The sequence below is a fragment of the Haloarcula pelagica genome (assembly GCF_030127105.1).
Classification (GTDB): Archaea; Halobacteriota; Halobacteria; order Halobacteriales; family Haloarculaceae; genus Haloarcula; species Haloarcula pelagica.
The window spans coordinates 3,441,234-3,496,694 of sequence record NZ_CP126161.1 but is presented as its reverse complement, the minus strand read 5'-3'; the positions used below and the strand labels follow the sequence as shown (position 1 = coordinate 3,496,694).

At 66.3% G+C, this 55,461-nt stretch carries 53 protein-coding genes, 1 tRNA gene and 7 pseudogenes (2 of these 61 running past the window's edge); 31 read left to right on the top strand and 30 right to left on the bottom strand.

Going from position 1 to position 55,461, the window contains the following annotated elements:
- Positions 1 to 54, top strand: a tRNA-Trp gene (locus P1L40_RS18510) (it extends 127 nt beyond the left edge of the window).
- 350 nt (positions 55 to 404) lie between these two features.
- Here P1L40_RS18510 and P1L40_RS18505 read toward each other — a convergent pair.
- From P1L40_RS18505 to P1L40_RS18485, 5 genes and pseudogenes are all read right to left on the bottom strand, one after another.
- Positions 405 to 1,874, bottom strand: coding sequence for a response regulator (locus P1L40_RS18505; protein ID WP_284009202.1), 1,470 nt, complete (start codon positions 1,872 to 1,874; stop codon positions 405 to 407).
- Between the two features lies 1 nt (position 1,875).
- Positions 1,876 to 2,451: a hypothetical protein gene (locus P1L40_RS18500; RefSeq protein ID WP_284009200.1), complete on the bottom strand. Its 576-nt coding sequence runs from the start codon at positions 2,449 to 2,451 to the stop codon at positions 1,876 to 1,878.
- A gap of 237 nt (positions 2,452 to 2,688) precedes the next feature.
- Positions 2,689 to 2,882: pseudogene (locus tag P1L40_RS18495) on the bottom strand (PIN domain nuclease); the annotation flags it as partial.
- Between the two features lie 445 nt (positions 2,883 to 3,327).
- Positions 3,328 to 4,038: an IS5 family transposase gene (locus P1L40_RS18490; RefSeq protein WP_284009196.1), complete on the bottom strand. Its 711-nt coding sequence runs from the start codon at positions 4,036 to 4,038 to the stop codon at positions 3,328 to 3,330.
- Between the two features lie 149 nt (positions 4,039 to 4,187).
- The gene (locus P1L40_RS18485; protein WP_284009194.1) at positions 4,188 to 4,421 is read right to left on the bottom strand and encodes a HalOD1 output domain-containing protein; all 234 of its coding nucleotides are present in this window, start codon (positions 4,419 to 4,421) and stop codon (positions 4,188 to 4,190) included.
- A 251-nt stretch (positions 4,422 to 4,672) separates the two neighbouring features.
- On the opposite strand from P1L40_RS18485, the gene P1L40_RS18480 reads away from it, so the two are divergent.
- Both P1L40_RS18480 and P1L40_RS18475 read left to right on the top strand, forming a co-directional pair.
- Entirely contained in the window at positions 4,673 to 4,819 is a 147-nt protein-coding gene (locus tag P1L40_RS18480) for a hypothetical protein (protein WP_284009192.1), read from the top strand.
- A 67-nt stretch (positions 4,820 to 4,886) separates the two neighbouring features.
- A complete protein-coding gene (locus tag P1L40_RS18475; protein ID WP_284009190.1) occupies positions 4,887 to 5,015 on the top strand; it encodes a basic helix-loop-helix domain-containing protein in 129 nt (42 codons plus the stop codon).
- A 275-nt stretch (positions 5,016 to 5,290) separates the two neighbouring features.
- Here the strand turns inward: P1L40_RS18475 and P1L40_RS18465 are convergent.
- Positions 5,291 to 7,515, bottom strand: a pseudogene (locus P1L40_RS18465) (hypothetical protein).
- Positions 7,516 to 7,595: 80 nt separating this feature from the next.
- Between P1L40_RS18465 and P1L40_RS18460 the strand changes: the two are divergent.
- From P1L40_RS18460 to P1L40_RS18430, 7 genes and pseudogenes are all read left to right on the top strand, one after another.
- Entirely contained in the window at positions 7,596 to 7,973 is a 378-nt protein-coding gene (locus P1L40_RS18460; RefSeq protein WP_284009186.1) for a response regulator transcription factor, read from the top strand.
- Positions 7,966 to 9,114, top strand: coding sequence for a HEAT repeat domain-containing protein (locus P1L40_RS18455; RefSeq protein ID WP_284009184.1), 1,149 nt, complete (start codon positions 7,966 to 7,968; stop codon positions 9,112 to 9,114). The genes P1L40_RS18460 and P1L40_RS18455 overlap by 8 nt, the downstream gene beginning before the upstream one ends.
- A 1-nt stretch (position 9,115) precedes the next feature.
- Entirely contained in the window at positions 9,116 to 10,543 is a 1,428-nt protein-coding gene (locus P1L40_RS18450; RefSeq protein WP_284009182.1) for a glycosyltransferase family 2 protein, read from the top strand.
- A 23-nt stretch (positions 10,544 to 10,566) separates the two neighbouring features.
- Positions 10,567 to 11,208, top strand: a pseudogene (locus P1L40_RS18445) (GAF domain-containing protein); the annotation flags it as partial.
- A gap of 70 nt (positions 11,209 to 11,278) precedes the next feature.
- Positions 11,279 to 11,713, top strand: a complete 435-nt coding sequence (locus P1L40_RS18440) for an ATP-binding protein (protein ID WP_284011090.1) — start codon at positions 11,279 to 11,281, stop codon at positions 11,711 to 11,713.
- Between the two features lie 442 nt (positions 11,714 to 12,155).
- A complete protein-coding gene (locus P1L40_RS18435; RefSeq protein ID WP_336402172.1) occupies positions 12,156 to 12,641 on the top strand; it encodes a type IV pilin N-terminal domain-containing protein in 486 nt (161 codons plus the stop codon).
- Positions 12,642 to 12,901: 260 nt separating this feature from the next.
- Positions 12,902 to 13,138, top strand: a complete 237-nt coding sequence (locus P1L40_RS18430; protein ID WP_284009180.1) for a hypothetical protein — start codon at positions 12,902 to 12,904, stop codon at positions 13,136 to 13,138.
- Here the strand turns inward: P1L40_RS18430 and malQ are convergent, their stop codons facing one another.
- Together malQ and P1L40_RS18420 are read right to left on the bottom strand one after the other, a co-directional pair.
- Positions 13,139 to 14,629 carry a 4-alpha-glucanotransferase gene (gene malQ / locus P1L40_RS18425; RefSeq protein ID WP_284009178.1) on the bottom strand — a complete coding sequence of 497 codons (1,491 nt, stop codon included), beginning with the start codon at positions 14,627 to 14,629 and terminating at the stop codon, positions 13,139 to 13,141.
- 42 nt (positions 14,630 to 14,671) lie between these two features.
- Positions 14,672 to 15,631 (bottom strand): nucleotidyltransferase family protein, encoded by a 960-nt coding sequence (locus P1L40_RS18420; RefSeq protein WP_284009177.1) that lies wholly within the window; start codon positions 15,629 to 15,631, stop codon positions 14,672 to 14,674.
- Positions 15,632 to 15,780: 149 nt separating this feature from the next.
- Here P1L40_RS18420 and P1L40_RS18415 point away from each other — a divergent pair, with 149 nt between their 5' ends.
- Positions 15,781 to 16,869, top strand: coding sequence for a glycosyltransferase family 4 protein (locus tag P1L40_RS18415; RefSeq protein ID WP_284009176.1), 1,089 nt, complete (start codon positions 15,781 to 15,783; stop codon positions 16,867 to 16,869).
- On the opposite strand, the gene P1L40_RS18410 is transcribed toward P1L40_RS18415, so the two are convergent.
- Positions 16,870 to 17,301, bottom strand: a complete 432-nt coding sequence (locus P1L40_RS18410) for a DUF7510 family protein (protein ID WP_284009174.1) — start codon at positions 17,299 to 17,301, stop codon at positions 16,870 to 16,872.
- 118 nt (positions 17,302 to 17,419) lie between these two features.
- Between P1L40_RS18410 and P1L40_RS23595 the strand changes: the two are divergent.
- Positions 17,420 to 21,944: pseudogene (locus tag P1L40_RS23595) on the top strand (DUF7997 domain-containing protein).
- 1 nt (position 21,945) lies between these two features.
- Here the strand turns inward: P1L40_RS23595 and P1L40_RS18390 are convergent.
- A complete protein-coding gene (locus P1L40_RS18390; RefSeq protein WP_284009169.1) occupies positions 21,946 to 22,251 on the bottom strand; it encodes a PadR family transcriptional regulator in 306 nt (101 codons plus the stop codon).
- Between the two features lie 203 nt (positions 22,252 to 22,454).
- Between P1L40_RS18390 and P1L40_RS18385 the strand changes: the two genes are divergently transcribed.
- From P1L40_RS18385 to dinB, 4 genes are all read left to right on the top strand, one after another.
- The gene (locus P1L40_RS18385) at positions 22,455 to 22,730 is read left to right on the top strand and encodes a hypothetical protein (RefSeq protein WP_284009168.1); all 276 of its coding nucleotides are present in this window, start codon (positions 22,455 to 22,457) and stop codon (positions 22,728 to 22,730) included.
- A gap of 131 nt (positions 22,731 to 22,861) precedes the next feature.
- A complete protein-coding gene (locus P1L40_RS18380; RefSeq protein WP_284009167.1) occupies positions 22,862 to 23,257 on the top strand; it encodes a hypothetical protein in 396 nt (131 codons plus the stop codon).
- Positions 23,258 to 23,422: 165 nt separating this feature from the next.
- A complete protein-coding gene (locus tag P1L40_RS18375) occupies positions 23,423 to 23,938 on the top strand; it encodes a hypothetical protein (RefSeq protein ID WP_284009166.1) in 516 nt (171 codons plus the stop codon).
- 40 nt (positions 23,939 to 23,978) lie between these two features.
- Complete coding sequence (gene dinB, locus P1L40_RS18370; protein WP_284009165.1) at positions 23,979 to 25,265, top strand: DNA polymerase IV; 1,287 nt, start codon at positions 23,979 to 23,981, stop codon at positions 25,263 to 25,265.
- Position 25,266: 1 nt separating this feature from the next.
- Here the strand turns inward: dinB and P1L40_RS18365 are convergent, their stop codons facing one another.
- Positions 25,267 to 25,614: a hypothetical protein gene (locus P1L40_RS18365; protein ID WP_284009163.1), complete on the bottom strand. Its 348-nt coding sequence runs from the start codon at positions 25,612 to 25,614 to the stop codon at positions 25,267 to 25,269.
- Positions 25,615 to 25,743: 129 nt separating this feature from the next.
- Here P1L40_RS18365 and P1L40_RS18360 point away from each other — a divergent pair.
- Positions 25,744 to 27,539, top strand: a pseudogene (locus P1L40_RS18360) (helicase HerA domain-containing protein).
- Positions 27,540 to 27,545: 6 nt separating this feature from the next.
- Here the strand turns inward: P1L40_RS18360 and tpiA are convergent.
- Positions 27,546 to 28,193, bottom strand: a complete 648-nt coding sequence (gene tpiA / locus P1L40_RS18355) for a triose-phosphate isomerase (protein WP_284009162.1) — start codon at positions 28,191 to 28,193, stop codon at positions 27,546 to 27,548.
- A gap of 102 nt (positions 28,194 to 28,295) precedes the next feature.
- Between tpiA and P1L40_RS18350 the strand changes: the two genes are divergently transcribed.
- Positions 28,296 to 28,859, top strand: a complete 564-nt coding sequence (locus P1L40_RS18350) for a response regulator (RefSeq protein ID WP_284009161.1) — start codon at positions 28,296 to 28,298, stop codon at positions 28,857 to 28,859.
- Here P1L40_RS18350 and P1L40_RS18345 read toward each other — a convergent pair.
- The 7 genes from P1L40_RS18345 to P1L40_RS18315 form a co-directional block, all read right to left on the bottom strand.
- The gene (locus tag P1L40_RS18345) at positions 28,856 to 29,383 is read right to left on the bottom strand and encodes a multiprotein bridging factor aMBF1 (RefSeq protein ID WP_284009160.1); all 528 of its coding nucleotides are present in this window, start codon (positions 29,381 to 29,383) and stop codon (positions 28,856 to 28,858) included. The genes P1L40_RS18350 and P1L40_RS18345 overlap by 4 nt on opposite strands.
- Before the next feature lie 49 nt (positions 29,384 to 29,432).
- On the bottom strand, positions 29,433 to 30,041 hold the full coding sequence (locus P1L40_RS18340) for a CDP-alcohol phosphatidyltransferase family protein (protein ID WP_284009159.1): 609 nt from the start codon (positions 30,039 to 30,041) through the stop codon (positions 29,433 to 29,435).
- Complete coding sequence (locus P1L40_RS18335; protein ID WP_284009158.1) at positions 30,038 to 30,544, bottom strand: adenylate kinase family protein; 507 nt, start codon at positions 30,542 to 30,544, stop codon at positions 30,038 to 30,040. The genes P1L40_RS18340 and P1L40_RS18335 overlap by 4 nt, the downstream gene beginning before the upstream one ends.
- The gene (hisC, locus tag P1L40_RS18330) at positions 30,541 to 31,623 is read right to left on the bottom strand and encodes a histidinol-phosphate transaminase (RefSeq protein WP_284009157.1); all 1,083 of its coding nucleotides are present in this window, start codon (positions 31,621 to 31,623) and stop codon (positions 30,541 to 30,543) included. The genes P1L40_RS18335 and hisC overlap by 4 nt, the downstream gene beginning before the upstream one ends.
- Positions 31,624 to 31,686: 63 nt before the next feature.
- Entirely contained in the window at positions 31,687 to 31,893 is a 207-nt protein-coding gene (locus P1L40_RS18325; RefSeq protein WP_284009155.1) for an HVO_0649 family zinc finger protein, read from the bottom strand.
- 63 nt (positions 31,894 to 31,956) lie between these two features.
- Complete coding sequence (locus P1L40_RS18320) at positions 31,957 to 32,793, bottom strand: NAD-dependent epimerase/dehydratase family protein (RefSeq protein WP_284009153.1); 837 nt, start codon at positions 32,791 to 32,793, stop codon at positions 31,957 to 31,959.
- A 40-nt stretch (positions 32,794 to 32,833) separates the two neighbouring features.
- Entirely contained in the window at positions 32,834 to 33,163 is a 330-nt protein-coding gene (locus tag P1L40_RS18315; protein ID WP_284009152.1) for a hypothetical protein, read from the bottom strand.
- A 223-nt stretch (positions 33,164 to 33,386) separates the two neighbouring features.
- On the opposite strand from P1L40_RS18315, the pseudogene P1L40_RS18310 reads away from it, so the two are divergent.
- A pseudogene (locus P1L40_RS18310) lies at positions 33,387 to 33,836 on the top strand (CopD family protein); the annotation flags it as partial.
- Here P1L40_RS18310 and P1L40_RS18305 read toward each other — a convergent pair.
- A pseudogene (locus P1L40_RS18305) lies at positions 33,836 to 35,469 on the bottom strand (GMC family oxidoreductase). The pseudogenes P1L40_RS18310 and P1L40_RS18305 sit on opposite strands and share 1 nt — an antisense overlap.
- Before the next feature lie 47 nt (positions 35,470 to 35,516).
- On the bottom strand, positions 35,517 to 36,290 hold the full coding sequence (locus P1L40_RS18300; RefSeq protein ID WP_284009150.1) for a fumarylacetoacetate hydrolase family protein: 774 nt from the start codon (positions 36,288 to 36,290) through the stop codon (positions 35,517 to 35,519).
- A gap of 172 nt (positions 36,291 to 36,462) precedes the next feature.
- Here P1L40_RS18300 and P1L40_RS18295 point away from each other — a divergent pair, with 172 nt between their 5' ends.
- From P1L40_RS18295 to P1L40_RS18275, 5 genes are read left to right on the top strand one after another with little or no spacing between them, the layout of a single operon-like run.
- The gene (locus tag P1L40_RS18295; protein WP_284009148.1) at positions 36,463 to 37,194 is read left to right on the top strand and encodes a prephenate dehydrogenase/arogenate dehydrogenase family protein; all 732 of its coding nucleotides are present in this window, start codon (positions 36,463 to 36,465) and stop codon (positions 37,192 to 37,194) included.
- Positions 37,191 to 38,591: a small ribosomal subunit Rsm22 family protein gene (locus P1L40_RS18290; protein WP_284009146.1), complete on the top strand. Its 1,401-nt coding sequence runs from the start codon at positions 37,191 to 37,193 to the stop codon at positions 38,589 to 38,591. Before P1L40_RS18295 ends, P1L40_RS18290 begins: the two co-directional genes overlap by 4 nt.
- Before the next feature lie 36 nt (positions 38,592 to 38,627).
- Positions 38,628 to 39,425, top strand: a complete 798-nt coding sequence (gene surE, locus P1L40_RS18285) for a 5'/3'-nucleotidase SurE (RefSeq protein WP_284009144.1) — start codon at positions 38,628 to 38,630, stop codon at positions 39,423 to 39,425.
- A 43-nt stretch (positions 39,426 to 39,468) separates the two neighbouring features.
- Positions 39,469 to 40,518 (top strand): lysylphosphatidylglycerol synthase transmembrane domain-containing protein, encoded by a 1,050-nt coding sequence (locus P1L40_RS18280; protein WP_284009142.1) that lies wholly within the window; start codon positions 39,469 to 39,471, stop codon positions 40,516 to 40,518.
- Positions 40,519 to 40,569: 51 nt separating this feature from the next.
- Positions 40,570 to 41,493, top strand: a complete 924-nt coding sequence (locus P1L40_RS18275; protein WP_284009140.1) for a DMT family transporter — start codon at positions 40,570 to 40,572, stop codon at positions 41,491 to 41,493.
- A gap of 4 nt (positions 41,494 to 41,497) precedes the next feature.
- Here P1L40_RS18275 and P1L40_RS18270 read toward each other — a convergent pair whose 3' ends face one another.
- Positions 41,498 to 42,349 (bottom strand): sulfite exporter TauE/SafE family protein, encoded by an 852-nt coding sequence (locus P1L40_RS18270; RefSeq protein ID WP_284009138.1) that lies wholly within the window; start codon positions 42,347 to 42,349, stop codon positions 41,498 to 41,500.
- A gap of 120 nt (positions 42,350 to 42,469) precedes the next feature.
- Here P1L40_RS18270 and P1L40_RS18265 point away from each other — a divergent pair, with 120 nt between their 5' ends.
- On the top strand, positions 42,470 to 42,859 hold the full coding sequence (locus P1L40_RS18265) for a CopG family ribbon-helix-helix protein (protein WP_284009136.1): 390 nt from the start codon (positions 42,470 to 42,472) through the stop codon (positions 42,857 to 42,859).
- A gap of 3 nt (positions 42,860 to 42,862) precedes the next feature.
- Here P1L40_RS18265 and P1L40_RS18260 read toward each other — a convergent pair whose 3' ends face one another.
- Positions 42,863 to 43,423: a sugar O-acetyltransferase gene (locus tag P1L40_RS18260; RefSeq protein ID WP_284009135.1), complete on the bottom strand. Its 561-nt coding sequence runs from the start codon at positions 43,421 to 43,423 to the stop codon at positions 42,863 to 42,865.
- Between the two features lie 82 nt (positions 43,424 to 43,505).
- Here P1L40_RS18260 and P1L40_RS18255 point away from each other — a divergent pair, with 82 nt between their 5' ends.
- The 3 genes from P1L40_RS18255 to P1L40_RS18245 all read left to right on the top strand — a co-directional run bounded on the left by P1L40_RS18255 (position 43,506) and on the right by P1L40_RS18245 (position 46,430).
- Complete coding sequence (locus P1L40_RS18255; RefSeq protein WP_284009133.1) at positions 43,506 to 44,096, top strand: arsinothricin resistance N-acetyltransferase ArsN1 family B; 591 nt, start codon at positions 43,506 to 43,508, stop codon at positions 44,094 to 44,096.
- A gap of 45 nt (positions 44,097 to 44,141) precedes the next feature.
- Positions 44,142 to 44,822, top strand: a complete 681-nt coding sequence (locus P1L40_RS18250) for a carbonic anhydrase (RefSeq protein ID WP_284009131.1) — start codon at positions 44,142 to 44,144, stop codon at positions 44,820 to 44,822.
- Positions 44,823 to 45,221: 399 nt separating this feature from the next.
- Positions 45,222 to 46,430 carry a hypothetical protein gene (locus P1L40_RS18245; RefSeq protein WP_284009130.1) on the top strand — a complete coding sequence of 403 codons (1,209 nt, stop codon included), beginning with the start codon at positions 45,222 to 45,224 and terminating at the stop codon, positions 46,428 to 46,430.
- Between the two features lie 5 nt (positions 46,431 to 46,435).
- On the opposite strand, the gene P1L40_RS18240 is transcribed toward P1L40_RS18245, so the two are convergent.
- Complete coding sequence (locus P1L40_RS18240; RefSeq protein WP_284009128.1) at positions 46,436 to 46,729, bottom strand: chorismate mutase; 294 nt, start codon at positions 46,727 to 46,729, stop codon at positions 46,436 to 46,438.
- Positions 46,726 to 47,583 (bottom strand): shikimate kinase, encoded by an 858-nt coding sequence (locus P1L40_RS18235; RefSeq protein ID WP_284009127.1) that lies wholly within the window; start codon positions 47,581 to 47,583, stop codon positions 46,726 to 46,728. The genes P1L40_RS18240 and P1L40_RS18235 overlap by 4 nt, the downstream gene beginning before the upstream one ends.
- A gap of 96 nt (positions 47,584 to 47,679) precedes the next feature.
- On the opposite strand from P1L40_RS18235, the gene P1L40_RS18230 reads away from it, so the two are divergent.
- On the top strand, positions 47,680 to 48,111 hold the full coding sequence (locus tag P1L40_RS18230) for a DUF5796 family protein (protein ID WP_284009125.1): 432 nt from the start codon (positions 47,680 to 47,682) through the stop codon (positions 48,109 to 48,111).
- Positions 48,112 to 48,141: 30 nt separating this feature from the next.
- Here the strand turns inward: P1L40_RS18230 and P1L40_RS18225 are convergent, their stop codons facing one another.
- Positions 48,142 to 48,417: a PadR family transcriptional regulator gene (locus P1L40_RS18225; RefSeq protein ID WP_284009123.1), complete on the bottom strand. Its 276-nt coding sequence runs from the start codon at positions 48,415 to 48,417 to the stop codon at positions 48,142 to 48,144.
- 561 nt (positions 48,418 to 48,978) lie between these two features.
- On the opposite strand from P1L40_RS18225, the gene P1L40_RS18220 reads away from it, so the two are divergent.
- The gene (locus tag P1L40_RS18220; protein ID WP_284009121.1) at positions 48,979 to 49,695 is read left to right on the top strand and encodes a DUF7117 family protein; all 717 of its coding nucleotides are present in this window, start codon (positions 48,979 to 48,981) and stop codon (positions 49,693 to 49,695) included.
- On the opposite strand, the gene P1L40_RS18215 is transcribed toward P1L40_RS18220, so the two are convergent.
- The 4 genes from P1L40_RS18215 to glyA all read right to left on the bottom strand — a co-directional run bounded on the left by P1L40_RS18215 (position 49,696) and on the right by glyA (position 53,310).
- On the bottom strand, positions 49,696 to 50,190 hold the full coding sequence (locus P1L40_RS18215; protein ID WP_284009118.1) for an NUDIX hydrolase: 495 nt from the start codon (positions 50,188 to 50,190) through the stop codon (positions 49,696 to 49,698).
- A gap of 3 nt (positions 50,191 to 50,193) precedes the next feature.
- The gene (locus P1L40_RS18210; protein ID WP_284009116.1) at positions 50,194 to 51,087 is read right to left on the bottom strand and encodes a bifunctional methylenetetrahydrofolate dehydrogenase/methenyltetrahydrofolate cyclohydrolase; all 894 of its coding nucleotides are present in this window, start codon (positions 51,085 to 51,087) and stop codon (positions 50,194 to 50,196) included.
- 65 nt (positions 51,088 to 51,152) lie between these two features.
- Positions 51,153 to 51,971, bottom strand: a complete 819-nt coding sequence (locus P1L40_RS18205; protein ID WP_284009114.1) for an alpha/beta fold hydrolase — start codon at positions 51,969 to 51,971, stop codon at positions 51,153 to 51,155.
- A 64-nt stretch (positions 51,972 to 52,035) separates the two neighbouring features.
- Positions 52,036 to 53,310, bottom strand: coding sequence for a serine hydroxymethyltransferase (glyA, locus tag P1L40_RS18200; RefSeq protein WP_284009113.1), 1,275 nt, complete (start codon positions 53,308 to 53,310; stop codon positions 52,036 to 52,038).
- A 151-nt stretch (positions 53,311 to 53,461) separates the two neighbouring features.
- On the opposite strand from glyA, the gene P1L40_RS18195 reads away from it, so the two are divergent.
- Positions 53,462 to 55,461, top strand: partial view of a hypothetical protein gene (locus P1L40_RS18195; RefSeq protein ID WP_284009110.1) — the 5' portion only. The gene runs 85 nt beyond the window's last position; 2,000 of the gene's 2,085 nt are visible here — the first part of the coding sequence; it begins with the start codon at positions 53,462 to 53,464; its stop codon lies off the right edge, out of view.

Genomic DNA, 55,461 nt, shown 5'->3' with positions numbered 1-55,461 from the left:
GAGGCACAGGACGGAGATATCAGCCGATCGGGGGTTCAAATCCCTCCGACCCCATACCGTATAAAAGTAAAGCGGTCTTTCTTGCCGCTTTCTTCTCGCCACTCCAGTGCCGACGCTGCTCCCACCAACCGAGGTGGTCGGCAATGAGTCGTGTCGAAGGTGTATTCGGCCTTCGTCACGCCGGCTTCGATATAGTCGTTGTGCGCCGCCAAGGCCTTGGGGTCGATCTGTCCGGCGGCCATCGGGCCGACCGCGATCGTCGGGCCAGCAGTTGCTCACCGGTGACATGTACGGGGATCCAGTTGACGACTGAGTGAACGAACCGAACCATTCGGTACAGAGGGTCAGGTCTCGTCTCAGCCACCTGTTCAGTTTCGATGTCGACGCCCGTCATTCGGAACAACTCAGCTGTAGACTGCTGGTTGGTAGACGATGCCATCGATTTCGAATCGGGCACCGCCGCCCTCGCTCTCAGTGATCTCGATATCCCACCCATGCCCGATAACGATCTCTTTCACGATATTCAGCCCGAATCCGGTCTTGTCGGGATTGGTCGTGTAGCCGGACTCGAAGATCTTATCGCGCTCCCCTTGCGGAATACCAGGGCCGTCATCCTCGAAATACAGACCGCCATCCGTCGTTCCGACCCTGATAACCGTCGACCCATCGGAGTGTTCAACGGCGTTGCGGATAAGGTTCTCAAAGACCTGTTTGAGACGGCTACAGTCGGCCTCAAAGGCCTTTGAGTCCTCGATATGTAACTCCGAATTCGCTGTTTCGACCATCTCCCAGGCCGAACTGACGATATCTCGAAGTTCGACCGTTTCGGTCTCGGAGATGTCGGTCTCGACCATCCGCATGGCTGAGACCTGCTCCAAGAGTTCGTCCATGCGGTCAATCGCCTTCTCAGCTTTCTCAATCCACTGTTCCTCACCGGTGTCCCGATACAGAACCAGCGAGTCAGCCGCAATACTCACTGGATTTTGAAGATCGTGGGACAGCATCTTCCGCATATTCCGGAGTTGTTCGTTTTGCTGTTCCAACTCCTGTTCACGCTCTTTCAACCCTGTGACATCACGGGCGTTAACTACGAATCCGTTGATGAAATCGTCGTCGAAGAGATTCTTCCCACGCGCTTCCACGAGTGTCCAGCCGCCAGTTGGATCTTCGAATCGGAATTCGATCGTCGGTTCCCTGCCGGGATTTTCCACCGCAGTGAAGAACTTGTCCATCGCTTCCTTTCGATCGTCTGGCGGCATATAATCGAAGGCGGACTCACCGATCAGCTCCGCTTGTTTGTACCCTAGTTCGTTCTCACAGGCCGGTGAGATATATTTGAACCGTCCCGTCTCGTCGACAATCCCCAGGACATCGGTCGAATTCCTGACGACTTTACTGAACTTTTCTTCGGACCGTTTGAGCGTTTCCGAGGCCCGGTACTGTTCGACAGCATTACAGATGCGATTCGAAAGTATCGAGTACTGGTCCGGCCCAGTTCGCTTTTCGAGATAATCCGTGACACCCTTCGATATTGCTTCACTCGCGATTTCCTCGCTACCCTTCCCAGTGAACAATATAAACGGGATGCCTTCGTTTATCTGCCGAACGGCTTCAAGAAACTCGAGTCCATCCATGGTCGGCATATCGTAATCACTGACGATCGCATCGAGTTCCACCTCGGTGACAGTCTCGATAGCGTCGGACGGATTGGACTCCGTACGTACCTCAAAGCCGCCTTCTTCACGTTCTAAAAATGTCGCAGTGAGATCTAAGAGGTCGGGATCGTCGTCGACGACAAGGATCGCGATATCCCGATCGGTATCGGGCAGCGAGAAGACATTTGACTGGGCTTCGCCGTTCGTGTGGATCGGCATCTCAGTCACCTCCATCTTCGTGATGAGCGAGAATCTTGGTGAAGTACGGAGTCATCACACGGACGCCCTGTAGCCAGTGCCGCTCGGTATGCATATCGTGGAGTTCAAACGCGAGGGCATAGCGCATCGCCTCTGGTCCAGGTCCCGCTTGCCCCGCTCGCGGCTTGTCTGGATACTCGGGATCGTCCAGTGCGGCCCGGAGTTCGTACACCTGAGATCGCTGAAACGGGCTCCAATAGTCCCCACCGATTTTATGCTGTTTCCAGGCTTCCGCCTTTGTTATTGCATATCTCTGGTCGGCCCCGATGATTGTCGCTCGTTGTCGAAGTTGCTGGATGGCAGGTGAATAGTCCGCACCACGTAGGCCTGCACGGTCGATCGTCCCGTTCTTGAGATGATCGAACTCGATGCGGTCTTTCTCCCAGAGGGAGTTAACGAACGCCTCCGAAGCTAACTTGACAGCGTCATCGCTTAGTTCTGGAAACTGTCGCTTGTCGATTTCTTGGAGGGCTTCGATAGCTTTCTCTTTATTGGAATTGTCATGTGCCCGAAATACGATGGCGAGATGTTCGGCCATCTCTCGGGCTGTCGTTCGCAGACGTGACTTCCCCTCGTCAGAATAATCCACCCCTAATTGGTTCATTCCAGAGGTATGTTGTCACCCTACACTACTTATAGCTTATTCTGACATTGGCCCTGTAATATATTAAAATAATAAGTATATGGGTCCAGGTTAGCGGAATCAGAATTCATAAGAGAGTTTACACGGATACGTGTATGAAAAGGAGCTCGGGAAGGCACGCCCACAGATCGCTCAGTCGGGGGATTCAGGATCCAGGGGGAGGCGATCCAGGCCGACAGTATCGTAGTCCTGCTCGGTCGAGAGGACACGCCCTTCGCCAGACGTGACGAGTCCGGCGTGGAGCGCATCGAACGGAGTGAGGTCGTACTCGTCGAGAAACGCTGCAGCGGCCAAGACGCATCCTCGTGCTCTTCGGGTACGATCGGCCCAGTTAGCCACCGTGTTTGCGGCACCAGACCTGCCCACCGATCGGTGAGTTCCTGTCGAGATCCAAGGCCGAAGAAAGAGGTCGCGGACAGCCACGGTCACGACGAGCTCTACGGCTTCACCCTGGGGTGGGCGAACCGTCACATAACAGTGCTCGTCTCGTTCCTCGATCTCGTCGGGAGACTACCAGATAATCGGTCAGGCCGCGTTCAAATACATATAATTTCAATTACATATATAGTTCAATCCACATTGTCCCAGACATCAGCCGCTCATCGTCTAAACCGCTGAATTTCTCGGTTTGGCGGCCTAACGTACTTTCCGGCCCATCCAGACGCTTAGTGGCTGGGCGAAACGTCGACCGTTCGATCTGCGGAGATTGTCACGGTCCGATCAGCGTACTGGAATTGCAGGCGGTGGTGAATCACCAGACGTAGCTTGATTTCACTGTTTTAGAGATTGCTTGATGTTGTGAACCGCACACATCAGGACGAGTTCACGAAATTCACCGTACCAGGTTCGTGCACGCACGGCGTCACCGAGCGTGCGCTTGATCGTGGAGAAGACGGTCTCACACATCGCTCTCTGGCGGTATCGAGGCCCATCGATCCGCGCGTTGTGCGCGTGATCGATGGGCCGGAACTCACGATGTTTGATCAGCGGTCTCACGCCTTCTTCACGGAGTTTATCGCGTAAATCCATCCAGTCGTAGCCTTTGTCAGCAGCGAGGCTGGCGAGGTCGCCCGCGTTGCGGAGGGCGACCTGCCAGCCGTTGTGTGTCGTGGCGTTTCTCGGTCGTACAATGAACGTCCAGAATGGCTTGGCTTTCTGTGTCGACGAGAGCAGTTGCTTTGAGTGTCTGAACCCGGTAATTCGTCCGGCGACAGTAGTGCTTGCAGCGTTTTCGCGGTCGAAGAATGTCGCGTCTATCGCGGCGTGACCGCTCGGCTCGTGCAGTTGCGCCGACAGGCGCAGCAGCACTCGCCAGAGTGCTGTCTTGATTCTGTCAAACCACTTGATTAGCGTCGAGTGGTCGGGGAGATCGGCCGTGTCGAGTCCGATCTCCCCGAGTATTTGTGGCATCTCGCTCAGCAAATCAAGTGCTTCTCGGTAGGATTTTTCCAGGTAAACCCGCAGACAGTGCAGCGACACCACCGCATACTCGGCGAAGCCGCCACCCCTTCGGGGGCGGCGACTTCGCCTCGCTCACCAACAGCATTTTTAGCTAACTGAACGACTTTGCTCGTGAAGCGGGAGATCTTCGACATAGAGCATCGGCGGTTTCCCGCTTCAACTTCCTAGTTCTAACGGTCGAAGTCGCCGTCGTCCAGCGATTCACCAGAGCCGAATTGCACGGAACCATCTGTCTCGCTGCCCGAAAACAACACATCAAGAGCATCGGGATCGATCACGTCGTACAACGGTGGCAGTTCCTCGACCGGGGTCTCTGTCGCGGTACCGACTGCGTGTACCACGAGAGCACTCAGGGCATCGTCGGTCTCATCTGGGATGTGTCGTTGGTGTAGCTTTGTTGCCATGTGAGTATATTTACATTTGTGGGTTATAAATCTCCGCAAGACGTTCTCATCGAGTTTTTCAACTCGGAATAGAAATAGATGTAGTTAGTCACAGGACTGTCTTGGGCTCGAGTTGGCGCGACATAGATGCCTATTATCGCCCATCTCGTCTGGGTTTTTCGTCATGTTCGAGCAGGGAAATCAGGTAGCGCTGTCATGGCTTCTTTGAGTCCGGGGAAAGCTGCTATAGTGATCAGCGCCGTAGGGCGCATATGCTCGGACTGCGGTATTTCGCCTGCCAGGCCTGTGACACCGCCCATGCTGTGCCCGAGGAGTTAGCGGTCTGCGGTCGCTGTGGGAGCAGTCAGGTCGAGGAGATTACCGACCAGTTGTCGGCCGCGCCGTACTTCTCGCCGTAGATTTCGCGGGGCTGTCGCGAGTAGGGGCTACAGAACGCTCTCGTCGATGGAATCTGACTGGTCGGTAATGCCAACCGATCGGCTCCGGAGTGTCGTCCCGGTGTTCGGTAGTGCAAGGAGCGACGCCGAGACGCTGCAGGCGATACTGACCTACGTCGAGCGGCACGAACCGACGACAGACGACCTCGTCGGGTGACACCGCGTGACCTTCGCGAACGTCCAGAGCGAGGATTCGATCATGTGCCGGGTGCGGTAGCTCCAGCAGATCGGCTTTCTGCGGCAGGTAGACAGACGCTGGGGTTGGGCGAGACTGGTCGGAAACACCGTGACTCACAGGATACCGGCGTAGGGGGCGGCCATCACGAACACGAAACCGATCAGGGCTGGGAAGAGAAACTGGAGGACCAGGAGTAGCTGACAGGTCTGCCGGGTATCAAATGCGTACTGGTCGCTGGCGTGCCGGGTCGCCGATCACGTTCTCCAGCCCGCATCGGCCAACACGTGGTAGGACTGTTTCAGCCGTTCCTCGTAGGCCGGTTGGTTCCACCGGTCCCACGCGTACCGGACCGTCCGGACGGTGCCGTCGTCGATTCCCGACACGACGCTGTCGAGACTGGGCGCCTCGGACCGCTGCTCGGTTCTGCTCGCCGGAGAAACCGTGACTGCACCGACTTCGACGTGGTCGAACTCCGTGACCGCGAGGCCCGCATCCCACTCCGTTCGGAGTCGCCGTTTGCTCGACGGGTCGGCGACGTTCAGGAGGATCCAGGGGAGCTTAGCTTGACGACGCCCTCGTCCGGGTCGACGTAGACATCGGTGAGCGAATCGTACCGTGTTGCGGTCGGGTCGCCGACACCGTACCGGAGCCGTCCCGTCTCGACAGCTTCGAACGGGACCCGTTCCTCCGTCGCGGGGACAGTGTACCCGAGGTTGATCGGCTCGCGGACCGGAACGAACCCGGCGTCACCGGTTCGGTAGGCGTCGATGTCGAGCCCGGCCACGCGGCCGAACTCCCGGGCGAAGGCGTCGTATGTCGAATCGACCAACAGGCGCGAGTCCCCCGGACCGGCCAATCGGGCGACGAAATCCGCCTGCACGGTCGGTTCGGTTCCGACCGGTAGTTGGGTGGGCCGCCCGGTGAGTCCGACCGTCACGAGCGCGTTCGTCGTTCGCCAGTCGAGTTGGCCACCGCTCCGGTCGAACTCCAGACGGACCCCCAGCCCCTCGTAATCGTGGCTCACTCGGAGGGCTTCCAGGGGCCGGGCCGCCGTCTCGCGAACCTGGGTCGCCGAGGCGGTCGTCGCGCCGTTCCAGTCGGCGCGGTCCCCACCCAGGGAGACGGCGTCGGTCGGTTCGAACGCCAGGAGACCGAACCGCTGTTCCGGCGTCTCGATGTTCGACCAGTAGGGCCGACGGCCCGGGACCGATCGAGCGTCGAGGTTCCAGGTCCGCTTGAACCACTCGTCTTGCCAGGCGAACGCGACGCCGCCGGCCGTGTCGGCGTGAATGATGTCCTCGTACATCGCGGCGACCATCTCGCCCTGTTCCGTCTCGGTGTTGCGGCCCTGATCGCGGCCGTGGACATCCCGGTGTGCGATGCCGCGCGAACTTGGGACGCCGAACTCGGCGATCAGGAGCGCTCGTTCTGTCGCCCCCGCGAGGTCGTTCAGATAGCCCGCGTAGCTGTTTCGCTCGCCGCGGTGATCGACGTACTCGACGTAGGCGGGCGTCTCGTTCAACAGGTCCGGATAGTAGGGGTAGACGTGGTACGCGGCGAACGTTCCCGACTGGAACTCGTCGGTCGCGACGACGGTGTCGGGGTCGACGCTGACGCGGTCCTCGTTCCGGAACGGTTCGTACGGGTGGTCCAGCGGGTCGGTCGTCACCCAGTTGACGAACGCGGCGGGGTGCTGGACGCCGTACGTCTCCATCTCGTAGGCGACGGCGCCGTCGAGTCGGCCGGCGAGCCATCGCTCGAACGGCTTCCCGTCGGTCGATCGGACGTACCGGCCGCCGGTGGACTGGACCGTGTCGTGCTCGTTCGTCGCGACGACCACCTCCGGAGGCCACTCGATCCCGAACAGCAGCCCGAGCGTCGCGTCGCTCACGTCGGCGTCGTAGGTGCCGCTGGCGTGACCGGGTCGCTCCGGGAGCGTGGTCGCGCCGTGGAGGGCGTCGACGGTCCGTCGCAACTCCCGGTCGACGGTGGCCGACAACCCGGCCGCGTCCCCTGCGTCGAGGAGATCGGCCGTCGGGACCCAGGTTCCCTGCAGCAGCAACAGCGGCTCGTCGGCCGACTCGTTGTACGCCGCGAGCGCCCGGTAGAACGCGGGTGGATGGATCGTGTAGGTCCGGACGACGTTCGCGATCTCGCCGATCGCGGCGAGCCAGCGGTCGTACTCGGCGCGAGTGATCGCCGCCTGGCCGGGAAACGTCCCGGGCTTTGCCATCCCGAGATTGACACCCCGAACGACGAGTGGTTCGTACCCGCCGTCAACTCGGCGCTCGAATCCCGCGTCGTCGACGCGGAAGGGGACGCGCGTCGCTGTCTCCCCAGACCGCGTGTTCGTCGCCGTCCGCTCGGGTTCCGTGTTCGTCGCCACCCCGTCACCGGACTGCCCGGGTCTGCCCGGACAGCCCGCGAGCGCGGTAAAACTGCTCGCACCCACCGACGCCAGGAACCGCCGACGATTCATGCGGTAGTATGTAGGGGGAGCCACAAGAGCGCGTCGGCATGGTCGTCTTTTTATCTACTGCGTGAGTAGGCGGTGCGTAGATGGTAGGTGAGGTACTCGTCGTCGACGACGACGAAACGATCAGGTGGCTGGTGGCCCACCGCTTGGAGGCGGCCGACTACGACGTGCGACTCTGTGAAGACGGACGCGAGGCGGCCGACCTCCTCGGAACCGACTACGAACCCGATCTGATCGTCCTGGACGTGATGATGCCACGGCTCGACGGCACTCGACTGGTCCGGATGATCCGCAACGGGGAGCTGGCAGTCCCACAGGATTTACCGATCGTCATGCTCACCTCGCGTGGCCGGGAGGAGCACGTCCTAGAGGGGTTCGACGCCGGCGTGGACGATTACGTGACGAAGCCGTTCCGAAGCGCGGAGCTGGTCGCCAGGATCCGGAGACAGATCGATGCGTGAGCCGATCGTCCTCCAGACGGGGGACGTGACCGCGTTCGGCTACGCGGTTCCGACGACGGTCGTCCTGGTCGCCGTCGCACTCGTCGTCGGACTCGCACTCGCCGTCTCCTTCTATCTCACTATCGGGCTGTCGGTCTACCGCTCGGTACAGGACACCCGGCGGGACCGGGTCCGACCGGCCCTCCGGGAGGAACTGCTCGGCCGGCTGTTCAGTCCCGACCCCGACTGGGAGGACTGGGTTGCCGACTGCTCCCGCGTCGAGCGCCGGGTTATCGAGTCGCTGCTCGACGAGCACCTCCGGGAACTCGACGGCGGCGACGCGGACCGGCTCAGAGAGTTGGGCGATGCCCTGGGTATCCCCGACCGCTCCCGCCGTCGGCTCGACGACGGCGGCGAGTACCAGCGGTTACACGCACTCACCTGGTTGACGCTCCTGCGCCGACCGGAGCCGTACTTCGAGTCCTCGTTCGAGCCACGGACGCCACGAGAGCGAGCGGCGGCTGTCACGCTCCTCCAGGCGACCGACCGACTGCCGGACGCAGAGACGAGGATCTCGATGCTGCTCGATGGGGCGGACGAACAGTTCACCGTGTTCGGACAGGACACGCTGTATCGCGTCGCCCGGACCGAACCCGCGCCGCTGTTGCGCGCGGCGGGCAGCGACTACCGCGACTGGCCCGAACCGCTCCTCGCGCAGGTCCTCGCTGTCTGTGCCCATCTGGAGACGAGCGTCAGGGACGGGAGCCTGGAGTGGGTGACCGCCGCGCTCGAAACGGAGAACGACGCGATCCGCGCGGCCGCGGCCGACGCACTGGGGAGTTTCGGCTGGCGGCCGTCGCTCCGTGACCAGGTGTTCCTCGAACGGGCGACCGGCGATCCCACCCCTCGCGTCCGCGCGGCAGTTTACGAGATGCTCGCCGCGTGGGGCGACCGGGAAGCGCTCACGGTTCTCCTCTTCGCGCTCGTCGAGGAGGCCGACCCCCGGGCGCTCACGATCGGAACCACGGCTCTGGTGGGGCGGCGCGACCGCGTCGATCACGACGTGGCAGCGGTTCTTGGACCCGCCTGGGAGTGGAGTTTCGAACACTCGGAGTACGACCGGCTCGCCGGCAAGACGGCCACCGAGACGGTGGGTGGATAGGATGCACTCGCCGGAACACGTCCTCGGCACAGCACTGGTGCTGTTCGCACTGTTCGTCGTCGGGTACTACACCGTCGTCAACGCGGGCTATCTGCTGTTGCACGTCCTGGCGCTGTTGGAGCTTCGGGACGACGTTCGCGAGTCCCAGTGGGACCCGCCGTTCCGGAAGTTCACCACGCCGTTCTACCCCGGGATCGGCGTCGTCGTCCCCGCGTACAACGAGGAGGCGACGATCGTCGAGAGCGTCCGGTCGATGCTGTCGCTGAACTATCCGGAACTGGAAGTCGTCGTCGTCAACGACGGATCGACCGACGAGACGGTCGAGCGGTTGATCGACGCCTTCGAACTGGAACCGGTGGACGCCGAAGTCCCGTTCGAGGTCCCGACCGAGCAGATCGACCGCGTGTACCGCTCACGGGTCTACGAGGAGTTGCTGGTCGTCGACAAGGCAAACGGCGGCAAGAGCGACGCGCTCAACGCCGGCGTCTGGCTCACCGATATGCCGTTGTTCTGTGCGGTCGACTCCGACACCGTCATCGACCGCGAGGCGTTGCTGTCGCTCGTCAGACCGTTCCTCGAAGCGCCGACGACGGCCGTTGCCTCCGGCGGCGTCATCCGCGTCGCCAACGACTGCCGGATCGAGGACGGGGTCGTGAAGGAGGTCTCGCTCCCGAAGACCGGGCTCCCCGGCCTGCAAGTGATGGAGTATCTCCGGGCGTTTTACTCCGGGCGGCTCGGGCTCAACCGGATCAACGGGCTCATCCTCATCTCGGGGGCGTTCGGCCTGTTCCAGACCGACGCCGTCCGAGAGATCGGGGGGTATCGGCAGGACACGATCACGGAGGACTTCGACATCGTCGTCCGCCTCCATCGCTATCTGAAAGAGACCGACCGCGAGTACACCGTGGATTTCGTCCCCGAGCCGGTCGCCTGGACCGAAGTGCCCGCGACGCGGCGGGTACTCAGCCGCCAGCGGCGACGGTGGTACCGGGGGATGGTCGAGACGCTCGTCACCCACTGGCGGATGCTGTTCAACCCGAAGTACGACCGCCTCGGGACGGCCGTCATGCCCTTCTTCGTGCTGGCGGAGACGATCGGCCCGCTGATCGAGGGGCTCGGCTACGTCCTGTTGCCCCTCGCGTGGTATTTCGGCCTGTTGGACGTGGAGTTTTTCCTCGTCTTCTTCCTGTTGACGACCGGGTTCGGGGTGTTTCTCTCCTGGTTCGGCGTCTTCAGCGAGGTCTGGAGCTTCAACCGGTACGACAGTCCCTGGCAGGTGTTGCGTCTGCTCTGGTACGGTGTCCTGGAGAACTTCGGCTACCGGCAGTGGAAGACGCTGGTCGCCTGGCGCGGGTTCGTCGAGTACCTCGCCGGCGTCGACTCCTGGGGTACGATGGAGCGGGCCGGCTTTTCGATCGGGGACGATTAGTGGGTCGGTGAGCAACCGCCGATATGTCCGAACCGGAACGCCGGAACTACTTCCGTGACCTGTACGAGCTGGGCAGCGATCCGTCGGCCACGCTCGGTCGGAAGATCGAACAGGCCATCACGATCGGTCGGGACAGGCTCGGTGTCGACTACGGAGTCCTCTCGTACACGGGACACGGCGAGTACGAGGTTGTCGACTCGACGATCGAGAGCGGCGAGTTCCGGGCGGGGACGATCCACGATCTGGAGACGACTTGGTGTCGCCACGTCGTCGACGGCCGGGAGGTTCTGACGGTCGCCGACGCCGGTGCGTCGGCGTACAGCGACGATATCGCCCGCGAGGCCACCTGTCTGCAGTGTTACGTCGGTGCGCCGGTCCGAGTCGACGGCGACATCTACGGGACGCTGTGTTTCTCCAGCGAAACACCACGCGAGGAGCCGTTCGACGAGGACGAACAGCGGTTCGTGGAGCTACTCACCAGATGGATCGGTCACGAGATCGAGCGCGAGCGCCACTACCAGGCGCTCGATGCACAGAACGAACGCCTCGACGAGTTCGCCGGAATGCTCGCTCACGATCTGCGCAACCCCCTGACGACCGCGTACGGGTACACCGAACTCGTCGCCGAGACGGTCGACGACCCCGAATCGGGGTATCTCGGGACCGCGCTGGACTCGCTGGACCGGATGGAGACGCTGATCGCCGATACGCTCTCGCTCGCCCGCGACGGCGTCGATGTCGGCGAACGCGAGTCGGTCCAGCTCTCGACGGTCGCACGGACCGCCTGGAAGACGGTCGACCCCGCGACGGCGACGCTCACGGTCGTCGACGACCGGACGATCCACGCCGACGAATCGCGGCTCCGGCAAGCTGTTCGAGAACCTCTTTCGCAACGTCGACGAGCACTGCGAGGCGGACGTGACGGTGACGGTCGCAGGGACCGACGACGGGTTCGTCGTCGAAGACACCGGCCCGGGGCTACCGGAGTCGATCGCGGCGTCGCTGTTCGATGGCGACTACACCGAGGGTCGGCGCGGGCTCGGCCTCCTCATCGTCGAACGGATCGTCTCCGGGCACGGATGGAGCGGGGCGGTCGAGTCGACGACTGACGGAACCCGGTTCGTCTTCGGCGATATCGGAATCACCACGACACCCTCCGTGGTTTCGTAGCCGACGACCTCCGGTTGTCGACAGCCGAGAGGTCCGGAGCGGGACGAGACGGAGCCGGGTCGTCGTTCGGCTGGCGAAAGCGAGCGCCGTGTGTCGCACCGCTGAAGCGCACGAGCGAACACGACGGGGCTGCGGACGCTACAGATACGCCGCTACCGCGGGCGCCGGAAACTCGACCGAGACGGCCGCACTACCCCGGTTTCGAGATCGTTCTGTCCGATTCACCGCGATCAACCGGTGTCGCGAGCGAGTACACAACGGGCCAACGCGGAATCAAGCCGGATTTGAAGCCGGCCACGGAGTGTTGAAATCGCCCGGGACTGGCGAGGTACCTCACCCGCTGAGCTTCCTATTTTTGCGGTTTCAAGCCGAAATTGAACGGTATTTCGGCGAATAAAACGTCTGATGTATTTATTCCAATCGCCTGATATCGGAGCGGTGTATGCGAATCAAAGAACTGTTCGAAGACGACGACGCAGTGTCGCCGGTCATCGGCGTCATCCTGATGGTTGCGATCACGGTCATCCTCGCCGCCGTCATCGCGTCGTTCGTACTCGGACTGGGCGATCAGACACAGAGCGCAACGCCGCAGGCGAGCTTCTCGTTCGACTTCGAGGCAGGGGTGGCGGGAACGGTGTACTCTCAATCACGCACGATGGTGGGGACACTATTGTCGCGCAGGAGTTGTACGTTCGTGGTGATTCTGAGCGACTTCGTCAGTTCCGGGTCTATCGCTGGCGGACCACCACTCGACATGGACTCACCAGGCGACTGGACCACGGCCGGATACAGCAGTGGTTCTGAAATCTCTGCTGGGAGCAGCGTTGACGTTGGTGTCAGTAACGACTACGACATCCGCGTCGTCTACGAGGCCCAGGAAGGCGACTCCTCGGCGACGCTCGGCCAGGACTCCGGTCCCGAAGCGTAACTGACCGACCGCGTTTTCCCGTTTTTCGATCTCGTGGGGACAGCCACGGCGCTCGTCGGTCGTGGAACTTCGATAAATCCGTCCCGAAAGGGTATGGGTAGGGGTACCGGGACGGTGTCAGAGGCTGTGGGCCGGTCGCCCACACGTACACAGACGAGAGCAGGACAGTTAGTTATACGACCGCTTCGTTCGGTAGGGAACTGTTATCCGGGGGCGGTCTACTCGGACATTTTTACGACGGCGGCGGCTACCGACTGGTGATGCCAGACACCATCGAGGTCTACACCGGCGATGTCGTGACCGTCGAACACGTCGACGCGCTCCCCGACGGCGGCGCGCGGTTCGATCTCAGTACCGACGACGGCCGGACCTGGCGGGTAGACGTGACCCGGGACGGGGGCAGCGAGATCGTGACGACGAAACGGGACGGGACGCTGGCGGACCTCGACACCCCCGAGTGGCTGGACGACGTGGTCGCCAGGCTGAGCCGGGCCTGATCAACGGATCGTCGCGTCGGTGATCAACTGGAGTTCGGTGGCGATATCGTCGTCGAGTTGCGCGTCGGTGACACGCCAGGCCCAGTTACCGTCGGTCGTTCCCGGGGTGTTGAACCGCGCGTCGCTCCCCAGTCCCAGGAGGTCCTGCATCGTCGTCATGGCGATGGTCGACTCGGCGTTCCAGACCGCTTCGACGATGTCCCAGTGGACATCCTCGCCGTCCGAGCCGAGATTGTAGTGCAGGCACTCGCGCTGGCGGTCGCCCAGGGAGTGGTAGTAGCCGACGACGGTGTCGGTGTCGTGGGTCGATGTGTAGCCGACGCTGTTCTCGGGGAAGTGCATCGGCTGGTACATGTTCCCTTCCTCACACCAGTCGGCGTACTGGGGGACGCGCATCCCGGGGAAGTCGAACTGGCTGCGGAGGTCGTAGCTGCTGTGGTCGACGAACCCCAGATCCTCGGCGATAAAGGGGAGATTTCCGAACCGGTCGCGGACCGCTTCGAAGAACGCGGCGCCGGGGCCGTCGAGCCACTCCCCGTTGGCTGGGTCGTCGCTGTCGGCCGGGATCGCCCAGAACTCGTCGAACCCCTTGAAGTGGTCGATCCGCGCGATGTCGACCATATCGAACAGTCTGTCGAGCCGTCCCAGCCACCACTCGTAGCCCGTCTCGGCGAGGTGGTCCCAGTCGTAGACGGGGTTGCCCCAGCGCTGGCCGCTGTCGCCGGTGTTGGGCGGGACCCCGGCGACGGCCGTCGGTCGGTGGTCGTCGTCGAGTCGGAACGCCTCGGGCGAGGCCCACACGTCGGCAGAGTCCAGCGCGACGTAGATGGGCAGGTCGCCGATCAGGTCGATCCCACGGTCGCTCGCGTAGGCGCGCAGGTCGCGCCACTGCTCGTCGAACACCCACTGGCAGAACTCCCGGAACTCGATCTCGTCGGCCAGATCCTCGCGGTAGGTCGCGAGGGTATCGGGCTCTCTGGTCGTCACGTCGTCCGGCCACTCCGTCCAGAGCGCGCCGTCGAACTCCCGCTTGAGCGCGCGAAACAGGGCGTAGTCGGAGAGCCAGCCCGACTCGCGGTCTCGGAACTGTGCGAACGATTCCCTGTCGGCCTCCGTGGCCGTCTCCCGGAAGTCGTCGAACGCGGCCCGTAGGCACTCGCGTTTGAACTGGGCGACGACCTCGTAGTTCACTTCCTCGGCGTCGATGCCGGCGGGCGGGGCCGCCGTCTCGCTGTCGAGGTACCCACGGTCGACGAGCCACTCCAGATCGACGAGCAGCGGGTTGCCGGCGAACCCCGAGAAGGCCTGGTACGGCGAGTGGCCGTGGATCGCGGCGGTCGGCCCGAGCGGGCAGACCTGCCAGAGTGACTGCTCTGATCGGTCCAGAAAGTCCACGAACGACCGGGCGCCGGCACCGAGATCGCCGATGCCGTGGGGACTCGGGAGCGAAGTGAGATGCAGGAACACGCCGCTGCGGCGACTGAAACGCATACCCGCCAGTTCACCGCGGAGGGATTTCAACTATCGGGTCCGTTACCTGACCTTCGAGTGCTCGCCGATGAGCGACCGCTGGAGGTCCACGTCCGAGACCACCGACTCGCGGTCGATCAGCGACCACTCGATGGCCGCGTCTTCGACCGTCGCGCCCGGGAACACGACCGTATCTTCGAGCGTCGCGTCGGTGACGGTCGCGTCGGCCATCACGTGGACGTTGTCGCCGAGTTTGCTGTTGGTGACCGTCGCGCTGTCGGCCACGATCGTGTCGTCGCCGAGCGCCCACTGGACGGCCTCGATGTAGGCGTCGGCCTCGCCCACGTCGTACCAGTAGCTGTCGAACGTGAAGGCGTTGACCGCGTCGCGCTCGGCGAGCCACTGCATCAGCCAACCCGGTTCGTCGGGGTTGTTGTCCTCGGCCAGGTACTCGTCGAACAGGGGGAGCGTCTCGCTGGGGAACGCGTAACACGCGATCGAACAGAGCGTGCTCTTGGGGTTGTCCGGTTTCTCCTGGAAGCCGACGACCTGCGTCCCGTCGAGTTCGACCACGCCGTAGGACGTGGCTCGCTGCTTCGACCCCACGTCGTAGGCGGCGATACAGGGCGTCCCGGTCTCCTCGAAGAAGGAGGCGAACTCGCCGATATCGAAGCCCATCAGGTTGTCGCCGGCGACGACCAGCATGTCGTCGTCGATCCCCTCGCGGTCGATGAGCTGTGACAGCGCACCCACCACACCGAACTTCGAGTCCTCGTCGGTCGTGTCCTCGATCGAGAGCTGTGGTTTCTCGAAGTCGCTCTCCTCGATATGCTCCTCGAACTCATCGGCGAAGTACTCGTTCGTAGAGATGTACACGTCCGAGACACGGTCGTCGGCTTCCAGATCCGAGAGGATCCCGTCGATGATCGTCTCCTCGCCCACCGGGAGGAGCATCTTCGGACGGTTTCGCGTGATCGGCCAGAGTCGCGTTGCGTACCCACCTGCCAGAACAATTGCGTCCATACCGGCTCTCTCGGGGGGAAGTATCTCTTTTTCCTTTCTGCCTGATATGTGTGTGAGACACATCTTCAGGGGTCGACGACGGAGGAGTGACCGCGACCGGGGGCTCTCCGGCCAACAGTATAAGTATCCCACCGTCAATCGTCTACGTGATGGCTACACAGGTCCTGATGCTGGCATGGGGGTTCCCGCCGAACGTGACCGGTGGACTGGACACGGCGGTCGGCGAGTTGTTCGAACGACTCACCACGAGAGACGATGTCGACATCGAACTCGTGTTGCCAGCGGAGTACGCCCCCGACGGCTACGAGAACATCCACGGCGTCCCGACCGGCGAGGGTGACATCATCACCCGGATCGGCCGGCTCTCCGGGGAGTTCGTCGACCGGGCGGCCGACGCCGATATCGTCCACACGAACGACTGGTTCGGCTACAACCCCGGTTCGCGTGCGCAGTCGACCCACGATGTCGAGTGGGTGACGACCTTCCACTCGCTGTCCTCGGACCGCAACATGGAGCCCCCTGAACGGGAGGTCCAGACCGAACAGCGGATCGTCAACCGCGCGGACCACCTCGTCGCCGTCAGCAAGTACACCGCTGGCAAGATCCGACGGGAGTACGGCCGCGAGGCACAGGTCATCTACAACGGCTTCTCCTCGGTCGAGGCCACTGGCCGGGACATCAAGGCCGAACTGGGTATCGACGGCGAGATGCTCTTTTTCGTCGGCCGCCACACCGACCAGAAGGGCATCTCGTATCTCCTGTACGCGCTCTCGAAGCTTCGTCGTGACGACCTGACGCTCGTTCTGGGCGGATCGGGGCACCTCACCGCGCAACTGAAGCGGTTTACCGAACTGCTCGGGATCGAGGATCAGGTCGAGTTCGTCGGCTACCTGCCCGAGGAGGAACTGGGCGACTACTACGCTAGCGCGGACCTGTTCGTCTCGCCCTCGCTCTCGGAGCCGTTCGGCATCACGTTCACCGAGTCGCTCTCGGTCGGGACCCGCGTCGTCGCGAGCAACGCCGGGGCCGCGGAAGTGCTCCCCGAGGACTGCCTCATCGAGGTCGAGCCCCAGTCCGACTCCATCGCGGACGGGATCGAGTACGGGCTGACACTCGATACCCCGATCGAGTACGATGTCCGGACCTGGGACGAAGTCGCCGAGGACCACGCGGACCTGTACAAGTCGATCGCCGCGGGGACGGAATCCGAGGCCTCGGACGACGAAGCCGGAACCTGATCAGCGCAGGACTCTGAGATCGGTGACCGGCTCCGGGTGGACGATTCGGAACCCGTCGCCCGTCGGCGAGAGTCCGGCGCGCTCGCTCACGTCGCCGCCTGACTGGTACGGGCTGTCGGAGTTATCGGCCGACTGGTACGGGCTGTCCGACTCCGCGGGCTGGTAGGGACTGTCGGAATCTGCGGACTGGTACGGGCTATCCGACTCCACGGACTGATACGGACTGTCCGCGTGTGGCGTGTCGGCGGCGGAGTCGGGCGGCCGTTCGAAGTCCTCCGGTGGGAGGTAGATCCGTTCGCCCGATCGGGATTCGACGACGACGGCGGCGTCTCGGTCGCCCGTCGCGGTGATGACCGTTCGGCCGTCGTCGATGTCGACATCGATGGAGATCGGAATCGATCGTCCGCCGGAAGCGTCCTCGGAGTCGCTCATACCGGACCGTGACCGCGGACTCACTTATACTGTTTCCCGATGTCGGGGTGCCGGTTCCGCCGCCGGTGTCAACACACACCACGAGAACTTTACCGTGCGGGCTGTTGGTGGCAGCAAGATGCGGTTGCGAACGGCACTCAACGACTACAAGCGAGGGGACGACGGGTCGACGGCAGCGACGGGCGCGTTCTCCGGGCACGGCGACCGTCTCGTCCACGTCGCTCCCGCGGGGACCGTCCGAGACTACTCCGCGGCGATCTCCGGACTGTACGGTATCGACCGGTCGCGGTTCGGCGTCAAGACGCCGCGCCGGACGATCTGGCTCGACGACCTGGAGACGGTCAGACAGCACTACTACCGCGAGACGACGTTGATCGAGACCGAGTACGACGCCGGCGAGTTCACGGTCCACCAGTACGACCTGACGCTGGGGCGTGCCCACCTCACGCACGTCGAACTCCGCGGCGCGGTCCCCCCGGACGCGCAACTGGTCGCGTTCCTGACGATGGCACCGGAGGGCAAGGAGACACAGGTCGGCCGGCTCGTCCACCCGGAGAAAGGCCCCGCCGACGGCGCGGTCGTCGAGGTGTTTCACCACGACGAACACGACTACGTCACCGCCTCGACCGGGCTATCGGGCATCCGCGGGCAGGTCCCCGAGCGGTTCCCCGAGATCCTGGCCGACGAACCGGTCGAGTTCCCCCGCGAGCGACAGCGCCGCAGGTACGAGGACACCCACCTGAGCGGCGATGTCGTCGTCCAGGCGCCCCTCGAACGCGAGGGACGGGGACTCCGAACCACACTGGTGACACAGCTCTCGGACCACGGCGACATCGACCGCGGGACGGCGATCCGCGACCTCCGGGAGTGTGCGGCCCGGTTCCAGGGGGCCAGAGACATCAAGGAGGCCGCGCGGGAACGGACCGAGATCACCGTCCCGGAGGGGGTCGTCCGCGAGCGCGTGGTCCGGAGTGACCTCCGGGCACTCGACCTCCTGAAAGCGCCCAGCGGCGGCCGGATCGCGGCCCCGGAGTTCGATCCGTTCTTCCGGGACTCCGGGGGCTACGGCTACACGTGGTTCAGGGACGACGCGCGCATCGCCCAGTCGCTGCTCTCCTCGACCGGGACGCTGGGACTGGACATCGACGACGAACTCGTGGCGAGCGCACAGTTGTACTGCCGGACCCAGCTCGGGATGGCACCTGGCCACACCGCGTCTGGGCGCGTGACGGCTCGCTCGCCCCGGGGTGGGCCCACGCACACGTCGAGGACGACGACGACTCGCTGGAGTACCAGGCCGACCAGACGGCGACCGTGACCGCGTTTCTGGCGGCGCTACTGTGTGATCGCCGTGACCGACTGTCGCCCGAGACGGCCAGCGAGATCCGGACCACCATCGAGGCGGCCGTCGAGGCGATGGAGGCGGATCTCGACGACGGTGGGCTTCCCGGCCCGTGTCAGAACCTCTGGGAGGACATGGTCGGGCAGTTCACCCACACGACGGCCACCTACCTCGAAGCGTTCGCGACCGTGGCTCGGGCACCGGTCGCCGACGACCTGCGCGACCGGGCGCGAGCCTGCGCGGATCGGGTCGCCGACGGGCTGGACCGGCTCTGGGAGGACGCGACCAGGACCTACGCCCTCCGGCTGACCGACGGCGGGCTGGATCTGCGACTCGACGCCGCGACGTTCGCGCTCGTCGACGGGTTCGCCGCGTACGCGGCGCTCGACGGCGTCGATCTGGACGACGAGACGGCCGACCGGCTCACCGATCACGTCAGCGCCTGTCTCGACGACCTCTACCGGAACCCGGCCGGCGAACCGGTCGCGGGGCTGATCCGCTACGAGGGCGACACCTGGCGGACCGAGGGCCAGGACGGCGAGAAGATCTGGGGGTTGACGACGGCGATGGGGGCCGCCGCGGCCGCGAAACTCGGTGTGCTCCTGGGTGAGTTCGGTCGCGACGGGACGGCCTTCTTCGAGCGCGCTGCGGGGTTGTACGGACTCATCGAGCACGACGGGCCGCTGGTGACGGACGTTGGGTACCTCCCGGAACAGCTTCACGACGACGGCCGGGCCGACAGCGGCACGCCGCTGGGGTTCGCCCACGGCTACCGACTGCAGGCGACCGCGACGCTCGCGGCGCAGGACGCCCTGCCGAGCGCGGCGCCGTCGCCGTCGGGACCGCCCGACCGACCCCGATGGACGACCGGCGAGAAGTTCGGCGTCGGCACCGTCGCCGACCACCGTGCCGACGATCCCTCCCGGGTCTGGTTCACGCTGACCGCGGGCGCGCTGACGGAGGTCCGGTTCCCGCGGGTGGACCTGATGAACCTCCGGACGCTGGATTTCATCGTCTCGGCACGGACCGACGACTACACCGTCAGGACACACGTCGAGGGCGCCGGCCGCGCCGAGGGCTCCGTCGCGCGCCGGGTCGAACCGACGGCCGACGACGCGCTCTGTTTCCGCCACGTCGTCACGGAGACCGGCGACGGGCAGGGTCACGAGTGGCAACTCACGGTCGAGTACGCCGCCGATCCCGACCACGACGCCGTCGTCGCTGACATCGAGTTCGAGGCACGAGACGGCGCCCAGTACGACCTGTTCGCGGCCGCGGACGTTGCTCTGGCGAACAGCGGCACGCGGGACCGCGGACTGCGCCTGGGCCAGCCGGCCGCTACCACCTGGCGGCCCGGGACGCGAGCGCCTACACCGGCTCCTCGACGGAACCGCGACTCGTCGACGAGGACGGCGAGGGGTACTCGGTCGCGCTGGCGATGGTCGCGGCCGACCGCTTCGACTGGGCGACCGTCGGCGTCAGCGGGAGCGACCCGATCAGCGACCTCTTCGCCGAAGGGGTCCGTCCCGATCCCCGAGATTCGATCTCGAACGACAGCGTCGTCCTCGTCGGCCAACTGGGGGCCGGCGAACGGCTCTCCGAGACCGTCGCGCTCGGCTTCGCCCGACAGGCCGACACCGCCGCGGCGCTCGGGGAGGCAGAGGGCGCGCTCGCAGCGGGCTACGACACCGTCAGAGCGGGCTACGTCGACTCCTGGCAGTCGTTCCTCGACGGCCGTCCGCTCCCCGAGTCCGTCGCCGACGAGCCCGAACTGGCCGCCCAGTACCGGACCGCGCTGATGACGCTGCTGGCCGTCGAGGACAAGACCTTCCTCGGGGGCTCGATCGCCTCCCCGTCCGTCCCGTGGGGCGAAGCCGTCACCGCCGAGGAGCGCAAGGGGTACGGCTACAACTTCGTCTGGGCGCGGGACCTCTATCAGGTCTTCACCGCGTTCGAACTCGTCGACGACATGGAGACTGCCGTCACCCAACTGGAGTACATCTACCGGTACCAGCAGGACGAGAACGGCTTCATCCCGCAGAACACGTACCTCAACGGGATCACCCGCTGGGGCGGCGAGCAGATGGACAACATCTCGTTCCCGCAGGTGATGGCCGCCCGCCTACTCGAACGGGGCTATCGCTTCGAGGATGTCGACTACGACTACGAACACGTCCGTCGGTCGGCCGACTACGTCCTCCGCAACGGACCGGCGACCGGCCAGGAACGCTGGGAGGAGGAGTCGGGCTACTCGCCCTCGACGATCGCTGCCGAGATCGCCGGCCTGGCCTCGGCGGCACAGATCGCGCTGGAGACCGACCACGAGGCCGACGCGCTGGTCTGGCTCTCACTCGCGGACCGCTGGACAAACATGGTCGAGAACTGGACCGCGACCCACACCGGCACCGACAGGCACGCCCGGACGCCGTACTTCCTGCGGATCACCCGCGACGGCAACCCGGAGACCGGGTTCCGGCGCCGGCTGGCAAACGGCGGGCCACAGCTCGACGAGCGGGACATCATCGACGCCGGCTTCCTCGAACTCGTCCGGCTGGGGATCACGCCCTGGGACGACGAGACGATCCGCAACTCCGTGGCCGAAGTCGACGAGACGATCCGCGTCGACCTGCCGGCCGGAGCGGCGTTCTACCGGTACAACGGCGACAGCTACGGCGAGCGCGACCGCGAGGACAGCGGCGCGCCGTGGGCGCTCGAAAACAGCGGGAAGGGCCGCCTCTGGCCGTTACTGACCGGCGAGCGCGGCGAGTACGAACTGCTGGCCGACACCGAGGAGAGCGCGCTCGACCCGACGGAACTCCTCCGGACGATGCAGCGGTTCGCCAACTCCGGGCGGATGATCGCCGAGCAGGTCTGGGACCGGGAGTACAGCACCGAGTACGACTGGGAGTACGGCGAGGGGACCGGCTCGGCGACGCCGCTGGCCTGGGCGATGGCACAGTTCATCAGGCTCGCACACGGGATCGACGAGGGCCGGCCGGCGGAGGCGCCGGCGTTCGTCCGCGAGCGATACAGCGAACGCGGCCGACACGGGCCCGACAGGAGCCCCGGCCTCCACGTCGACACGAGCTTCGAGGGGAACCAGGTCGTCGTCACCGGCGAGACCACCGCCGCGGTCGTCGCGATCAAGACGCCGACCGACACGGCGCTCGTCGAACCGGACGACGGCGCGTTCGAAGAGCGGCTGGCGATCCAGTACGGGGAGAACGATATCCTGGTCGCAGCCGCGGCAGAACGCGACATCGAGTCGGCGGGGACGACCGTCCGACGGCTGACGGTGTGAGCTACACCAGGGACTGCAACAGCTCGGCGTGTGTCCGCAGGAGCGCGGTGCCCTCGTCGGTGATGACGTACTCGTTGGTTCGGCGGTCGAGCTGGCGTTTCTCGATCAGGTGTTGCTCGTCGAGTTCGTCGAGGTTCTGATACAGCCGGCCGTGTGTCACGGTCTCGGGATACACGTCCTCGACGACGCGTTTGATCGCGAGCCCGTAACACGTCTCGTCGCTGCGTTTGAGCTGACTGATCGCGACCAGGAGGTCACGCTGGAACGCGCTCAGCTGTGTCCAATCGGCGTCGAGTTGTGGCGCCATCAGTCGACTCCCTGCCGTCCAGGCGTGACCTGAAATCCACGGCGACCCTCCGCCCACGTGACTACTGAGCTACTCATACAGGGAGATGTTCACCGGGACCAACTTAGTTCCACCTGACGATTTCGTTATCTTCGCTTGACGCGAGTATCAGATACTGTAACTGACCGAACAGGATTTATGTCAGTACCCGTTAGCCGGAGTGAATGTATAATAAAGTGGACTGGATGAAAGCGGCCGACCAGTCCATCCTCACGGTGCTGGGGCCACCGAAGGCACTCGAACTGACACCGAGCAACATCGCTCGCAACGCCGGGTTCAGCCGCGGCTACACGAGCGGGCGGCTCAACGAACTCTGTAAACGCGGGCTCGTTACTGTCGACGAGTCCGGCGGCTCACACCCCTACTACAGTATCACCGAGCGGGGTGTGAAAGTCCTCAACGCGGAACTCTCACCGGACCAGTTGGAGGGGAGCGACTGAGGCGGGTGCCGATAGGCACAGGCCCGGAGTCGGCACGACCCGGGACTGGGACCTCGTGTGCGCGGCCCGGCCGAGCCGCCCCTTACCAGTAAGGAGGGGGAGTGAGGCACCACGCGGGTGTCCTCGCTTGTATGGAACCGACGCAAGCGCGCTACGACGTTATCGCCGATCAGGGACAGAACACACTCCATCTCGTTCTCCAGGGGCAACTCACCGATGACGAGGTAGAGCGCCTCGCTGTCGAGGCGGTCACGTCGGCCCGGCACCTCAGTCCGGGCTTTACCGTCATCACCGATGTCTCGGAGTTCGACCCGCACTCGACCGTGGTCGTCGAACCGCTCGTTCGCGCTCGCGGCCAGCTGTGTGAGATGGGGTGTGAACGGATGATCAGCGTCCTGGCGGACGACACAGCCGACGACCCGACCCGGGGCGACTACCAGGTCGAAACGACGACAGCGCGTTCGGCGTCCGGCATCGTGCCGCCCTCGACATCCGAGTCGGTCTCGGCGAGGGCAAACTTGAAGTAGCACCGTGACAATAGGTAACGTGGAGCGTACGACTCCCGGCGGGAACCACCGCCGTATCGTTCCGGGATTGGCACCGGCGGCCGACCGATCACCTGCGGGGCACGGCCACCCCGCCGGTAACTTTACTCTTATACGGACACGACCAGTAGCTGTCCGTCGTTCCAGATGACCACGCTGCGTGCCGTCGTTCGACTCGGCGACCGCCCGCCGCTCGGCGAGGGGATGGTCCCGCTCGTGGAGGCCCACCTGTACGGGGGTGGACTGGCGCGGTTCGTCGCGTTCCGCGTCACCGACGGGCCGGAACTCGAACGGATTCCGGGAGCGTACGCACCGGATTTCGGTGCCGACCCCGCCTATCCGGTGACCGACCTGCTCCTCGCGCTCCCGGAGACGCGCGGACTGTCCGCGGTCGGCCAGCGCCTCGATACGCTCTCGACGAAGGCCGACGCCAACTACGGCCAGTCGTTCGACGCGATGGTGTTTACCACGGACGTGGAGTGGGGCAGCGACGGCTACGGTCGGCTCTTCGAGGGCCGGAGCCAACTGGAGGCACACCCCTTCGACGGCGTGGCCGAGGTGACACTCCTGGCCGGCGCGAGCGAGGCCCAGCGGGACACACTCGCCGCGAACCTCGACCGCCTCGACGGGACGACGGCCGTCTACACCGCCGACCGTGACTGACAGCGACATCGATTTTGCGCGGGGGGATCTACCCTCGGCCATGGACGGGCTGGGACTACCGGGATCGAGCCGGCGCGAGCGGGTCCTCGCCCACGTCGACATGGACTGCTTCTACGCGGCCTGCGAGCGACAGCGCGAGCCGGCGCTGCGGGGCGAACCACTCGTCGTCGGGATGGGCTACGAACCCGGAGAGACCCACGGGGCGGTCGCGACCGCCAGCTACGAGGCCCGCGAGTACGGCGTCGAGTCGGCGATGCCGATAACCGACGCCCTCGAACGCCTCCCGCGCAAGGTCGACGCCGTCGACGACCCGGAGCGTGACGTGTCCGAGGCCGGCTTCTACCGGCCGGTCGAACTGGACTACTACGAGTCGGTCGGACGAGACGTGAAGGCGATTCTCCACGACACCGCCGACACCGTCCGGGAGGTGAGCATCGACGAGGCCTACCTCGATGTCAGCGACACCGTCGACTGGAGCGAGGCTCGGGCGTGGGCAACCGATCTCAAAGACCGGATCGAGGCGTCGGTCGGCGTGGTCGCAAGCGTCGGCCTGGCCCCGACGATGAGCGCGGCGAAAGTCGCCAGCGACCACGACAAGCCCGACGGACTGATCATCGTCGAGCCCGGTGAGGTCCGGGACTTCTTCGCGCCGCTGCCCGTCGAGGCCGTCCACGGCGTCGGGCCGGTGACGGCCAGAGAACTCGCCGCCATGGGGATCGAGACGGCCGGCGACCTGGCCAGTGCCGATCCGGACCGCCTCGACGACGCCTTCGGCGAGCGCGGCCGGGAGATCCGCCGGTTCGCCCGCGGCGAGGACGACCGCGACGTGACCCCGAAAGGCGACCCCAAGAGCCTCTCGCGGGAGTCCGCGTTCACCGAGGCGACCGAGGAGAGTGAGACGGTCCGGCGTCGCGTCCGCACGCTCGCCGACGCCGTCGCCGACCGCGCACGGCGACAGGAGGCCCGGTATCAGACGATCGGTATCAAGGTCGTCACGCCCCCGTTCGATGTCAACACACGCGCTCAGTCGTTGCCAGGGCCGGTCGAAGACGCCGATCTGGTCGAGTCGGTCGCGCTAGACCTGCTGACGGAGTTCGACGGTGCGGCGGTCCGAAAAGTCGGCGTGCGCGTCTCGAACCTGGACTTCTCGGCCGGCCAGCAGGCGAGTCTCGACGGGTTCGAGACGACCGACGACGACGGCCCGGAGCCCGGCGAGGGGAGGGCAGTCGATCAGGCACCGCTTGGTGCCTTCCAGGAGCGGGCGGGGACCGACCGAGTGGCCGACGGCGACAGGGGAGGCCAGACGACGCTCGACGAATTCGGCTGACTCAGTCGACCCCGTGCTCCAGATTCTCCAGCAGTTTCCCGACGAACAGTCCCGCACGCGGCGAGAGCACGTCGTCGGGCGGGACAGCCGTCGGCTGTGCGGCGAGCGTCCGAACGAACTGCTCGCTGTGTGTCATCGCCTGGAGCATATCGACCACGTCGACGGTGAGTCCCTCGTCGGAGGTGTCGACTCCGGGGAACTGCTCGCGATAGGCCTCGGTGTACTCGATCGTCCAGGCCGGCCCGCCCACGGCGGCGACGATGTCGTCGAGCGGCGCGATCTCGATGCGACCGTCGGGGGTACCGACGGAGACGCTCCCGTTCTCGACGACTGTCTCGTACCGTGTCATCTGTCACCGACCCACAAAAATAGTTACGGCTCCACCGCAATAGCGGTTGCTCCACCAAGCCCGTCAGCGGACGGAAGACGCCTGTCTGACGGAGAGTTATGAGGTGTGCGTGTCTCCGTCGGGACACGAATGGCAGAGACCGAACAGATAACCGTCGCCGACACGAGCGCCGGCGTCGGCGGAAACACGGACCCCGACAGACCCGTGAACCTGCCGGTCGTCGAACTGCTCACTGGCCGCGGCTTCATCACCGGGAAGAGCGGGAGCGGGAAGAGCAACTCCGCGAGCGTCATCGCGGAGAAACTGCTCGACAACGGGTTCGGGCTGCTCATCGTCGACATCGACGGGGAGTACTACGGCCTCAAAGAGGAGTACGAGATCCTCCACGTCGGCGGCGACGAGGAGTGTGACATCCAGGTCACGGAGGACCACGCGGGCAAGATCGCCTCGCTGGCCTTGGAGCAGAACGTCCCCATCATCCTGGACATCTCGTCGTTCCTCGACGAGGAAGAGGCCGAGACGCTGCTGACGGAAGTCTCGAAGCAACTGTTCGCCAAGGCCAAAAAGCAGAAACAGCCGTTCCTGATGCTCGTCGAGGAGTGCCACGAGTGGATGCCCGAGAAGGGGTCGATGGGCGAGGTCGGGAAGATGCTCATCAAGATCGGGAAACGCGGCCGGAAACACGGGCTGGGCATCGTCGGCATCAGCCAACGCCCGGCCGACGTGAAAAAAGACTACATCACCCAGTGTGATTGGCTGGTCTGGCACCGTCTGACCTGGAACAACGACACCAAGGTCGTCGGGCGGATCCTCGACAACGACTACGCAGACGCCGTCGAGGACCTCGGCGACGGCGAGGCGTTCCTGATGACCGACTGGGCCGAGGCCGTCCACCGGGTCCAGTTCCGGCGCAAGCAGACGTTCGACGCCGGCGCGACGCCCGGCCTCGACGACTTCGAGCGCCCGGAACTGAAGTCCGTCAGCGAGGACCTGGTCTCGGAACTGGAGACGATCAGCGACGAGAAACAGGCCACCGAGAACCGCATCAAGGAACTCCGCGAGGAACTGGACAAGAAGAACTCACGCATCGCGGAACCGAGCGGGAACTCCAGGACGCACGGGACCTCTCCCGGATGGCCGAGCAGTTCACCGACGCGCTGGTCGACCACGTCGACGACTACAACCCCGGGCGGACCGCAAAGGAGGAAGAACGCCGACGGCGCGAGCGGTTCGCGGAGGCCGGCGAGGGCTCGCCGTCCGAGACGGCCGAGGACTCGCCTGCCGAGGACGCGGAGCCGGCGGCGGCCTCCGGTGGCGGCTTCGGCGACGCGTTCGGCGACTTCGCGCCCGAGGAGGGGATGGACAGTCCGCCCGCGTCCGGCGGGGACGCCGGCCCACCCCAGGCGGACGCGACGGCCACCAACGGCCAGCCCGACGCGGCATCGGCCAACGGCCAGGCGGAGGGCGACGACGCCGAGACGGCGTTCGCCGCGGCGATGGCGTCTGTCGATTCCGGCGGCTCGTCGTCGGACGGCGGCGTCGCAGCCGACACCGGCGGCGGGACCCGAGCGGCACCGATCGATCCCATCGACGACTCGGTTCCGGAGGCCGTCGCGGCCCTCGCGGCGGATATCGCCGACCTGGAGGGAAAGACCCGGCGGATGCTCGCGTTCTACGTCGAACAGGGGCCGGGGACGCCGCTGAACGCGCACTTCTCGGCCGGCGGCTCGGGCGACCGGACGGCGGCCTACGCGCGCAACCGGACGCTCAGGCTCCGTGGGCTCGTCGAACACGTCGGGAGAGGCTCCTACGACGTACGGCTGGGCGCGCTCATCGACGAAGAGACGGCGACCGACCTCCCGGCCGCGCAGCGCGACGAGTACGCCGACCGGCTCGAAGGACAGATCGTCGACAACGAGTCCTGAGAGCCGTCAGACCAGCGGCTCGACGAGGTCTTCTAGCGCGGCACGGGGGTCGTCGGCCTTCGCGACACCGCTCGCCAGCAGGACGCCGGTCGCGCCCAGATCGCTCGCGGAGACGAGGTCTTCCCCGGTAGAGATACCCGCGCCACACAGCACGTCCACGTCGCCGTCGACCCGTGCGGCCGCGTCGACGGCACCGGTGACGATGTCGGGGTCGGCCTTGCTGACCGGCGTCCCGGTGCCGATGAGTTCCGGCGGCTCGACGGCGACGGCGTCCGGGCCGAGCGCCGCGGCGGCACCGATCTGTGCGGGGTTGTTGGCACAGACGATCGTCTCCAGGTCGACCCGATCGGCGGCGTCCAGGGAGCCGTCGATGTCGGCGAGTTTGAGTCGGTTCTCGGAGTGGTTCAACAGCGTGCCGACGGCGCCGGCGTCGGCGACCGCCTCGGCCAGCGTACTCCCGGTGTGGCTGCCGTGCTCGACGGGGCTGACGTGCTGTGCCCACGTCTCGACGCCCGTCTCGGCGACCGACTCGATGTGGGCCGCCTGGGGTGCGACCGCGACGCGGACGCCGGAGTCGTCGCTCACGTCGGCTGCGGCGGTCGCTACCTCGATCGGATCGCACGGATACGCCTTCAGATTGACCAGAACGAACATACGACTATCACCTCGGCCGGCAGTCAAATAGGTTGTGCGGTACGGAGCCACACGGAAGCTGGGGGTATTAAGACGGTCCGCGTCGTCACCAGTTATCGAACCGTGAACCGTGGCTCCGGGGGACCACCGACAGTCCTGATCGTCGAGGACGAACAGCATCTGGCAGACCTGTACACCGACTATCTCGCGGCGGCGGAGTACGACGTGGTGACGGCCTACGGCGGTGAAGAGGCGCTCGAACGCCTCGACCGCGAGCCCGACATCGTGCTTCTGGACCGGCGGATGCCCGTCGTCTCGGGCAACGAAGTCCTCGCCGAGATCGAGGACAGGAACTTCCCCTGCCGGATCGCGATGGTCACGGCGGTGAACCCCGACTTCGAGATCATCGATATGGGCGTCGACGACTACATCGTGAAACCGGTCACCCGCGGTGAGCTGATCGAAGTCGTCGAACGGCTGGAGATGATTTCGGACTACAACGAGCAGCTCCGGCAACTGACGACGAAGAAACTCAAGCGCAACGTCTTACAACTGGAGAAGACCGAATCGGAACTCCGCGAGAGCGACCAGTACCACCGGCTCCAGTCGGAGATCAGCGACATCGAGACGAACGTCGACTCGCTCGCGAACGAACTCGACGTAGAAGAGGAAGACCTCAGACTCTAGTCCTTGCGTTCGACGACATCGCCGAGCGTGTAGCTCCCCTGGCTGCTACCGCTCGACCACTCGGTCTCCTCGCTACTGCCGCCTTCGCTCAGCGAGATCCCCAGTTCGCGTTCGAGTTTCTTCTGGATCTCGTCGGTCGGGAGCGTGTCGCCGCGTTCGAGTTTCCGGATGAGACTTGCCTTCTCGTTGAGCTTCCGTGCGAGGTCCTCCTGGCTCATCCCGCTTGACTCGCGGGCCTCCCGGATCCGCTGGTCGTAGTCCTGGGCCACCTCGTCCATCTCGTCGAACATGTCGCGGCGACGGCTCGACCCGCCGGAACTGGACGAGCTCGACTGTGAGGACGAGGACGACCCGCTCGACCCGCTGGAGGATGTCGAATACTTCGTCGATGTCGAGGAGCTGTCCTCGGTTTTGACCTCCGTGCCGAAGTCGGTACACTCGTCACAGACATCGAGTTCAGCGCCCTCGATCTTGACGCGGTTCGGAGACGAGACCTCCTTGCCGCACATCTCGCACTGGACCATACTGCCGGGTTGGAGAGGGGAGGGTATAAATGGTGTGCCGGCCGCCCTGTCAGTCCAGCGCGCGCATCGAGTGATAGAACCGCTGGACGGCGGTGAGATGACCCACCAGGGCGAAGACGACCAGCAGCCAGCCGACGAGCGAGAGCCCCGCGACCTCGGGCTGGACGAACGCGACCACGCCGGTGACGACGCCGACGAGCGCCAGCCGGTCGGCCCGGCCGAGCAGGCCGCCGTACACCCGATCCAGGCCGACGGCTTCGGCCTGGGTGCCGAGGTACGAGGTCATCAACACGCCCGTGACGGCGGCGATGCCGAGCGCCCACTGGCCGATCCCCGCGGCCAGGCCGACGATGATCGCGATATCGGCGTACCTGTCGAGGACGTGATCGAGCAGGTCACCACCCGAGGAGGCAACGTCGAGTTCCCGGGCGAGCGCGCCGTCGACGAGGTCGAGCCAGCCGTTCCCCAGGACCAGAAAGGCACCGAGGACGTACAGCAGCGGGTCCCGTGCCGCCACGCCGTAGGCGCCGCCGGCACCGACAGCCAGCAGGAAGGCGATGACGCTCACGCCGTCGGGAGAGAGCCCGGTCATGCGGGCGGCGCTGACGAACGGCCCCAGCGCACGGTCGGCGAGCGGTCTGAACCTGTCCAGTGTCATAGCCACTCGACGTACGAGACGGTGCCGGCGCTCGGGTCACGCTCGCCGCGGAGCACGGCCTCGATGGCTGCCGCCACCTCGTCGGGGTCGCGGTCGGTCGTGACGACCTCGTAGACCGAGTCGATCCCGTGGCGGTCGACGGCCTCCGAGAGGATCACGTCCAACGCCTCCGATTCGGCGTTCTCGGCTGCCTTCGCCTCTTCGTCGCCCCGCCCCCGAAGGCGGGCCGCGACCGTCTCGGGGTGGGCACGGAGGACGATCACCCGGTCGGCGTCGAAGTGGTGTGCCAGGTGTGATTCGAAGACAACGTCGTCGCGCCCGTCGAGCCAGTCGGCCACCGCGTCCAGGTCGGCGACGAGACTCCCGCGTTCCTCGTCGCGGCCCGTCGAGAACCCCTCCGAGGTGACAACGTCGTTGAGGTGGACTACGTCGAGATCGGTGTCGAGTCGCTCCGTCGCCGTGGTCTTGCCCGTCCCGGGCGTGCCCGTCACTGCGACCCTCACGCCTCTGTCACCCCGAGAATCTCGTTGAGCGTCTCGACGGCTCGGCGCGTGTCCTCGCGCGTGCCACAGGTGATCCGGACGCACTCTGGCAGGCCAAAGGAAGAGCAGTCCCGGAGGATGACGCCGGCCTCCTGTGCCGCCTCCGCGACGGCGTCGGCGTCGCCGACCGACGCGAGCACGAAGTTGCCGGCGCTCTCCCAGGTGTCGGCCGCGAGTTCGTCGTGCATGTACTCCCGGGCCCAGGCGGCCGTCTCGACGGACTTGCGGACGTGTTCGTCGTCGTCCATCGCCGCAAGCGCCGCCCGGCAGGCGAGTTCGCTCGCCGAGAACGGCGTGTTGATCCGGGCGTAGGCGTCGGCCCACGATTCGGGGACCAGCGCGTAGCCGATCCGGACCCCCGCCAGTCCGTAGGCCTTCGAGAACGTCCGGAGGATCGCCACGTCGTCGCGGTCGTCGAGCAGCGATCGTTTGCTCGGCCGGTCGGAGAACTCCCCGTAGGCCTCGTCGACGACGACGAGGGTCTGCTCGTCGGTCTCCTCGGCGATCTCTCGGACGGCGTCCGTCGAGAACTCCGCGCCGGTCGGGTTGTGCGGGCTGGTTAGGTAGACGATCCGCTCGCCGTCGTAATCTTTCAGGACCGTCTCGGCCGTCTGTGCGAAGTCGTCGGCCTTCGAGAGGGTGTACTCGGCGACGGTCCCGTGGTGGTAGCGGGCGCTCATCGGGTAGTAGGCGAAACCGGGATCGGGCACCAGCACGCGCTGGCCCGGGTCCAGCATCGCCCGGGCGAGACAGTCGAGCGCCCCGTCACCGCCGTTCCCGAGCCAGACCTGCTCGTCCTCGCAGTCCCAGTGGTCGGCAACCCTCGCCACGAGGTCCGCGTGGGAGGCCTTCGGGTACGAGTGCATCCCGGCGGCCGACTCCCGGATCGCGTCGACGGCGGCGGGACTCGGCCCGAACATGTTCTCGTTGGACGCGAGTTTCACGAGGTCGTCGGGCTCGACCCCCAGTTCCCGGGCGACTTCTTCGATACCGCGGCCCGCCCGGTAGACCGTGTGCGACGAGAGATCGCGTGGCTCCATGGATGTGCCAAGCGGGTGGGGCGGCTTAAGAGTGACCACCTGGGCTGGCTCGACGGGACGGGGCTATCCGAGGATCGAGAACGTGTGCTCGCGCTCGGCGTCACAGCTCGGGCAGGTGTGGCGGTAGACGATCTTGCCGCCGTTGGTCCGGCTGTCCCAGTTGCCCGCCTCGTCGACGAACCCACACTCCGGGCACTTCTTTTTGGTTCCCTCGTAGCGGTTCTGGATACGTGCCAGCGGTGACGAGCCGCCCTTACGGTTCGTTGCCATGACATACGATACCACGCTTCGGTAGATAAATCTTCACGTTCGTTCACAGGACTGCGGTCACACTCACGCCGGCGGGCCGTCCCACTGCTCGCCGTCGTCCTGGGGCTCGTAGCCGATCGTCTCCCGGGCGTGTTCGAGGTCGTCGAGCCAGCGGCGCTCGTTGCCACTGACGCCGTAGAAGTGGTCCCACTCGACCGACTCGTCGTCGAGACAGCACGCGACCATGTGGGCCAGATCGCGGCGGGACTGCCAGAGCCCTTTCATGCGTGCGACCTGTTCCTCGTAGGCGTCGCTGCCCCGCTCCCAACGGCCCTCGTCGACACCTCGTTCGGCGTCGCCGTACGGGTGGTCGTACGCCGGATCCCGGATCGCGCCGAGACGGAGACCGTAGAAGCTGATCTCGTGTGCCTCGGCCGCGAGCCGCCCCAGGTCCTCGCCGTAGCTCTTCGTCAGACCGTACCGGGAGTCGGGACGGTGTGGCTCGTCGTGGCCGGCGACGATACCCCGGTCGTGGTACACGTCGGGCGCGTTCCGTCCCTCGACCATCCCGACGGCGTGGTTCGAGGAGGCGAAGACGATGCTGTCCAGGCCAGCGTCGACGGCCGCCTCGGTGACGTTGTGGATGCCTTCGAGGTTGTCGGCCTGTGGCTCGTTCCAGCCCAGCGCCCGGGAGTCGGGGCCGCCGGTCCCGGGGATCAGCGCCAGGTGGACCACCGCGTCCTGTCCCTCGAAGTGCGGGCGGATCTCGTCGTACGCCCGGACATCCGCGACGGCTGTCTCGTGAGGGCTCGGTGCGTCGTCCACGTCCAGCAACGTGAAGTTGTACCGGTCGTCGTCACCGAGGTGGTCGGTGATCGCCGTCCCGACGGTCCCGTGTGCGCCAGTGATGAGAACGTCCATACGGGCCGGGCGGTCCGGATCGGGTTAGGCCTTCCCCCGTCTAGTCGATGGGCAGCGCGTCGAGATCGATCTCGAACCGGAGCGTATCGTCGACGACCTCGCGGTTGACCGGGACGCGCTTCCCGATCAGTTCCTCGACCTCGTCCGGTGCGAGTTCGTAGGCGTCGAGGAACCGCTTGAGGTCACAGTTGGCGCCCCAGACCGGCGGGCGCTTGAAACACTGTTCGAAGGACGCGCCGCCGGGGAGTTCCATGTGGACCGCGACCTCGTGTCCCTCCTCGGTCACGTCCGTGATCTCGACCGTATCGAGGTTCCCGTTCGTTCGGACGCGGGACAGCGCGTCGGCCGTGTTGTCGATGTCACCAGGCATACCTGTCCGTGGTGACGCCGGCGGTGAAAACTCTTCACATGACGGCCGGGGACCGTCGTCGGTCACCACGGCCCGGATAGCGACAGCGGCGACCCCGGAGGCGACGCCGCGAACGTCGAAGCGCGAGACGTGTTCGCGGAAGCCGATCCCTCGGACGACGGCGGTTCCTGACCGCCGGGCGCGGAAGCAGGACGTTCAAGACAGTGCCGTCCAACCACCGCCCATGAGCACTGTCGATGCCGCGATCTTCGGAACCCACCTCGTGTTCGCTGGGCTCTGGTCGGGGAGTGTCCTGTTTACCGTCTACGCCGTGTTGCCGGTCGCGATGAACGGGAACGCGCGGGTCCGCGCACTCGAACCGATAACGGGTAAACTCAAGACCGTCTCGCGAGTGAGCGCGCTGGCGCTGCTGTTGACCGGCGGGCACATGGCCGCGACGCGGTACACCGCCGAGTCGCTGACCGGCACCGGACGGGGCCACCTCGTCTTGACGATGGTCGCGCTGTGGTTCCTGCTTGCCGGCCTCGTCGAGGTCGGCGCGTCGAAACTCACGGACGGGTTCGACCGGAAGAAAGTCGGGGAACCGGCCCGCGAGGCGCGGCCGTTCCTGCTCGGGGCCGCCGTCGTGGCAGTCCTCCTGTTGCTCGACGCCGGGGCGATCCTCGGGCTCTACTACAGCCGCTGCCCCACGTGGTCGGCACATTTCAACGCCAGGGCACCGATCGTGAGCGTCGGGTTCAGCGATCCGGCGGTGACGAACGCCGACGAGGACGCGACCGAGAGGTTCGTCAGATCGTGGGTCCGAAGGGTGGGTGTGACGACGCTCTCGGCGGGATCGGTCCCCATCCGGGTCGTCCCCATGTGGTGGTACGCCGGGCCGGTGTGTTCGGGTCCGACCGTACCGCCGATCTCGGCCCCGAGTTCCCGCAGGATCGCCACCTGGATCTCGTTGGCCCGGCGTAGCGACCGTTTGACACGCGATCCCAGCGACCACCGGATGTCCGGAACGGGGTTCCCGTGGTCGTCGGTCCGGGAGGTGTCGAGCGTCACACGGTTTTCCTTCCGCGGCGGTTGCCCCACCAGTCCGCCCATGGCGATGTGGGTGCCGTAGGCCGACCGGAGATCGGCGAGGAGGTCGTCACCCCAGGTCTCGCCGTCGAGGGCGATCTCGACCGGGGAGGGGCCGGCGTAGTTCAGGAACTCAAGTTTGATCGGCGAGAACGACTCCCCGGTCGACTCGACGACCGTCTCCCCGGTGCCGGCGTGTTCGACGGCCTGCCCGGGGTCGTCGTAGAACTGGTGGGTCTCGCTGGTGATGAAGCCGACGTGGTTCTGGCGGGTCTCCCGGTCGAGCGTGCCGCCGGCACCGGCAAAGAGGTGTTCCATGAAGTACCGGCCCACGAGCCCCGAGGAGTTGGCGAGGCCGTTCGGGTGGGCCTCCGACCGGGAGAGCAAGAGGAGGCGCGGGATCTCGACGCCGCCGGCGGCCAGGACGAACTCCCGGGCCGTCTGTCGGTGCTCGGTCCCGTCGGGGGTGGCGTAGACGGCGGCGGTGACCCGGCCCTCGCCGTCGGTCTCCAGGCGCTGGACTGGCACGCGATCGACGATGCGGGCGCCGGCCTCTTCGGCGTCCCTGGCGTGGACGCTGGCGTCGTACTTCGCGCCGGAGGGACAGACCGGCTGACAGGTCCCGTAGCCGACACACTGGCCCCGACCGTCGTACCCCTCGGAGTTGCGGGCGTTGGGGACCGAGTGGGTGGCGATCCCCAGCGACTCACAGGCTTCTGCGAACAGCGAGTCGCTGTAGGAGGGCGGGAACCCCGGCATGGGATAGGGGTTCTCCCGGGACGGTGCGAACGGGTTGTCGGCATCGCCGGCGACCCCCATCGCCCGCTCGACCTCGGCGTAGTAGGGCCGGAGGTCCTCGTAGCTGATCGGCCACGCCGGGTCTGCGTTTTCGTGGCCGCCGTCGAAATCCGTCGGGTGGAACCGCATCACCATCCCCTGCCAGTGCAGTGTCGACCCGCCGACGCCTTTCACGCGGGTGACGTTGAGCGGGTAGAACCGGTCGCCGCCGGAGGTGTAGGCGTCCCGCTCGCCCCCATCTCCCAGACATCGCCCCTGCCGCCCGGCCTGATCGCTCGCTCCATGCGCTCTTGGCGCGATTCGAAGTCGAACCGGGGACCGGCCTCCAGGACGACTACGTCGTGGCCGTCGTTGGCGAGTCGGCTGGCGACGAGTGCACCTGCGGGACCGGCACCGACGACACAGACATCGGCACGGTCGGACGGCTCGCGCTCCTCCATCTCGTCGAAGGATTAGGCGATCCTAAACTTATGCGTTGTTATCCGCGTCAGGGGATCTTGACCGAGTGTTCGAGCGTGCCGACGCCCTCGATCTCGATCTCGACGGTGTCACCGTCCGCCAGCGGCCCGACGCCTTCGGGCGTTCCGGTGGCGATCACGTCGCCCGGTTCCAGGGTCATGTACTCGGTGATCTCCGCGATGAGTTCCGGGATGGAGAAGATGAGGTGGTCACGCGAGGAGGACTGGCGAGTCTCACCGTTGACGCGGCACTCGATCGTGGCGTCCTCGGGGACGTGTTCCGGGGTCGCGACCAGCGGACCGATCGGACAGGCGTTGTCGAAGGCCTTCCCGCGGACCCAGTTCTGTTCGCGGTTCTGGTCGTCGCGGTTCGAGATGTCGTTGACGCAGGTGTAGCCCGCGACCACGTCCATCGCGCCGGACTCGGAGACGTTCTTGCACTGCTCGCCGATGACCACGCCCAGTTCCGCCTCGTGGTCGATCCGCTCCTTGCCCGAGGGCAGCGTGAGCGTGTTGCCGTGCGAGGCGATCGCGTTTGGCGCTTTCAGGAACAGCATCGGCCGATCCGGGAGTTCTTCCGCCATCTCGTCGGCGTGATCGGCGTAGTTGCGGCCGATACAGACGACTTTCGTGGGCTCACAGGGCGGGAGGATGTCGACCTCGTCGGGGTCGTAGCTCTCGTCCCCGAAGGCGATGCGGCCGTACGGGCCGGCCGCGGCAGTGACGACAGGCTCGCCGTCCTCGACGGTCCAGCGGCCGCCGCGGACGTTCCCCGCGGAGTCACGGAATCGAACGCGCTTCATGGCTCTGTTCACTCTCGGCCGACGGATAAGCGTTTAGGAGGGGTCCCCCGGACGCCGTCGGTCGGTTTCGACGGGCGTCTACGTCGGTATCGTCAGAGCGGGAACCTCCCCGCTGCTCGGGTCCCGCGGGTGACCGAACGCCTTTTGAGACGCCGCGGGCTACGCCCGGTCGATGAACGTTCTCGTCGTCGGCGCGGGCGCGATGGGGCGGTGGGTCGCCGGGACGCTCCGGGACCACGCCGACGCGACGCTCGCCTTCACCGACACCGACCAGGCCGCCGCCGAGGCCGCTGCCGGGGCCGTCGGCGGCCGCGCCGTCGCGACCGACACCGACGAGCGCTTCGACGTGGTCTGTGTGGCCGTCCCGATGCCGGTCGCGCGGGCCGCGATCGAGGAGTACGCCCCACTGGCGACGGGCGCCGTGGTCGACGTGACCGGCAGTATGCGGGAGCCGGTCGCAGCCATGCGCGAGGCCGCACCCGACAGCGAGCGGGTGAGTCTCCACCCGCTGTTCGCGCCGGCCAACGCACCCGGAAACGTCGCCGCCGTCACGGACGCCGACGGGCCGACAGCCGACCGGCTCACGACCGCCCTCTCGGCGGCCGGCAACACCGTCTTCGAGACGACCGTCGAGGAACACGACACCGCCATGGAGACGGTCCAGGCCGCCGCCCACACCGCCGTCCTGGCGTTCGCGCTGGCCGCCGAGGACGTGCCCGAGTCGTTCCACACGCCGATCTCGGCCGGCCTGGCCGACCTCGTCGACGGCGTCACCGGGGGCGACCCCCGCGTCTACGCCGACATCCAGCGGACCTTCGACGGCGCCGACGCGGTGGCCGACGCCGCCCGCCGGCTGGCCGACGCTGACCCCGAGGAGTTCGCCCGCATCTACGAGGAGCTATGAACGCCGACACACGCCGACAGATCCGCGAGAACGCCCAGTACCTCAGGAGCGTCCGACCGCTCGACCCCGAGGAGATCCACGAGTACGTCGAGGGACAACCCCACCCGGCGGTCGTCCGGCGGGTCCTCCGGGAGGAGGCGTTCGACCTCGCGATCGTCGAGCAGGGAGACGGGACCTTCGTGCCGGCCCCGGAGGAACCGCTGTCGGTCCGGTTCCACGGCGTCGAGTCGTTCCCGACGCCGTACGCCCGCGCCGTCGAGGACCTGCTCGTCGAGGAGTTCGGACCGAACTGGCACCGCGGGGACAGCGGCGACCGCCTCCGCGAGCGTATCCGCGACATCAAGGAGCGGTATCTCCAGGGCGCATCGGTCGAGTACGACCGGCTCACCGCGCTGGGCTACGCGATCTATCACCTCCCGGACTACTACGCGACCGCCCAGTACCTGCTTGCCGACCTCGCCCGTGACGGACTGCTCCCGTCCCGACTCCGGGTGCTGGATGTCGGTGCCGGCGTCGGAGGGCCGGCGCTCGGGCTGCTGGATCTCCTGCCCGAGGACGGGCTGTTGGACTATCACGCCGTCGAGCCAAGCGCGGCCGCCGACGTGCTGGCACACCTCCTGGAGACTGCGCCGCCACACGTCGGGACGACGATCCACCGGGAGCGTGCCGAGGTGTTCGAGGCCGAGGAACCGTTCGACCTGATCCTCTTCGGGAACGTCCTCAGCGAACTCGACGACCCCGCGGCGACGGTCCGGCGATACCTGGACTTCCTGGCCGAGGACGGGACGGTGCTTGCGGTCGCGCCGGCCGACCGCAACACCGCGATCGACCTCCGGACGACCGAACGTGCCGTCGCGGACGACGGCCCAGCGACCGTCTACGCCCCGACAGTCCGGCTCTGGCCCCACCAGCGGCCCGGCGGCGAGTGCTGGTCGTTCGACCGCAAATCCGACATCGCGGTCCCCGACATCCAGCGCCGGCTGGACGACGCCGGCGGCGGGACCGGCGAGTTCGTCAACACCGACGTGCAGTACGCCTACAGCGTCCTCAGAACGGACGGGCAGACTCGTATCGACATCTCCCCCGACCGGGGCGTCCACGCGCCGATGGCCGACGCCGAGACCTACGTCACCGACCGGGTGAACCTCCTGGCGATCAAACTGAGCCCGGACCTCTCGGAGGGCGAGGGGAACCCGCTGTTCCTGATCGGCGACGGCAGCGAGGCGACCGACCACTTCGCGGTGCGGACCGACGCCTCGATGCTCAACGCCGACCTGGTCGAGGCCGACTACGGCGACCTCCTGTCGATACAGAACGGGCTGGTCCTCTGGAACGACGACGAAGCGGCCTACAACGTCGTCGTCGACGGCGAGACCGTCGTGGATCGGGCTCGCTGAGCGGTGGCCTTTTCTCGCGGACGGCCCGACGGGGGTATGGACGACGACGAGCCGGCGATCCTGTTGACGAACGACGACGGCATCGACAGCACCGGGTTGCAGACGCTGTACGAGGGGCTCTCGACGGTCGGTGATGTCACCGTCGTGGCTCCGGCCGAAGACCAGAGCGCCGTCGGGCGGGCCATCTCCCACGAGGTCGAGGTCCGGGAACACGAACTCGGCTACGTCGTCGAGGGGACGCCCACCGACTGTGTCGTGGCCGGGCTGGAGGCGCTGGTCCCCGAGACCGACCTGGTGATCGCCGGCTGTAACCGGGGCGCGAACCTGGGCGCGTACGTCCTGGGCCGCTCTGGCACCGTCAGCGCCGCCGTCGAGGCGACGTTCTTCGACGTGCCGGCCATCGCCGTCTCGATGTACATCCCGGTCAGAGAGGACGCCGCGTTCTCCGACATCGAGGCCAACGGCGACAGCTACGGCGAGGCGGTGCGCGCGACGACGTACCTCGCCGACCACGCGCTCGGTGCCGGCGTCTTCGAGCAGTGTGACTACCTCAACGTCAACGCCCCGGTGGCGGAGTGGGGCCCGGCGGACATCGAGATCACCCGCCCGTCGCGGCTCTACGAGATGGACGCCGTCCACGACGGCGACGCCGTGACGCTGCACGACCGGATCTGGGAGCACATGGCCGACGGCGACATCCCCGACCCGGAGGGCACCGACCGGCGCGCGGTCGTCGACGGGAAGGTCAGTGTCTCCCCGCTGACCGCGCCACACACCACCGAACACCACGAGGCGCTGGACGCGCTCGCGGAGACGTACGACCCGACCGATTGACTCGCCGTCACGTTCAAGCCCGTCGGCGCCGCCAGAGAGGACGATGGCGACCACACGGCATCGCCCACCTCTCGGCCGGCGCCAGCTCGCCGGCACCGCGCTGGCGCTGGCGTTGATCGGGCTGTTACTGCTCGGGCTCGACACCGCTGCGGTCGCGACAGCGATCGCCGGTTCCGATCCGACACTCGTCGCGGGCACCGTCGTGACCGCGCTCGCCGCACAACTCGTCTGGAGTCTGACGACGGTGACGCTGCTGACAGCGGCCGACAGCGGCCTCCCGCCGTACCGGGTCCAACTGGGCTACCTCTCCGGGACCTTCGGCAAGCAGATCCTCCCGCTGGGAACGGTCAGCGGCACCGCGATCATGGCCTACGTCATCGCCGAGGACCTCGATCGGCAGTTCAGGGATGTCTTCGCTCCGGTGGCCGCCAGCGAGTTGCTCATCTTCGGCTCCTCGCTGGGCGTGGCCGTGCTCGGCCTCGTCGGCCTCGTCGCCGACCCGCGGGCGGGCGTCGGCGGCCCGATGGTGCTCGCGCTCGCTGCCGGTGTCACGCTCGTCCTCGTCGTCGGCGTCGCGCTCGTCGCGTACCGGCGGGCCGTGCTCGGACGCGCCGTCGTCGGGGTGGCTGGGGCCGTCCACGGGCTCGTCGCCCCCGTCTCCGAGCGGCTCGCCCGGCACACCCACCCCGACAGCGTGGCCCCGCACGTCGACTCCTTTCTCGCGGGCTTCGGGGCCGCGACCGGCGACGAACGGCGGATCGCCGTCGGCGCGTCCCTGGCAGTCCTCGGGTGGCTGACGCTCTCGCTGGCACTGTACTCCGGGCTGGCCGCCGTCGGCGTGACCGTCCCGTTCGCGCTCGCCCTGTTTCTCGCGCCGGCGAGCGGGCTGGCGACACTGCTCCCGACGCCGGGCGGTCTTGGCGGGTCGGAGGTCGGCCTCACTGCCGTCCTCACACTCCTGACGGGGGCGGGCGCCGAACAGGCCGCCGCCGGCGTCTTGCTCTATCGGCTCGCGACCTACTGGCTGGTCCTCTCGATCGGCGGGCTCGCGACCGCGTATCTCTCGGCCTCGATCTGGCGCGTACTGGAGTGAGTCGATGGCCAACGTTTTGCCGCCGGGCACGAACTGGGAGACACCGATCCGATGCGCTTCAGGAACGCAACACTGTTCGTCGCGCTGGCGGTCGCCTGGGGGAGCGCGTTCACCGCGATCAAGGCCGGGCTGGACTACTTCCCACCGGTGCTGTTTGCCGCGTTCAGATACGACCTCGCCGGGCTCTTGATGCTGGGCTACGCCGTGTACGCGACCGACCGCTGGCGGCCCCGGAGCAGGCCGGAGTGGACGCTTGTCGGCGTCGGTGGCCTGTTCATGATCGCCGCCTACCACGCCCTGCTGTTTGTCGGCGAACTGGGCGTCTCCAGCGCCGTCGCCGCCATCGTCGTGAGCCTCTCGCCGGTCCTCACGACCGCGTTCGCCCGGGTGTTTCTCCCCGAGGAACGTCTCACCGTCGTCGGCGTGGTCGGGTTGCTCGTCGGCTTCGTCGGCGTCGTCGTCCTGAGCAATCCCGGACGGGGCGCTCTAGTGACGAGCCGCACTGTCTCGCTGTTTCTCGTCTTCCTGGCCGCGGCCGCGTTCGCGCTCGGGAGCGTCCTCACCCGCCGTGTCGAGGCCGAACTGCCCATCGAGACGATGGAGGCGTGGTCGATGTTGCTGGGCGCGGCTCTCATGCACGTCGCGAGCCTCGCCATCGGCGAGTCCGTCGCAGCCGTCCGCTGGGAACCGCGGGGACTCTTCGCGCTGGCGTATCTGGTCGTGGTCGCGAGCGCCCTGGGCTTCCTGATCTACTTCGACCTGCTGGAACGGCTCGGCCCTATCGAGATCAACCTGGTCTCCTACGCCGCGCCGATCGTCGCCGCCATCACCGGCGTCCTCTTCCTGCCGGAGGAACTGACAGCGGCGACCGTCGCCGGGTTCGCGCTCATCTTCGCCGGATTCATCCTGCTGAAACGGGACGCGATCAGGGACGAACTCCTCGGGGCGGGCCGGACGGCCGGAGAGCGCCACTGAGCGCTCAGAGCAGACCCGTCACGAAGCCAGCCCCCAGCAGGATCAACACGGCTGCGGAGAACACCGGCAGGTAGGGCGTGATCCGCTCGACCTCGTCCTCGTAGTGTTCGTACCCGGCCAGCAACAGGGCAGTCAGGCCGACGATACCGGCGATCACCGTGAGGGCGTAGGCACTCATCAGTTCGAGACAGTAGCTCGACCCGGCACAGAGTGCGATGATCTCGAACTCCTCCTCGTGGGCGAACCCGAGGAGGAACGCCGCCCAGGCGATACTGAGCAGGCCGCGATCGGCCGCGTCCGAGAGCGATCCGTGGTCGTGTCCGCCGGCGAACGGGAACGCGCGTCCGAGGCGAGCGCGGAGGCCACCCTCGTGGGCCTGCTCGCCGTGTGAGTGATCGTGGCTGTCCGCGTGAGAACCACCGTGCTCGTGTGAGTGGGACCGATCGTGCGAACGGCTGTGATCGTGTGTGTCACCGTGGTCGTGTGAGTGGTCGTCTACGTCGCCGCCGTGGCTGTGTCCGCCGGTGTACTCCCGGACGCCGAGGACGATCAGGAGGAGCCCGGCGACGACACTGACCGGACCGCCGATCTGGATACCGGCAACGGTCAGTGGCTCGTTGACCTGCGTCAGCGAGAAGTACGACTTCGCGTAGAAGAACACGCCGACCATCGCGAGGCTGCTGACGAGGTGTCCCAGCCCGAGGATCGTGCTCGCGGCGATCCCGGCGACCCACTTGTTCGACTGGTCGAGCGCGTAGGAGGCCGCGACCGGCCAGCCGTGGCCCGGTTCCATCCCGTGGACCGCGCCGAGGACGACAGCTCCGGCCAGGAGTCCGGTCAGTTCGCCGTCGATCATCACGGGTGGACGTAGCGCCAGCGGTCGGTTAAGGGTAGTTAATACCTGTTTGGGGGGATCGTCATACGCGCTTCGGCGAGCCGGCGGTGTTCATGTAGCGGGCGCGAGCACACACCGACGATGCGAACGAGTTTCAACATTCCCGACGAGACGGTGGCGGAGTTCGACCGCGTCTGGGAGGAGCAGGGCCTCGACAACCGCTCGCGGGCGGTCCGTGAGGCGATGCGTGAGTACATCGAAGCCCACTCCCGGTTCGACGAGCAGTCCGGCGAGGTCGTGGCGCTCCTGGGTTTCGACTACCGGCATCACGATGTCATCGAGTCCCTGCACACCGTCCAACACGAGTATCAGGACGTGATTCTGAACACGAGTCACACCCACCAGGGCGAGTGGTGTCTGGAGTCGCTGTTCTGTCGCGGCCCGGCGGGACGGGTCCGGGCGCTGACGAACAGACTGCGTGACTTCGACGCCGTCGGTCGGGTCAAAGTGATGATGATACGCGACGACTGACGGTTACGACTCGATCTCGCGGACGACCGTCGCCGGGTTCCCCCGGACCACGACGCCCGCGGGAACGTCTTCGGTGACGACCGCGCCCGAGGCGACGACGCTGCGGTCACCGACCGTCACGCCCGGATTCAGGACCGCCCGGCCGCCGATCCAGACATCGTCGCCGACGGTCACGGGCTTGCCGTACTCGATGCCGGCGGCGCGTTCGGCCGGGTCGAGCGAGTGTGTCGCCGTGTAGACGTGGACGCCCGGCCCCAGCAGACACCGATCGCCGAACTCGATCCGACAGACATCGAGGAACACGCAGCCGAAGTTCGCGAAGAAGCCGTCGCCGACGTGGATCTGGGTGCCGTAGTCACAGCGGAACTGTGGTTCGACGACGGTCGACTCGCCGACCGACCCGAACAGCTCGTCGAGCAGGTCCCGCCGCCGGTCGCCCGCGCCGGGGTCGGTCCGGTTGTACGCACGGACCAGTTCGCGTGCTCGCTCGCGCTCGGCGACCAGTTCGGGATCGCTCGGGTCGTACCGCTCGCCTGCCAGCATCTTCTCCTTCTCCGAGGGCATACGTCCGGTACGCCGGTCCGCGTGGTAAGCGCTCGGGACGCGAGTGTCGGACTTATATCCGTCCCGCCGTTACGCCGGAGAGATGGTCGAAATACGGCTTGCCGGACCAGCCGACGCGCCGGCCTGTCGCGAGATCTACGCACCGTTCGTCCGGGACAGCGCGATCACCTTCGAGACCGAGCTCCCCGGCGAAGCGGCGTTCGCCGAACGCCTCTCAGAGACGCTGGAACAGCACCCCTGGCTCGTCTGCGAACACGACGGTCGCGTCCTGGGGTACGCCTACGCCAGCCCGCACCGAAGCCGGGGCGCCTACAAGTGGGCGGTCGAATCCTCTGTCTACGTCGCCGAGAACGCCCGGCGCTGCGGGGTCGCCGGCGGCCTCTACCAGTCACTGTTTGCCGTGTTGGAACGCCAGGGGTACCGCAACGTCTACGCCGGGATCACCGTCCCGAACCCGCCGAGTACGGCACTGCACGATGCCATGGGGTTCGACCGCGTCGGTACCTACGAGGACGTGGGCTACAAACACGGGGAGTGGCACGACGTAGAGTGGTGGGCACGCTCGCTCCGGGACGACGACGAGCCGCCGTCGGCGCCGATACCGATCCCCGAACTGGACAGCGACGCGGTCGCGTCGGCCCTCGCGACCGGGACGAACGCGCTCTCACTGTGAGTAGGGACCACAAACTGATATATCCCTACGAACGGTGGTCACCGTATGAACGAGGTACTGGTCGACCTACTCGCTCGCAACGCCGAGCACGCCGAGACGTTCCAGGCGCGGTTCGGCGACGTGCAGGACGCCCAACATCCCGAGGCAGTCACCGTCTGTTGTTCCGACTCCCGGGTCCTCCAGGACCACATCTTCGGCAACGACGAACCCGGCCACCTCTTTACCTGTGGAAACATCGGGAACCGGGTCGTCCAGCGGACCGCGTCGGGCGAGGCCGTCTCCGGTGACGTGCTCTATCCGCTCGCACACACCGGGACGAAGACCGCCGTCGTCGTCGGCCACACCGGTTGCGGGGCCGTCACGGCGACCTACGACGAGCTCACCGAGGGACTCTCGGAACCGCCGGGGATCGAACACTGTCTCAGCCTGCTCGAACCCCACCTCGAACCCGGTGTCGAGGCGCTACCCGACGATGTGGGCCGTGCGGGCGCGATCAATCGGCTCGTCGAGTACAACGTGGATCGGCAAGTCGAGTTCCTCGTCGCGAGCGACGACGTGGCCGACGATGTCGATGTCGTCGGTGCCGTCTACGACTTCCAGGATGTCTACAGCGACCGTCGTGGCGAAGTCCACGTGATCAACGTCGGCGGCGAGACCGACGTGGCGACCCTCCGCGAGCAGTACCCCGAAATCGAGGGGCGAATCCGCCGTCTCTGGGAGTACTGAGCGGGCGTGTCGGTGGTCGAGTGAGCCTGTAGCGGTCGATGCCACGCCAGTCCTTCGCCTCGGCTTCTCGCTGTCCCACACGGTTCTCGGTGGCGTAGAGAACGCACCGGACCGTACCACGGACGGCTTCGACGGTCACATGTTCGTCTTTTTCCCCCCATATTAATCAGAAAACTTATACTCTTACCTCGCGTTCACTACTTGATTATGCATCCACGAAGACCAGATGGTGTCGGACGAGACGTGCCACATGCTACCATCAGTCGGCGGCGGTTCCTCGCGGCAGGTGGTGTCGTTGCTGCCGGCGGGCTCGCTGGGTGTCTGAGTCGAGTGGCGTCGTCCGTGACGAACACGGGAGCGTCGCCTGCCGCAGCATTCTCGGGGACACAGGGAGAGAGTATGGGCGAGTTTGTCGTTGGGCGGCCACACGTGAGTCGGCTGACTCCGACGGTGTCCGGTCGGATCGAACTGGAAGGGTGGGTTACGTCGTCGCCGGTCATGGCGCAGAACCACAATTCGTCGCGGAGCAACGCGCCGGGAGAAGGATACGCTCGTGACGATGACGCTGACGGTGACGGCCTCGGCGACGGCACTGAAGACGAGGACGAAGAACTGGAGCCCGTCTACGACTATCTTGGCGGCGAGGCGATGGTCGCCGAGCGGTTTACGGTCTGTCTGCCGGATGCGGAGGTGCCGGGTGGGAACGGGAGTATCCGGGAGGCGGTGACGCCGGATCGACTGCTCTCGTATCTCACAGGCGAGTCTGCTGGTGATGGGCGAGTGTACTCCTGGGGGACGCCGAAGGCTGGCCCGGATGGGGGTGGCGATTGCGACGATACTGAACGGGAGATTTTCCCGGGGGCGGCGTGCGGGACGACGCCTCACTTCGTTGCGGAGGTGTCTGAACCGACGGCGACGGGCGGTGGTTTGGAGGTCGTTCGAGCGGAGGACGGGCCAGTGCTGGTAGTGAGTTCGCCGCCGGGCGCGGACGGTGGCTCTGAGCAGGTCTGTAGTGTCCAATGGCCTTTTGAACTAGAACGGTGCGGGCCGGGTGTCTGGGCGCGGACGACGGAGTCTGGATCGTCGACTGGTGTGTCGGTGTTTCAGGTGATGGTGCAGCCGCCGCGGTGTCCGGAGTCGTTCCCGGCGTTGTTCTATGTCCAGCGGTGTGAGAGCAACGACCAGCTCGTGTACACGGGTGGGTGGGTCATCGACGATGCTGCGCTGTACGGGAATTCGGCGACGGTGGTGTCGATGGCTGGACCGACAGAGGTGGTCGGTGTCGAGCGTTCTAAGCTTTCTGAGCTTACTGCTACGTTTGAGGATGTGGCGGGTGGGGGTGATGCACCTCGGGGAATGGTTACGCGTCGACGGAGGGGGGCGCGGCTGGATTCGGGGACTGTTGAGGAGTTGGTGAAGGCGGGTGTACTTTCGGAGTCGGGTGGGAACGACATCCTCCTTCGGAAGCGGCCGGGAGAGAAGAAGTATGATATCGAGTTGCTGCACGTGGGGGTCGATGCCCCGGTGCTTCACTTGACGAGTGCGAGTCGGGCGTCCCAGGACGTGAAGTTCAAGGCGGGAGCCGAACTGTCGAAGGCGGTGAACTGACCCGGTTAGCGGTTCTCGCGCTGTTCCACCTTGTTCAACTCGATCAGGAGTCGGAAGGTCGCTTTCACGAGGTTCGCGTCGACATCGAACCGTTCGGCGTTCTCGCCGGCGCGATCCATCACGGCCTGTTCCTGTGCCTCGTCGGTGGTCGGCAGGCCCTGTTCGTCTTTGACCTGGGCGATCGTGTCGGCGACGTACGTTCGCTGGGCGATCTTCTCGACGATCTCGCGGTCGATGGCACGGATCTCGTCGCGCAGTTCCTCCAGTGACATGTCTTCCGGGGTAGGTTCTGAACTCATGCTATCTGTGTTCCGTCCGTCTGTGTCGTTGTCAGCAGTGTCTCGCCGTCACGCTGGTCCCAGTAGGCCTTGACCGGTTCGAGCGCCTCCCGTTCGCCGACGGCGGTAAACGAGGGGCCGGTCCCCGAGAGGGACACCCCGTCGACGGACCCCATCGCCTCGACCAGCGGGTCGGTCTCGTAGCCGAGTGCGGCACAGAACGCCAGGCCGTTGACGGTCATCGCGCGCTGGTACGCCCCGTCCAGCGCGAGGTCCTCGACCAGTCGGGCCATCGGGGCGATCTGTTTGCAGCGCTCGACATCGGCGTCCGCGGAGAACGACTGTTCGGGCGGGGACCACACCAACACGTCCCAGTCGACGGTGTCCCGGGCCAGCAGGTCGTCGGTCTCGTTGTCGGTGACGGTGACGCCGCCGAGCATCGAGGCCGAGGCGTCGTCGAACGCGCCGGTTATCGTCACGCCCACGTCGCGCGCGGCCATCACGCCGAGTCGTGCCATGTCCGCGCGGGACATCTGGTCGGTGGCGCCGAGGGCGGACAGCGTCGCCATGACCGTCGCGTTCGCGGCCGCGCTGGAACTCTTCAACCCCGACGCCATCGGGACCTCACTCTCCGTGCGGACGCGTCCGCCGGCGGCGTCCTGGCCGCCGTGGGCGTCGAGGACGTACTCGACGCAACGCTCGATAAGCCGCGTGTCGGCCTCGGGTGCGCCGTCGATCTCGCCGGTGACGCCCGTCTCGGCCGTTAGCTCCACCGTAGCGGTCGTGTACTCGTCGATGGCGAACGCCGACCCGCGTCCGGTCGAGAGGGCGTTGAGGACGGTGCCCGCCGCCGGTGCCACTGCCTTACCTTCCATCGACCGCTACTCCCGCCCGGGAGTACTTACCACCTGTGAAACAGGCGGTCGGGTCGACAGCGCGTGGCTTTTCCCCACCCGCGTGAAACGTCGGGTATGAGCAACCGTTCGGACATCCCGCCGGACTCGCTGTCCGTCGAACTCACCGAAGACGGCGTCGTCGTCGAGTACCTCGACGGCAGGCGTGTCTACTACTACGGGGTTCCCCAGGCGGTCGAGGGGAGCGTCCGCACGCCGCCGGGGAAGGACACTCACGTCCTGGTGACCGACGAGGCCGAGACGACGGGCATCCTGGTGTACGTCAACGACCTCCGGACCCACGACGACATCCTCGAAGAGACCGGCGTCGGTCGCGTCATCCTCGACGACGGCGAGAGCGACGAACTGTTCCCGGGCGTCACTGTCCGTGACGAACAGATGCGTGTCGTCGTCGACGTGGACTTCGCGGTCGCCGACGGTCGGATCTTCGTCTTCGAAGAGGACGAACTCGGCGAGCGAAGTTACGAGGTCGTTCCCGAGAACGAGTAGCGAGTACCGGGACCCAGCGGAGCGGCGTCGTTACTGATCGATATACTGTGCTTCCCAGTCGCGGCGGGCGTCAATCTCGCGACGACCCCGTCGCGTCAGCGTATAGAAGTTCGTCCGTCGGTCGCGCTGGCCTTTCTCGACGAGTCCTTTGTCGACGAGCGTGTCCAGGTTCGGATAGAGCCGTCCGTGGTGAATCTCTTTCTCGTAGTACTCTTCGAGTTCCTCTTTGATCGCCAGCCCGTGTGGTTCCTCTAACCCGGAGATGACGTAGAGGAGGTCGCGCTGGAAGCCGGTCAGGTCGTGCATGGATCTGTCCTGTATACATATTACTGTCTAAATCTTTTAAATATGTCGGATTAGAGGATTTCCGTACGTCATACCTCACCACACACGCGACAATACGGCCCACAAATCGCCCGAAACAGATAATTCGCTCCCCGACCGTATCGAGTCAGTAATTCTTCATTCTCGGGAAGGTGACGATGAGGTAGTACTTGTCCGTGCGAAACGCAACCACTGGGCACGGTTCCGGACGCCGAATCGACGGCCGACGGGCTAGCCGATCACGAGCACAGAACGACGACGACGGGGCTACTCGGTGTCAGTTCAGCGAAGTAAGTGGAAAGCGGTCGTGAGAAAACACGACCGCTTGCCGCCCTGAATTGGTCCCCGCTGACGCTTCGGCCCTCCAAGCGAAGCGTCACTTAGGCGAAGGAGAGTGAGAAACTTAAATGTACCGGCCCCCGGCAGAGAGTGTAAGTTTTCGATAGGGAACCCGGAGAATAGAACGCGGCGGTACGGGGATACTCCATTCCGACAGGACGGCAGCGCGGAACGCACTTGAGTCCCGGGCGTCGAGAGTACGACATGAAAGTTCGCGGTGAACGGGAGTGTCAGGACTGTGGCACACGCTGGTCTTACTACGAGACCGGGAGTATCGCCTGTCCGGAGTGTGGGAGCGTCCACAGCGTCGGTATCGACGACCGGACGCGACACACCGACTCGCCCGCGACGCTCGATCTGACGCCTGTCCGGAACCGGATCGATCGAGCGCCACTAGGCGAACTCGCCGACCGAGCGGCGGAGGCCTGCCGAACCTACACGCGCAAGCGGGGCTTCATCGACGCGGGGACGCTCCGCCCCCTCGACGAGACGTTCGTCGCCGCGCGCGAACTCCAGTCACTGTGCGACGAGATCGGGCGCGGCCTGCGGATCGAAGACGACGTAGAAAGGTACTTCTACGAGCTACTTGGCGGTGCCGACGCGGGAGAACGGCCCACGCCCGAGGAAGTGCCGTCGGGCCTGCGATCCCCGTACGGCCTGGCGATGGCCGCGACCGTCGAGGACTACCAGCGGGACGTTCGAACGTATCTGGACGACCATCCCGACGAGCAGGCACGCCGCCTCGCCGGGCGGATCCGCGATCATCGAAAGCGTATCGAAGCGCTGGACGGGAACGTCGATCCGGCGGACGCGAACCGACTCGTCAGAGCGGCCCGGGACCTCGGCCGATTCGCGAGCGAGGGCGACGAGACCGCGTACGTCACGGCCGACAACTGGCTCGCCGGGATCGAGCAGGAGTAGCTACCGGACCCGCCGGAGGAGGTCGGCGTCGAGCGCGGCGTCGGGGATCGACTCCTTCCAAGCGACCTCGACGATCCCCTCGTCGCCGACGCCGGGATCGTCGGTCAGGGCCGTGCCTTCGGGGGTCGCCCGGTAGGTCCCGAAGTGAAACTGCGCCGAGCGGCCGTCGTTGACGACAGTCACCTCACTGACGGCCAGCAACTCGTCGACCGCGACCGTTACGCCGGTCTCCTCCTGGACCTCCCGGATCACCGCGGCCTCGCGGTGCTCGCCGGCTTCGACGCCGCCACCGGGGAGTTTCCAGGTCGCGTCTTCGTAGCTGTCGCCCTCGCGGACGAACAGGACGCGACCGCCGGCGTCCTCGACGAGTCCGCCGACGCCCCACTCCAGTCCGGCCTCGATTCGGTCGCGGATCGACGCGAAACCCTCGGCGTCGGTCTCCCGCGTCACCCGCCGGGTCACCACGTCGCGGCCGGCGAACGCCTCTATGGACATCGCTCAGGGGAGGTCGACGGCGATCCCGTGCTGGCGGCTCGCGGCCTTGACCGTGTTGTACAGCAACATCGCGCGGGTCATCGGCCCGACGCCGCCGGGGACCGGCGTGATCGCGCCGGCGACCGCTTTCGCGCTCTCGAACTCGACATCACCGACCAGTTCGTACCCCTTCTCGGTGTCGGCGTCGACGCGGTTGATCCCAACGTCGATCACCGTCGCACCCTCTTTGAGCATCTCCCCGTCGATCATCTCGGGGACGCCGGCGGCCGCGATCACGATGTCGGCTGCGCTGGTCTTCGCCGCGAGGTCCTCGGTCCGGGAGTGACAGACCGTCGTCGTCGCGTTCCCGCCGGGCGCCTTCTGGATGAGTAGGTTCGCCATCGGCTTGCCGACGATGTCCGACCGGCCGACCACGACGGCGTCTTTCCCCTCGGTGTCGACGCCGGCCGACTCGATGAGCTTCTGAATCCCGTGGGGCGTACAGGGCTTGTATCGGGCGTCACCGGCGACCAGCCGACCGACGTTCTCGGGGTGGAAGCCGTCGACATCTTTCTCCGGATCGATGGCCCGCAGGACCGTCCGGTCGTCGACGTGGTCGGGGACCGGCATCTGGACGAGGATGCCGTTGACGTTCTCGTCGGCGTTGAGATCGTCGATCGTGTCGTACAGTTCCGCGGCGTCGGCGTCGGGGTCGATCTCGATGTCGATGGCCTCGATACCGACCTCGGCACAGTCGTCCTGTTTCATCGAGACGTAGGTCTCGCTGGCCGGATCGTCGCTCATCAGCACCGTCGCCAGCGAGGGCTGGACGCCCTCGGCGGCGAGCTGGTCGATCGCCGTCGAGAGGTCGTCCCGCACGGACTGGGCGACCGCGTTCCCGTCGATAATCTCTGTCATCACGTGGACAGCGATGCCCGGGAGGCAAAAACGTCACTATGCACCTGTCGGCAGTGACGGCCCGGTCACCGTGGACCGACGATATCCTCCAGAAAGGCCCGGACGTGGCGGTTCACGGCCCGCGGTCGCTCGACGTTCGCGGAGTGGCCAGCGCCCTCGACCAGCTCGAACCGTCCGGTCGGCGCTGACCGAGCGGTCTCCTCGCCCTGTTCCGGCGGGATCGCCGTGTCTTCGGCGCCGTGGACCGCCAGCAGCGGACAGCCGAGTTCGCCGAGTCTGTCGAGTAACCCGGGCCGGTCGAGCCAGGAGTGGACCTCGTTGTAGACGGCCTCGCCGCGGTAGGTCCGCCAGCGGGCCACCCAGTCCTCGACGAGGGCGGGGCGCTCGGTGCGGGTGGTCTCGCCGAACAGCGTCTCGGCGATCCCTTCGGCCATCGCCCCCGGGACCGTCGACTGGCCCGCCAGCGGCTCGACCAGCGCGGCGTACTGCTCCTGCTGTGTGGGCGAATGGGGCGCTCCGGTACTGTCGAGCAGGACGAGGCCGCCGACCCGCTCCGGTGTTGCAAGCGCCGTCCGGAGCGCGACGAACCCGCCCATCGACATCCCCACGAGTACGGGCCGGTCCATCCCCAGCGCGTCCATCGCCGCCAGACAGTCCGCGGCGAGGTCGTCCAGATCGTACGGGTCGACGGCGTGTTCGGTGCGCGCCCGGAGGTCGTAGGCCGCCACGCGATAGTCGTCCGCGAGCGCCCGACGCTGTGGCTCGAACATCGTCCGATCCATCAACGTTCCGTGGAGACAGAGGACCGGCGGTCCGTCGCCCGAGACAGTCGACAGCGCGTCGATCCGTTCGCGATACATCGCGGTCGGCGCCCCACCTGGCATCGGTCTCTGGTAGGAATCGCCCGCGTAAAAAACCGTCAGGGCACGTCGTCGCCCCTACCGGGAGTCAGTCGTACAGCGGATGCTCTTCGTCCGCGTCGTAGAGGGGATGCTCGTCGGTCAGTTCGTCGACGCGGGTGCTGACCTCGGCGATCACGTCGTCGTCCTGCGGGGCGTCGACGACCTCGTAGATGAGGTCCGCGACCTCGCGGCAGGCGGCCTCGTCGAAGCCGCGCGTCGTCAGCGCGGGCGTGCCGGCGCGGATGCCCGAGGGGTTGAACGCCGAGCGCGTCTCGCCGGGGACGGTGTTGGCGTTGAGGACGATGCCGGCCTCCTCCAGCGCCTCCTCGACCTCCTTGCCCGTCGTGTCGGGGTGGGAGGGCCGGAGGTCGATCAGGACGAGGTGGTTGTCGGTGCCGTCGGAGACCAGGTCGAGGCCGTGTGCCAGGAGCTGGTCGCCCAGCGCCTTCGCGTTCTCGACGGTCTGTTCGGCGTACTCGTCGAACTCGGGGTTCAGCGCCTCGCCGAAACCGACGGCCTTGCCGGCGACGTTGTGCATCAGCGGGCCGCCCTGGGAGCCGGGGAACACCGCGGAGTCGATGTCGTCGGCGTAGGCCTCGTCACACATGATGATGCCACCGCGGCCGGCGCGGATCGTCTTGTGGGTCGAACCGGTGACGAAGTCCGCGACACCGACCGGCGACTGGTGGACGCCGGCGGCGACCAGGCCGGTGATGTGAGCGATGTCCGCGAGGTGGTAGGCGTCGACGGCGTCGGCTGCCTCCTGGATGCGGTCGAACTCGACCTCGCGCGGGTACGCGGAGTAACCCGAGACGATGATGTCCGGTTCGAAGGACTCTGCTTTCTCGGCCAGCGCCTCGTAGTCGACGTAGCCCGTCTCCTCGTCGACCTCGTACTGCTCGACCTCGTAGACCTGACCGGCGAAGTTCGCCGGGTGGCCGTGAGAGAGGTGGCCGCCGTGTGTCAGATCGAGCGAGAGGATCTTGTCGCCCGGCTCCAGCACCGCGAGGTAGACGCCCATGTTCGCCTGTGAGCCCGAGTGGGGCTGGACGTTGACGTGGTCGGCGCCGTACAGCTCCTTCGCGCGGTCGATCGCCAGTTCCTCGACATTGTCGGCGTACTCACAGCCGCCGTAGTAGCGCTCGCCGGGGTAGCCCTCGGCGTACTTGTTGGTCAGCTCGGAGCTCTGGGCCTCCATGACCGCCTCGGAGACGTGGTTCTCGCTGGCGATCATCGCGAGCGTGTCGTTCTGCCGCTGTCGCTCACCTTCCAGCGCGTCTGCGACTGCCGGGTCCGTCTCGCGGACGGTGTCGTAGGTCATAATTGCCCCTCAGAACGGGCCCGTCAATAATCTACCCTTTGGTGCGGGGCGTGTGAGGCCGTCCCAGTCTCGCCGTCGTACCGCCGACCTCGACTGATGTCGGGCCTGTGATCAGTACGTATATATCTAAGAAGGGTGCACAGTGTGGCATATGGTCACCTGGGGGGTGACGGAGCCGACTGACGAGTCGAACCCGCAAGCGGTCGGTGGCGCCACTGGCGAGTCCGTCCCGTCGACGATCCTCTCACAGCTCGATCAGTGCACCGAGGCCGTCGACCGCCCGATCCCCCGCCGGACCGACGAGAGTTTCCGCGGTGAAGCGGCCCGCCTGGTCCTCCCCGGGAGTGAGACGACGGTAACGTCGCTCTCGTGTGACGCCCAGTATCAGCTGACGACGGCGTCGGAACTCCCGGACGGAGGGTTTCTGGTCACGACGACGAGACGGACGAGCGGGGGTGACGCGGCCGATCCCCTGACGGGCGGTGCCTGCCGGGTGTTCGTCCGCTTCGAGGGACCCGCATCACTCCGCCCCACCGACGAGGGGGTCGTCCTCTCCCTGTGGGACCGGAACCCCGTCACCGTGGGCTATCGGGAGCTCACACACGCGACGCCGGGCCGGATCACGGTCCCGGACTCGCCGGCGGGGGTCGCTGCCGGCGTCTCCGCGCTCGGCGCCGCCCACCACACGATCGCGCCGTCGCGGTCCCACCCGGGCCTGCGCGATCACCCGCCGCTGCTGACGGTCGGCGAGTCGCTGTCGATCCCGGACAGCGTCCGAAGCGACCGCACGGAAACCGGGATCGAACTGCGGCTTCCCGCCGGGCTCCCGTCGGTGTTCGTGGCGGCGCCGCTGGCATACTATCTCGGGGCCGACGTGACCGTCGAGGACCGCGACGCGCCCCTGTTGACCACGACCGGGGGCGCCGTCCGCCACGAGTTCGAGCCGCTTCCGGCGTTCCAGCAGGAGGCTGCGACCCTGTTGCGGCGTGTCTTCTATCTCGACTGTCTGGTCAGACGGGTCGATCCGGACCGCACCGGCGCGGACCTGCTCGCCGAGATCGGCCTTGACCCCGCGGCCGCACAGGACCGCTCGCCGGCCGGGCGGCTCGAACGGTACCTCGATGTCCCGACCGACAGCGTCAGGAGAGCGCTGCCGGAGTGGCACCTCTCGACGTACGCGAGTCCCTCGACGGAGCGGGTCCGCTGTCTGCCCTTCCTGCTTGACAAGCTCAGTCTGATCTATCTGCCCGAGGGAACCGCACTCGACCGGAGCGACCTGCTGGAGCGGACGCTCTCGGACACGTACCCGACACGGGGTGTGCGGGCGGACCGCGAGTCGGTCCTGGCCCCGAACCTGCAGGCCGGGCGGGTCCACGCCTGGCTCGCCTCGGGGACACCGATCGACGCACACAAGACGATCCCGGCGGCCTACGAGAACCGATACCGCTTCCGGGACCGGGACAACGACCGTCTCCAGGTCGCCGTCGTCCTCAACGACCGCGAGATGGGCGACGAACACAGCGCCGTCGCGGAGATCTACCGCGAGCGAGCGGCGGGCCTCCCGATGGACGTGGCCGTCCACGAGCAACTCCCGACCGACCGTCTGGGGAGCGTCTTCGAGGCGACCAACGACTTCGTCCACTACATCGGCCACTGTGACGAGGACGGGCTTCGGTGTCCCGACGGCACTCTCGCCGCCCGTGAACTCACCGAGGCGCGGACGCCGACGTTCTTCCTCAACGCTTGTGGCTCCTACGACGAGGGGCTCGACCTGGTCAAGCGCGGGGCCGTCGCGGGGGCAGTGACGTTCACCGACGTGCTGGACAAGCACGCGGCGACGGTCGGAACCGCGTTCGCCCGCCTGTTGGTCCACGGGTTCAGCATCGACCGCGCGCTCAAACTCGCCCGGCGTCGTATCGTGATGAGCAAGGACTACGCCGTCGTCGGCGACGGGACGTACGCGATCCTCCCGAGTCCGGGCGAGCCGGCAGTCCTCTGGCTCTCAGACGGCGAAGACGGGTACGACCTCACCTGTGAAGTCGTGTCGCCACGGCGCGCGGGCGAGCGATATCAACTCCCGTTCGACGGCGGGACCGAGGCGATCAACGGCCGGACCAGGGAGTATACGGTCACTACCGACGAACTGGTCGA

Coding starts and splice junctions, on each gene's coding strand:
- P1L40_RS18340 (WP_284009159.1), bottom strand. CDS start 30,041: ATGACACTGGACAGGTTCAGACCGCTCGCCGACCGTGCGCTGGGGCCG.
- P1L40_RS18410 (WP_284009174.1), bottom strand. CDS start 17,301: ATGAGCGACTCCGAGGACGCTTCCGGCGGACGATCGATTCCGATCTCC.
- P1L40_RS18240 (WP_284009128.1), bottom strand. CDS start 46,729: ATGAGTTCAGAACCTACCCCGGAAGACATGTCACTGGAGGAACTGCGC.
- P1L40_RS18345 (WP_284009160.1), bottom strand. CDS start 29,383: ATGGTCCAGTGCGAGATGTGCGGCAAGGAGGTCTCGTCTCCGAACCGC.
- P1L40_RS18485 (WP_284009194.1), bottom strand. CDS start 4,421: ATGGCAACAAAGCTACACCAACGACACATCCCAGATGAGACCGACGAT.
- P1L40_RS18380 (WP_284009167.1), top strand. CDS start 22,862: ATGGAACCGACGCAAGCGCGCTACGACGTTATCGCCGATCAGGGACAG.
- P1L40_RS18460 (WP_284009186.1), top strand. CDS start 7,596: ATGGTAGGTGAGGTACTCGTCGTCGACGACGACGAAACGATCAGGTGG.
- P1L40_RS18255 (WP_284009133.1), top strand. CDS start 43,506: ATGGTCGAAATACGGCTTGCCGGACCAGCCGACGCGCCGGCCTGTCGC.
- P1L40_RS18215 (WP_284009118.1), bottom strand. CDS start 50,190: ATGTCCATAGAGGCGTTCGCCGGCCGCGACGTGGTGACCCGGCGGGTG.
- P1L40_RS18325 (WP_284009155.1), bottom strand. CDS start 31,893: ATGGCAACGAACCGTAAGGGCGGCTCGTCACCGCTGGCACGTATCCAG.
- P1L40_RS18315 (WP_284009152.1), bottom strand. CDS start 33,163: ATGCCTGGTGACATCGACAACACGGCCGACGCGCTGTCCCGCGTCCGA.
- P1L40_RS18245 (WP_284009130.1), top strand. CDS start 45,222: ATGGGCGAGTTTGTCGTTGGGCGGCCACACGTGAGTCGGCTGACTCCG.
- P1L40_RS18205 (WP_284009114.1), bottom strand. CDS start 51,971: ATGCCAGGTGGGGCGCCGACCGCGATGTATCGCGAACGGATCGACGCG.
- P1L40_RS18300 (WP_284009150.1), bottom strand. CDS start 36,290: ATGAAGCGCGTTCGATTCCGTGACTCCGCGGGGAACGTCCGCGGCGGC.
- P1L40_RS18430 (WP_284009180.1), top strand. CDS start 12,902: ATGCCAGACACCATCGAGGTCTACACCGGCGATGTCGTGACCGTCGAA.
- P1L40_RS18290 (WP_284009146.1), top strand. CDS start 37,191: ATGAACGCCGACACACGCCGACAGATCCGCGAGAACGCCCAGTACCTC.
- P1L40_RS18450 (WP_284009182.1), top strand. CDS start 9,116: ATGCACTCGCCGGAACACGTCCTCGGCACAGCACTGGTGCTGTTCGCA.
- P1L40_RS18420 (WP_284009177.1), bottom strand. CDS start 15,631: ATGGACGCAATTGTTCTGGCAGGTGGGTACGCAACGCGACTCTGGCCG.
- P1L40_RS18220 (WP_284009121.1), top strand. CDS start 48,979: ATGAAAGTTCGCGGTGAACGGGAGTGTCAGGACTGTGGCACACGCTGG.
- dinB (WP_284009165.1), top strand. CDS start 23,979: ATGGACGGGCTGGGACTACCGGGATCGAGCCGGCGCGAGCGGGTCCTC.
- tpiA (WP_284009162.1), bottom strand. CDS start 28,193: ATGTTCGTTCTGGTCAATCTGAAGGCGTATCCGTGCGATCCGATCGAG.
- malQ (WP_284009178.1), bottom strand. CDS start 14,629: ATGCGTTTCAGTCGCCGCAGCGGCGTGTTCCTGCATCTCACTTCGCTC.
- P1L40_RS18235 (WP_284009127.1), bottom strand. CDS start 47,583: ATGGAAGGTAAGGCAGTGGCACCGGCGGCGGGCACCGTCCTCAACGCC.
- P1L40_RS18225 (WP_284009123.1), bottom strand. CDS start 48,417: ATGCACGACCTGACCGGCTTCCAGCGCGACCTCCTCTACGTCATCTCC.
- P1L40_RS18250 (WP_284009131.1), top strand. CDS start 44,142: ATGAACGAGGTACTGGTCGACCTACTCGCTCGCAACGCCGAGCACGCC.
- P1L40_RS18390 (WP_284009169.1), bottom strand. CDS start 22,251: ATGGCGCCACAACTCGACGCCGATTGGACACAGCTGAGCGCGTTCCAG.
- P1L40_RS18365 (WP_284009163.1), bottom strand. CDS start 25,614: ATGACACGGTACGAGACAGTCGTCGAGAACGGGAGCGTCTCCGTCGGT.
- P1L40_RS18295 (WP_284009148.1), top strand. CDS start 36,463: ATGAACGTTCTCGTCGTCGGCGCGGGCGCGATGGGGCGGTGGGTCGCC.
- P1L40_RS18505 (WP_284009202.1), bottom strand. CDS start 1,874: ATGCCGATCCACACGAACGGCGAAGCCCAGTCAAATGTCTTCTCGCTG.
- P1L40_RS18260 (WP_284009135.1), bottom strand. CDS start 43,423: ATGCCCTCGGAGAAGGAGAAGATGCTGGCAGGCGAGCGGTACGACCCG.
- P1L40_RS18415 (WP_284009176.1), top strand. CDS start 15,781: ATGGCTACACAGGTCCTGATGCTGGCATGGGGGTTCCCGCCGAACGTG.
- P1L40_RS18275 (WP_284009140.1), top strand. CDS start 40,570: ATGCGCTTCAGGAACGCAACACTGTTCGTCGCGCTGGCGGTCGCCTGG.
- P1L40_RS18480 (WP_284009192.1), top strand. CDS start 4,673: ATGCTCGGACTGCGGTATTTCGCCTGCCAGGCCTGTGACACCGCCCAT.
- P1L40_RS18270 (WP_284009138.1), bottom strand. CDS start 42,349: ATGATCGACGGCGAACTGACCGGACTCCTGGCCGGAGCTGTCGTCCTC.
- surE (WP_284009144.1), top strand. CDS start 38,628: ATGGACGACGACGAGCCGGCGATCCTGTTGACGAACGACGACGGCATC.
- hisC (WP_284009157.1), bottom strand. CDS start 31,623: ATGGAGCCACGCGATCTCTCGTCGCACACGGTCTACCGGGCGGGCCGC.
- P1L40_RS18265 (WP_284009136.1), top strand. CDS start 42,470: ATGCGAACGAGTTTCAACATTCCCGACGAGACGGTGGCGGAGTTCGAC.
- P1L40_RS18385 (WP_284009168.1), top strand. CDS start 22,455: ATGTATAATAAAGTGGACTGGATGAAAGCGGCCGACCAGTCCATCCTC.
- P1L40_RS18210 (WP_284009116.1), bottom strand. CDS start 51,087: ATGACAGAGATTATCGACGGGAACGCGGTCGCCCAGTCCGTGCGGGAC.
- glyA (WP_284009113.1), bottom strand. CDS start 53,310: ATGACCTACGACACCGTCCGCGAGACGGACCCGGCAGTCGCAGACGCG.
- P1L40_RS18475 (WP_284009190.1), top strand. CDS start 4,887: ATGCCAACCGATCGGCTCCGGAGTGTCGTCCCGGTGTTCGGTAGTGCA.
- P1L40_RS18500 (WP_284009200.1), bottom strand. CDS start 2,451: ATGGCCGAACATCTCGCCATCGTATTTCGGGCACATGACAATTCCAAT.
- P1L40_RS18440 (WP_284011090.1), top strand. CDS start 11,279: ATGTCGGCGAACGCGAGTCGGTCCAGCTCTCGACGGTCGCACGGACCG.
- P1L40_RS18320 (WP_284009153.1), bottom strand. CDS start 32,793: ATGGACGTTCTCATCACTGGCGCACACGGGACCGTCGGGACGGCGATC.
- P1L40_RS18455 (WP_284009184.1), top strand. CDS start 7,966: ATGCGTGAGCCGATCGTCCTCCAGACGGGGGACGTGACCGCGTTCGGC.
- P1L40_RS18280 (WP_284009142.1), top strand. CDS start 39,469: ATGGCGACCACACGGCATCGCCCACCTCTCGGCCGGCGCCAGCTCGCC.
- P1L40_RS18230 (WP_284009125.1), top strand. CDS start 47,680: ATGAGCAACCGTTCGGACATCCCGCCGGACTCGCTGTCCGTCGAACTC.
- P1L40_RS18435 (WP_336402172.1), top strand. CDS start 12,156: ATGCGAATCAAAGAACTGTTCGAAGACGACGACGCAGTGTCGCCGGTC.
- P1L40_RS18375 (WP_284009166.1), top strand. CDS start 23,423: ATGACCACGCTGCGTGCCGTCGTTCGACTCGGCGACCGCCCGCCGCTC.